The sequence below is a fragment of the Lysinibacillus sp. BSL11 genome (assembly GCF_052928325.1).
Map to the genome: position 1 here is coordinate 1 of NZ_JAVGCX010000021.1, position 57671 is coordinate 57671.

General features: G+C 39.3%; 58 protein-coding genes and 1 riboswitch (1 of these 59 running past the window's edge). Of the genes, 42 read left to right on the forward strand and 16 right to left on the reverse strand.

Annotation, left to right across the window (positions count from 1 at the left end; all coding sequences use genetic code 11):
* Positions 1–493: transposase (locus RCJ95_RS20720; protein WP_446722716.1), on the forward strand; the 493-nt coding region annotated here is incomplete at its 5' end.
* A 174-nt stretch (positions 494–667) separates the two neighbouring features.
* On the opposite strand, the gene RCJ95_RS20725 is transcribed toward RCJ95_RS20720, so the two are convergent.
* On the reverse strand, positions 668–1819 hold the full coding sequence (locus RCJ95_RS20725; protein WP_446722717.1) for an acyltransferase family protein: 1152 nt from the start codon (positions 1817–1819) through the stop codon (positions 668–670).
* Between the two features lie 453 nt (positions 1820–2272).
* On the opposite strand from RCJ95_RS20725, the gene RCJ95_RS20730 reads away from it, so the two are divergent.
* From RCJ95_RS20730 to RCJ95_RS20740, 3 genes are all read left to right on the forward strand, one after another.
* Positions 2273–2440: a hypothetical protein gene (locus RCJ95_RS20730; protein WP_446722718.1), complete on the forward strand. Its 168-nt coding sequence runs from the start codon at positions 2273–2275 to the stop codon at positions 2438–2440.
* A gap of 94 nt (positions 2441–2534) precedes the next feature.
* A complete protein-coding gene (locus tag RCJ95_RS20735; protein ID WP_446722719.1) occupies positions 2535–2795 on the forward strand; it encodes a phage holin in 261 nt (86 codons plus the stop codon).
* Positions 2792–3448 carry a M15 family metallopeptidase gene (locus RCJ95_RS20740; RefSeq protein WP_446722720.1) on the forward strand — a complete coding sequence of 219 codons (657 nt, stop codon included), beginning with the start codon at positions 2792–2794 and terminating at the stop codon, positions 3446–3448. Before RCJ95_RS20735 ends, RCJ95_RS20740 begins: the two co-directional genes overlap by 4 nt.
* Before the next feature lie 163 nt (positions 3449–3611).
* Here RCJ95_RS20740 and RCJ95_RS20745 read toward each other — a convergent pair whose 3' ends face one another.
* From RCJ95_RS20745 to RCJ95_RS20755, 3 genes are all read right to left on the reverse strand, one after another.
* Positions 3612–3995, reverse strand: coding sequence for a hypothetical protein (locus RCJ95_RS20745; protein WP_446722721.1), 384 nt, complete (start codon positions 3993–3995; stop codon positions 3612–3614).
* Between the two features lie 141 nt (positions 3996–4136).
* Positions 4137–4310: a hypothetical protein gene (locus tag RCJ95_RS20750; RefSeq protein ID WP_446722722.1), complete on the reverse strand. Its 174-nt coding sequence runs from the start codon at positions 4308–4310 to the stop codon at positions 4137–4139.
* 21 nt (positions 4311–4331) lie between these two features.
* Positions 4332–4529 carry a helix-turn-helix domain-containing protein gene (locus tag RCJ95_RS20755; protein WP_446722723.1) on the reverse strand — a complete coding sequence of 66 codons (198 nt, stop codon included), beginning with the start codon at positions 4527–4529 and terminating at the stop codon, positions 4332–4334.
* A 266-nt stretch (positions 4530–4795) separates the two neighbouring features.
* Here RCJ95_RS20755 and RCJ95_RS20760 point away from each other — a divergent pair, with 266 nt between their 5' ends.
* The 4 genes from RCJ95_RS20760 to RCJ95_RS20775 all read left to right on the forward strand — a co-directional run bounded on the left by RCJ95_RS20760 (position 4796) and on the right by RCJ95_RS20775 (position 10754).
* Entirely contained in the window at positions 4796–5782 is a 987-nt protein-coding gene (locus tag RCJ95_RS20760; RefSeq protein WP_446722724.1) for a tyrosine-type recombinase/integrase, read from the forward strand.
* Positions 5783–6065: 283 nt separating this feature from the next.
* Positions 6066–6782 carry a hypothetical protein gene (locus RCJ95_RS20765; protein WP_446722725.1) on the forward strand — a complete coding sequence of 239 codons (717 nt, stop codon included), beginning with the start codon at positions 6066–6068 and terminating at the stop codon, positions 6780–6782.
* Positions 6783–6937: 155 nt separating this feature from the next.
* Positions 6938–8617, forward strand: coding sequence for a methyl-accepting chemotaxis protein (locus RCJ95_RS20770; protein WP_257521839.1), 1680 nt, complete (start codon positions 6938–6940; stop codon positions 8615–8617).
* 175 nt (positions 8618–8792) lie between these two features.
* Positions 8793–10754 carry a methyl-accepting chemotaxis protein gene (locus RCJ95_RS20775; RefSeq protein ID WP_446722726.1) on the forward strand — a complete coding sequence of 654 codons (1962 nt, stop codon included), beginning with the start codon at positions 8793–8795 and terminating at the stop codon, positions 10752–10754.
* Positions 10755–10875: 121 nt separating this feature from the next.
* On the opposite strand, the gene RCJ95_RS20780 is transcribed toward RCJ95_RS20775, so the two are convergent.
* Complete coding sequence (locus RCJ95_RS20780; RefSeq protein WP_221680804.1) at positions 10876–12273, reverse strand: alanine/glycine:cation symporter family protein; 1398 nt, start codon at positions 12271–12273, stop codon at positions 10876–10878.
* Between the two features lie 227 nt (positions 12274–12500).
* On the opposite strand from RCJ95_RS20780, the gene RCJ95_RS20785 reads away from it, so the two are divergent.
* The 12 genes from RCJ95_RS20785 to RCJ95_RS20840 all read left to right on the forward strand — a co-directional run bounded on the left by RCJ95_RS20785 (position 12501) and on the right by RCJ95_RS20840 (position 24927).
* Positions 12501–13199: an aspartate/glutamate racemase family protein gene (locus tag RCJ95_RS20785; protein ID WP_257521841.1), complete on the forward strand. Its 699-nt coding sequence runs from the start codon at positions 12501–12503 to the stop codon at positions 13197–13199.
* Position 13200: 1 nt separating this feature from the next.
* Positions 13201–14259, forward strand: a complete 1059-nt coding sequence (locus RCJ95_RS20790; protein WP_446722727.1) for a DmpA family aminopeptidase — start codon at positions 13201–13203, stop codon at positions 14257–14259.
* A gap of 405 nt (positions 14260–14664) precedes the next feature.
* Positions 14665–15279 (forward strand): M15 family metallopeptidase, encoded by a 615-nt coding sequence (locus tag RCJ95_RS20795; protein ID WP_446722728.1) that lies wholly within the window; start codon positions 14665–14667, stop codon positions 15277–15279.
* Positions 15276–16070, forward strand: a complete 795-nt coding sequence (locus RCJ95_RS20800; protein WP_004229439.1) for a M55 family metallopeptidase — start codon at positions 15276–15278, stop codon at positions 16068–16070. The genes RCJ95_RS20795 and RCJ95_RS20800 overlap by 4 nt, the downstream gene beginning before the upstream one ends.
* 475 nt (positions 16071–16545) lie before the next feature.
* Positions 16546–18375, forward strand: a complete 1830-nt coding sequence (locus RCJ95_RS20805; RefSeq protein ID WP_446722729.1) for a peptide ABC transporter substrate-binding protein — start codon at positions 16546–16548, stop codon at positions 18373–18375.
* 82 nt (positions 18376–18457) lie between these two features.
* Entirely contained in the window at positions 18458–19402 is a 945-nt protein-coding gene (locus RCJ95_RS20810; protein ID WP_221680810.1) for an ABC transporter permease, read from the forward strand.
* Entirely contained in the window at positions 19402–20376 is a 975-nt protein-coding gene (locus RCJ95_RS20815) for an ABC transporter permease (RefSeq protein ID WP_257521844.1), read from the forward strand. Before RCJ95_RS20810 ends, RCJ95_RS20815 begins: the two co-directional genes overlap by 1 nt.
* Positions 20369–21442 (forward strand): ABC transporter ATP-binding protein, encoded by a 1074-nt coding sequence (locus tag RCJ95_RS20820; RefSeq protein ID WP_221680812.1) that lies wholly within the window; start codon positions 20369–20371, stop codon positions 21440–21442. The genes RCJ95_RS20815 and RCJ95_RS20820 overlap by 8 nt, the downstream gene beginning before the upstream one ends.
* The gene (locus RCJ95_RS20825; protein ID WP_221680813.1) at positions 21435–22382 is read left to right on the forward strand and encodes an ATP-binding cassette domain-containing protein; all 948 of its coding nucleotides are present in this window, start codon (positions 21435–21437) and stop codon (positions 22380–22382) included. The genes RCJ95_RS20820 and RCJ95_RS20825 overlap by 8 nt, the downstream gene beginning before the upstream one ends.
* The gene (locus tag RCJ95_RS20830) at positions 22379–23311 is read left to right on the forward strand and encodes a S66 peptidase family protein (RefSeq protein ID WP_337976010.1); all 933 of its coding nucleotides are present in this window, start codon (positions 22379–22381) and stop codon (positions 23309–23311) included. The genes RCJ95_RS20825 and RCJ95_RS20830 overlap by 4 nt, the downstream gene beginning before the upstream one ends.
* A gap of 7 nt (positions 23312–23318) precedes the next feature.
* Positions 23319–24131: a serine hydrolase gene (locus tag RCJ95_RS20835; RefSeq protein WP_446722730.1), complete on the forward strand. Its 813-nt coding sequence runs from the start codon at positions 23319–23321 to the stop codon at positions 24129–24131.
* On the forward strand, positions 24100–24927 hold the full coding sequence (locus tag RCJ95_RS20840; protein WP_446722731.1) for a C40 family peptidase: 828 nt from the start codon (positions 24100–24102) through the stop codon (positions 24925–24927). The genes RCJ95_RS20835 and RCJ95_RS20840 overlap by 32 nt, the downstream gene beginning before the upstream one ends.
* On the opposite strand, the gene RCJ95_RS20845 is transcribed toward RCJ95_RS20840, so the two are convergent.
* From RCJ95_RS20845 to RCJ95_RS20855, 3 genes are all read right to left on the reverse strand, one after another.
* Positions 24928–25344, reverse strand: coding sequence for a hypothetical protein (locus tag RCJ95_RS20845; protein ID WP_446722732.1), 417 nt, complete (start codon positions 25342–25344; stop codon positions 24928–24930). It lies immediately after the preceding gene.
* A 106-nt stretch (positions 25345–25450) separates the two neighbouring features.
* Positions 25451–26209 carry a glucosaminidase domain-containing protein gene (locus tag RCJ95_RS20850; RefSeq protein WP_048390248.1) on the reverse strand — a complete coding sequence of 253 codons (759 nt, stop codon included), beginning with the start codon at positions 26207–26209 and terminating at the stop codon, positions 25451–25453.
* A 130-nt stretch (positions 26210–26339) separates the two neighbouring features.
* Positions 26340–27728: a hypothetical protein gene (locus tag RCJ95_RS20855; protein ID WP_313150045.1), complete on the reverse strand. Its 1389-nt coding sequence runs from the start codon at positions 27726–27728 to the stop codon at positions 26340–26342.
* 146 nt (positions 27729–27874) lie between these two features.
* Between RCJ95_RS20855 and RCJ95_RS20860 the strand changes: the two genes are divergently transcribed.
* The 11 genes from RCJ95_RS20860 to RCJ95_RS20910 all read left to right on the forward strand — a co-directional run bounded on the left by RCJ95_RS20860 (position 27875) and on the right by RCJ95_RS20910 (position 38623).
* A complete protein-coding gene (locus RCJ95_RS20860; protein WP_221680819.1) occupies positions 27875–28933 on the forward strand; it encodes an AAA family ATPase in 1059 nt (352 codons plus the stop codon).
* A 3-nt stretch (positions 28934–28936) separates the two neighbouring features.
* Positions 28937–30733 (forward strand): vWA domain-containing protein, encoded by a 1797-nt coding sequence (locus tag RCJ95_RS20865; RefSeq protein WP_446722733.1) that lies wholly within the window; start codon positions 28937–28939, stop codon positions 30731–30733.
* A 92-nt stretch (positions 30734–30825) separates the two neighbouring features.
* A complete protein-coding gene (locus RCJ95_RS20870; protein WP_221680821.1) occupies positions 30826–31782 on the forward strand; it encodes an ABC transporter ATP-binding protein in 957 nt (318 codons plus the stop codon).
* Positions 31772–33292 (forward strand): osmoprotectant update ABC transporter permease/substrate-binding subunit OpuFB, encoded by a 1521-nt coding sequence (gene opuFB, locus RCJ95_RS20875; RefSeq protein ID WP_255601022.1) that lies wholly within the window; start codon positions 31772–31774, stop codon positions 33290–33292. Before RCJ95_RS20870 ends, opuFB begins: the two co-directional genes overlap by 11 nt.
* Before the next feature lie 119 nt (positions 33293–33411).
* Positions 33412–34050, forward strand: a complete 639-nt coding sequence (locus tag RCJ95_RS20880) for a DUF2975 domain-containing protein (protein ID WP_257521850.1) — start codon at positions 33412–33414, stop codon at positions 34048–34050.
* A gap of 11 nt (positions 34051–34061) precedes the next feature.
* Complete coding sequence (locus tag RCJ95_RS20885; protein ID WP_004229412.1) at positions 34062–34280, forward strand: helix-turn-helix domain-containing protein; 219 nt, start codon at positions 34062–34064, stop codon at positions 34278–34280.
* 25 nt (positions 34281–34305) lie between these two features.
* A complete protein-coding gene (locus RCJ95_RS20890; RefSeq protein WP_221680823.1) occupies positions 34306–34629 on the forward strand; it encodes a DMT family transporter in 324 nt (107 codons plus the stop codon).
* Positions 34630–34642: 13 nt separating this feature from the next.
* Entirely contained in the window at positions 34643–34993 is a 351-nt protein-coding gene (locus RCJ95_RS20895; RefSeq protein ID WP_446722734.1) for a DMT family transporter, read from the forward strand.
* Between the two features lie 117 nt (positions 34994–35110).
* Complete coding sequence (locus RCJ95_RS20900) at positions 35111–35770, forward strand: HAD family hydrolase (RefSeq protein ID WP_221680825.1); 660 nt, start codon at positions 35111–35113, stop codon at positions 35768–35770.
* A gap of 149 nt (positions 35771–35919) precedes the next feature.
* Positions 35920–36351 carry a hypothetical protein gene (locus tag RCJ95_RS20905; RefSeq protein ID WP_036081468.1) on the forward strand — a complete coding sequence of 144 codons (432 nt, stop codon included), beginning with the start codon at positions 35920–35922 and terminating at the stop codon, positions 36349–36351.
* A gap of 79 nt (positions 36352–36430) precedes the next feature.
* Entirely contained in the window at positions 36431–38623 is a 2193-nt protein-coding gene (locus RCJ95_RS20910) for a YheC/YheD family protein (RefSeq protein ID WP_255601023.1), read from the forward strand.
* 76 nt (positions 38624–38699) lie between these two features.
* Here RCJ95_RS20910 and RCJ95_RS20915 read toward each other — a convergent pair whose 3' ends face one another.
* Entirely contained in the window at positions 38700–39911 is a 1212-nt protein-coding gene (locus RCJ95_RS20915) for an ATP-grasp domain-containing protein (RefSeq protein ID WP_004229393.1), read from the reverse strand.
* Positions 39912–40051: 140 nt separating this feature from the next.
* On the opposite strand from RCJ95_RS20915, the gene RCJ95_RS20920 reads away from it, so the two are divergent.
* Positions 40052–41446 carry a Mur ligase family protein gene (locus RCJ95_RS20920; RefSeq protein ID WP_221680826.1) on the forward strand — a complete coding sequence of 465 codons (1395 nt, stop codon included), beginning with the start codon at positions 40052–40054 and terminating at the stop codon, positions 41444–41446.
* A gap of 142 nt (positions 41447–41588) precedes the next feature.
* The gene (locus RCJ95_RS20925; protein ID WP_257521857.1) at positions 41589–42974 is read left to right on the forward strand and encodes a UDP-N-acetylmuramoyl-tripeptide--D-alanyl-D-alanine ligase; all 1386 of its coding nucleotides are present in this window, start codon (positions 41589–41591) and stop codon (positions 42972–42974) included.
* Between the two features lie 42 nt (positions 42975–43016).
* Here the strand turns inward: RCJ95_RS20925 and RCJ95_RS20930 are convergent, their stop codons facing one another.
* Together RCJ95_RS20930 and RCJ95_RS20935 are read right to left on the reverse strand one after the other, a co-directional pair.
* Positions 43017–44372 carry a C40 family peptidase gene (locus RCJ95_RS20930; protein WP_257521858.1) on the reverse strand — a complete coding sequence of 452 codons (1356 nt, stop codon included), beginning with the start codon at positions 44370–44372 and terminating at the stop codon, positions 43017–43019.
* 241 nt (positions 44373–44613) lie between these two features.
* Complete coding sequence (locus tag RCJ95_RS20935; protein ID WP_221680829.1) at positions 44614–44979, reverse strand: VOC family protein; 366 nt, start codon at positions 44977–44979, stop codon at positions 44614–44616.
* 341 nt (positions 44980–45320) lie between these two features.
* Positions 45321–45512: riboswitch (cobalamin riboswitch) on the forward strand.
* A gap of 30 nt (positions 45513–45542) precedes the next feature.
* Here RCJ95_RS20935 and RCJ95_RS20940 point away from each other — a divergent pair.
* The 7 genes from RCJ95_RS20940 to RCJ95_RS20970 all read left to right on the forward strand — a co-directional run bounded on the left by RCJ95_RS20940 (position 45543) and on the right by RCJ95_RS20970 (position 51779).
* Positions 45543–45665 carry a hypothetical protein gene (locus RCJ95_RS20940; protein WP_004229388.1) on the forward strand — a complete coding sequence of 41 codons (123 nt, stop codon included), beginning with the start codon at positions 45543–45545 and terminating at the stop codon, positions 45663–45665.
* A gap of 62 nt (positions 45666–45727) precedes the next feature.
* On the forward strand, positions 45728–45895 hold the full coding sequence (locus RCJ95_RS20945) for a hypothetical protein (RefSeq protein WP_257521879.1): 168 nt from the start codon (positions 45728–45730) through the stop codon (positions 45893–45895).
* Between the two features lie 169 nt (positions 45896–46064).
* On the forward strand, positions 46065–47426 hold the full coding sequence (locus RCJ95_RS20950) for a PepSY-associated TM helix domain-containing protein (protein ID WP_446722735.1): 1362 nt from the start codon (positions 46065–46067) through the stop codon (positions 47424–47426).
* A 178-nt stretch (positions 47427–47604) separates the two neighbouring features.
* Positions 47605–49083 carry a sensor histidine kinase gene (locus RCJ95_RS20955; RefSeq protein ID WP_312129969.1) on the forward strand — a complete coding sequence of 493 codons (1479 nt, stop codon included), beginning with the start codon at positions 47605–47607 and terminating at the stop codon, positions 49081–49083.
* Positions 49061–49747: a response regulator transcription factor gene (locus tag RCJ95_RS20960; protein ID WP_112117822.1), complete on the forward strand. Its 687-nt coding sequence runs from the start codon at positions 49061–49063 to the stop codon at positions 49745–49747. The genes RCJ95_RS20955 and RCJ95_RS20960 overlap by 23 nt, the downstream gene beginning before the upstream one ends.
* A gap of 115 nt (positions 49748–49862) precedes the next feature.
* Positions 49863–50567 (forward strand): ankyrin repeat domain-containing protein, encoded by a 705-nt coding sequence (locus RCJ95_RS20965; protein ID WP_439778283.1) that lies wholly within the window; start codon positions 49863–49865, stop codon positions 50565–50567.
* Positions 50568–50723: 156 nt separating this feature from the next.
* Positions 50724–51779, forward strand: coding sequence for a hypothetical protein (locus RCJ95_RS20970; RefSeq protein WP_446722736.1), 1056 nt, complete (start codon positions 50724–50726; stop codon positions 51777–51779).
* Between the two features lie 105 nt (positions 51780–51884).
* Here RCJ95_RS20970 and RCJ95_RS20975 read toward each other — a convergent pair whose 3' ends face one another.
* The 4 genes from RCJ95_RS20975 to RCJ95_RS20990 all read right to left on the reverse strand — a co-directional run bounded on the left by RCJ95_RS20975 (position 51885) and on the right by RCJ95_RS20990 (position 55506).
* On the reverse strand, positions 51885–52490 hold the full coding sequence (locus RCJ95_RS20975) for a response regulator (protein ID WP_446722737.1): 606 nt from the start codon (positions 52488–52490) through the stop codon (positions 51885–51887).
* On the reverse strand, positions 52487–53599 hold the full coding sequence (locus tag RCJ95_RS20980) for a sensor histidine kinase (protein ID WP_446722738.1): 1113 nt from the start codon (positions 53597–53599) through the stop codon (positions 52487–52489). Before RCJ95_RS20980 ends, RCJ95_RS20975 begins: the two co-directional genes overlap by 4 nt.
* Before the next feature lie 13 nt (positions 53600–53612).
* Entirely contained in the window at positions 53613–54740 is a 1128-nt protein-coding gene (locus RCJ95_RS20985; protein ID WP_446722739.1) for a DUF418 domain-containing protein, read from the reverse strand.
* A gap of 154 nt (positions 54741–54894) precedes the next feature.
* Positions 54895–55506: a class I SAM-dependent methyltransferase gene (locus RCJ95_RS20990; RefSeq protein WP_446722740.1), complete on the reverse strand. Its 612-nt coding sequence runs from the start codon at positions 55504–55506 to the stop codon at positions 54895–54897.
* 230 nt (positions 55507–55736) lie between these two features.
* Between RCJ95_RS20990 and RCJ95_RS20995 the strand changes: the two genes are divergently transcribed.
* Positions 55737–55979 carry a hypothetical protein gene (locus tag RCJ95_RS20995; RefSeq protein ID WP_004229360.1) on the forward strand — a complete coding sequence of 81 codons (243 nt, stop codon included), beginning with the start codon at positions 55737–55739 and terminating at the stop codon, positions 55977–55979.
* Positions 55980–56028: 49 nt separating this feature from the next.
* Here the strand turns inward: RCJ95_RS20995 and RCJ95_RS21000 are convergent, their stop codons facing one another.
* Positions 56029–57078, reverse strand: coding sequence for an NAD(P)/FAD-dependent oxidoreductase (locus tag RCJ95_RS21000; RefSeq protein WP_221680839.1), 1050 nt, complete (start codon positions 57076–57078; stop codon positions 56029–56031).
* Between the two features lie 147 nt (positions 57079–57225).
* On the opposite strand from RCJ95_RS21000, the gene RCJ95_RS21005 reads away from it, so the two are divergent.
* Positions 57226–57671, forward strand: the 5' portion of a protein-coding gene (locus tag RCJ95_RS21005; protein ID WP_004229357.1) for an ABC transporter ATP-binding protein. 343 nt of this gene lie beyond the right edge of the window; the window shows 446 of its 789 coding nt (coding positions 1–446); its start codon is at positions 57226–57228; its stop codon lies off the right edge, out of view.

Genomic DNA, 57671 nt, shown 5'->3' on the forward strand with positions numbered 1-57671 from the left:
TTTATTAGAGAATCAAATGTTGCCTGTTCTTCCTTATACACGTCCTAAAACGAGAGATGGATTCTTCCGAAAGCATGAGTATATATATGATGAGCACTATAATTGTTATCTTTGTCCACAAGGACAGCTATTGAAGTATACGACAACGACTAAAGAAGGGTATCGTCAATATAAATCGAATCCTTTGATTTGTGCGAAGTGTCCAAGCCTATCCCAATGTACAGAAAGTAAGCATCATCAAAAACTCATTCAACGTCATATTTGGGAATCGTATGTGGAGGAAGCAGAACATTTACGCCATTCCTATGACATCAAACAAATCTATGCAAAGCGCAAAGAAACGATTGAGCGTGTCTTTGCCGATGCAAAGGAAAAGCATGGTATGCGATGGACAACCTTAAGAGGTCTAAAAAAATTGTCCATGCAGGCGATGCTTACTTTTGCTGCCATGAATTTAAAGAAACTGGCTACTTGGACGTGGCAAGTAGCTTAAGAGAGCAACTATGCTCGAAGAGTATGTTGGATTTGGTAATGTATTACTAAATATCAAGACGACATAGGAAGAAAAATGATAAAAGCCCTCGAGAGTGAACTTCTCGAGGGCTTTTGTCTACAGTCTGAAAGGGTGTTAATTAACACCCTTTTGCTTTTAATGATAGGACTCGATTTACTTCACATGATCTGTTTCTTTATCTTTATGTTTCTTATGTTTTGAAAAAAAGAGCTCTATCTTTTTTAAAATCACATCACGTACTTTATTACTTAATCCTTTTTCAAGGTAATGATGTGATAGTGAAGCTACTGCTAAAGAAAGAGCAACCATCAAAGGTAAAAAACTTGGGTCCTGTATTGCTACTCTGGCAGGTGTGTCCCATAAGAGGAGAGAAGCCGTATCTGTAACTAATGGATGAACTAAGTAAAGTGAGAAAGATATATCTCCAAGCCATATTAGCCATTTAGGAACAGTGAATTCGTAAGTTTTACTTGCAATAACAAAACAAAATACCATAATTACCATAGGGAATCCCCAATGTGTAACACCTACACCTGAATGTACGCCAGATACTATCCACCAGAAAGCAAATGCCGCTGAAATCCAAGCAATTCTACGTGCTACTAGAGGGTTATGTATTTGAAGAGGGCTAAAGTATAACCACCCAATTACGACACCAGCAACAAACTCCCAGATTAAAGGAGATGTAATTATATTAAGGTAGCTACTAAAATTATAACGTTGGAAACCTATAAGTGTAACATCATTATCAAAGATATATGGTAAAAATAGTAGTGAGAATGCAATCCAAGATGAGAAAACAACCCATCTAAATTTTTTAAATAGTAGGCTGATGCAAATAATTAAGTAGAAATATAATTCGTAATTAAGTGACCATCCAACATGAAGTACTGGAGAGCCGAAGAACGGAGCACTACCATTATTTAAATCAAGGGGAATGAACATAAGGGACTTAATTACATCATTCCAACCTAATTTATAATCAGCGTTAATATATCCATATGTAATTAACATGACTATATAAAAAATGATGGACACTACCAAATATACAGGTACAATTCTCGCGAATCGTTTAACAGCAAATTTGGTTGTATATAGGAATGTTCCATCTGTGTTTCTGGTTGTATACACCATAATAAAACCACTTATAACAAAAAATAGATCTACACCAGATCCATTGGCATTAAAAAGCCAATTTGATATTAAGCTAGATTCGTTCGTTGGATAGTTAATTCTACTATGTAGAATTACTACCATTAATGCTGCAATACCTCGAAAGGCTTGCAAGAAAGTAAGTTTTTTCATTTTAGTTTCCTTTCCGATTGGTGATTAAAGCCAATTTATATTCTATGGAATATATATAGTGTTGTCTATCTTATAATTTTTTTTGTTTAAATTGTTAATCCAAAATTCTTTTGAGTAAAAGAGGATTATTCTAATCAAAAAATATTAAGATAATCGTTTAACAACCTATTTTTTTACCAATCCTTTTACAATAAGGGGTTGGTAAAAATGGAAAGTAAATTCTTCGTAGGAGTTTTTAATGGTTTACTATTAAGTATTATTTTATGGGTTTCTATCTTTGGGTGGATACGCATAATAAAGAATCTTTTATAAAACGCAAGCATATGCTTAGCGTTATTTTTTATGCATTTTTTACGCTATGAGAACAATCGAGATGAACAACAGTACATGTTACTGATTCTCGAGGCTCCTCATAGCTTTTTATTTTAAGGGACAAAGGAGAGGGAATAGGGCATGAGTCAAGAAACAACCTTTCAACAAGCTGTTACTGTAGCTGACCATGAAAGACGGCTGAAGGATCTAGAAAAAGACGTATCAACAATTAAACCAATCGTGTACAACACAGCTTCAAGTGTTAAACAAATCGAAAAATCTGTTGAAAAAAATGGAACAGAACAGTGATAAAATCAAGGTTATTTTTTAGATGCTGCAATTAGTGGTGTGGTAGGAGTTTTATTTATAGCATTACAAAATTCACTTTTTGGAGGATAATTAAATGAAAATCAACTGGAAAGTACGTTTAAAACACAAACCATTCTTAGTGGGAGCATTTGCATTGTTGCTACTAATTATTCAACAAATCGGAGCTAATTTCGGCTTTGATACAACAATATATAACGAGCGAGTTACAGAGTTATTCAACACTGTACTCGCTTTTTTAGTGCTGATTGGTGTAATTGCTGATCCAACAACTGAAGGCGCAAGTGATAGTGAGCAAGCATTAAAATATAAAAAATCAAAGGATGATGTGAAATGACTAGTGTAACAACTACATGTCGTGATTTAAGCGAATTAACATCAGCAGCACAAACAGCCTGCCGACTACTCTTTCAAGAATGCTACAAGGCAGGTATAGATTTTATTTTCATCACAGAGACATACCGCAGCCAAGCACGCCAAAATTATCTATATGAGCAAGGTCGAACAAGACCAGGACAAGTAGTTACTTGGACACGTAATAGTAATCATACATCACGTAGAGCTTGGGATATTGCTGTAGTACCGCCAAGAAATTTATATGATATTTCTATTTTGTCTAAGGTGGGAGCAATAGCTAAAAAACTAGGTATTGAATGGGGCGGTTACTGGCAGGCAGGAAATTACGATGCGCCCCACTTCGAGATTCCTTCAAATTGGGCTATGCCAAAAGGGTACAATTTAGAGGGACAAGTAATCGTACCTTCTAACAGCAAGTTAAAAGTACAACTAATCGTTAAAGATAAACCAAAAGAAAAGGATGATGAAACAATGAGATTTACAAACCCAACAACTGAAAATGCTGTACGTGATTACATTAAACAGGCAGTAGATAAAGGCAAGATTGATAAGTCATGGCTTGATAAATTCGATTCGGGGACCATGACAACAGGTGATTTTAAAGGGTTAAAAATTATTATCTCTCAACGATAGAAGAATAAAGCCTAGGTACTCAATTAATTTTGAGCCTGGGATTTTTTAATTTATTATTTTTGGATTTTTATATCGTTAAAACGATAAGATTCGTAATCTGCATTTAATACAATGATGATTTTATCAGCAGATACTGGTTTGAAAAATATCACTGAACTCTCTGTTACACTAGGTTCAATATAGCTAGCTGATTTTGCAACATCTTTATCGTAATATCTTTCAAAATTAAAATCGAAGTCGTATTCATATGTTTTCCACCAGCAATAATTTTAGAAAGACTATCGCCAGTAGAAACTTCTTTTTTCGAATTATTTACATACGTTACGTAAATTTTTAGCGAATCTGAATTTTGAACAACTTCATCAATTTTGACTGTAACATTATTGATTGTTTTAGATAATGCAGATTGAGTAGTAGAAGCTCCAGTAGTACTTGATGTAACAGCATTTAATGGTACGTAGGCTTTATTATTAATAACTTGTACATCAATAGATTCTTTCTTCCCATCAAAAACGAAATTGTATTTAGTTGCAGCATAAGCACCCATACTAAAAGTTAAAAGTAGAATTAATACACTAAATAATACTGTTGTTTTTTTAAAATTAAATTCCTCCTTTTTTAACTATAATAGGAAATTTAATGAGGTTTGTACATAGTAAAAAACAGACAACCAATATTAGTTATCTGCTTAAAATAATTTTTTTATTATCCGTTTTAAAGATGGTTTCCGTTTTTTCTTAATCAATGACTTTGGTTTCTTAATCTTTATAGGTCTAACTCCAGTAGCCTCAAACAGAAACAGTGCCTTTTTAGATTGCTTCTTAAGTTGTGGCTTCTTTTTACTAATCAGTTTTTTTAACATGGTTAGTCCTCCACAGAAGAGTTATTCCCATTCAAGTATTTCATTAAAATCATTAATTTCTAGTGCCTTACAAATGGTTTCTAGATGCGATTTGTTAATTGTGTCTCTACGATTGTTAACAATTTCACTGATAGCAGCTTGGCGTATACCTGTCATTTCAGCCAATTTTAATTGTGTAAGTCCACGTTCTTTCATTACTTCTTTTAGTTTTATCCGCATATTAAACCACCCTTCGTTAGTTGATCTCTTATTCAAAATATATCAGATTATACGTTTATACGCAATATCAAATAAAAGTATGAAATTCATATTGACTGTACGAATATGCGTATAATACAATGTTATCAAGAATTACGAATAAACGTATATACGTAATGAGGGAGCAACATGCATATTTAAGTAATCCATCTAAACACAAAAAGCGGAAACAAAAATAAATGTAAAGCAAATAAATGAACTAATAATCATCAGTAGGAGGGTAAGTTATGTCCAAACTACATTTATTAAATGAAATAACTACTGTTGTTAAAATGGCATCTGGAAATTATGATGAGACAAAACTTGCTTTATATTTAGATGATTTATTCTCAACCTATACAATTGAAGTGAAGGACGAAATTGATGTAAGTGAGAGTATTGAAGATCTATTGAAGATGTATATTAATGCTATTAAATTAGAAAATTACTCAATAACTACAATTACTAATTATATTTATGAGTTAAAACGGTTTATTAAATTTATCCAGAAAAATTTACTTCGTGCAACAACAGCAGATATAAGGCAATACCTAGCTGCTAATGCCCAACTGAAAAGTGGTACTATAGCGACTAAGTTAACGATAATTAGCTCATTTTATAATTGGCTCGTGCAAGAAGAAATGCTACTAAAAAATCCAACAGCAAAAATAAAGACTCCTAAATCACCTAAGAGACTTAGAGAAGGTTTGACTATAGAAGAGTTAGAGATTGTAAGAGAATCTTGTGATACGCTTCGTCAGAGAGCTTTAATCGAAGTATTTTACAGTACAGCATGTCGTTTAAGTGAGCTTAAAGCATTGAATATTAATGATATCAATTGGCAGGATATGAGCGCGATTGTATTTGGAAAAGGGAGTAAGGAAAGAAAAGTCTTTCTTAGTTTTAAGGCTCTTTATCATTTGAAGAGATATTTAAAATCACGTACAGATGATTGTGAGGCGTTGTTTGTTACTGAACGTAGACCATTTAGGAGATTAACCAACAGAGGAATACAGTTTCAAATTGATAAAATCGAACAAACAGCACAAGTTAGCAAGCCTTTAACACCTCATGTTATGCGTCATACATTCGCAGCACTCGCTATGGATACGGGGATAGAGCTGGCTGATCTGCAACATTTGTTGGGACATGAAAATCCAGCTACTACACTTAGGTATGCACCAGTTTCAGAAGAACGAAAACATGACGCTTTTAAAAAATACCATTTTCAATAAACTAAACAAGTCACTTTGGTCTAGTGACTTGTATACTTACCTGCCTGTGTATTTATAATATCAAATGTTAAGTTTTTAGTTCCCCACAAAGTTCCTCAAAAGACTTCGTTCTTTTTCTGTTGTTTTCTTATATAAGTTTTTGTGTTTTAATGAAAACCCCATGAATACTGGTTTCTAGGTTGGTTTATAAAAAATATTTCGGCAGATTTCCTTAATGAATCATAATCTGAGTATAAGCACACTACTACTCTTCCTTTACAATGAAAGGCAGCGGGAGGAGCTAGTGCCGCTGCATACTCCTATTCAATCGATTAAAGAGGCTTGGTATTTGTCTGGAAGTAATGGCAAAGAGCACTATTTATATCCGTTAAAGCAAGTATTCTATGTCGACCGCTATGAGGTGAAAGATACAGATCGCCTTCAGCAAGTTTTACAAACTAAAAAGGACCTTAGCAGTCGACCAGCAGACCATGAAGCAGTAAGTGATTTATACATACGCTACCATAATGGCAAGGAAACGGCCTTGAAAGTAATAGTCGAGGATGAACGATTCTTCCTAATGGATCAAAAAACAGGACGGTATTATGTACTGCAAGTTCAAGAAGCTGAGGATTATTTTCATTTGTTAAATAATGAAAGCAAAATACCGTGGCTATTATTTATTGTTTATACAATTTTATTTTTTGGTCTTGTCTTTATGCTTGCAAAGAAACTAGTAGCCACTAAATCCACAGAGAAAGAAAGCATGCCCTCCATTACGAAGGATAAAAGATCACTAGCAGATTCTATTTATCCAGCCATCTTACCGCTTATTATCACATTCTCTATGCAGATTTATGGGGCTCAACATAGCTTACTATTACTGAGTGCGATGATGCTGACTTCAGGCATGCGAGAGTTTTTAGAAAAAAGAGGTCATTTCCTGAAAATGCTCCTGCTTCTTCCGCTCTTTTGGTGTTATCTCTATGGTTTCCAAATGATTACTTCCTATATCAACTAGTGAAATAGTGGATATTATTGTCAATAGCTTAGATGCGAAATTCTCATTATTGTTAAATTTTAGCGATAGTTTAGGAGGAGAAACATAGATTTTATAGGCTAATAGGTTTAGGTAGGCTATACTCAAGTGGATTATAGAAGAATAGAGGGAATCATATGAGACTAACTGTGGAACGGAAATTGCAATTTGCTTTTGGTATTGTCCTCATCTTTTTACTGCTTATTTCAGGGATTGCTATGTACTACTTGAATAATAATAATCAGACATTAGCAGAAATCGAAGACAATACGGAATTAATCCATTTATATCAAGATATCTCGTTCCAAACCGTACGAGCGAATGCGGCTATTCGTGGGTATATGTTATATGGCAAGGAAGAAATGCTCAACAATCATCATGAAATCCGAAATACCTTACATACGTCCATTAATCGACTTCAGGAAATAGGCGATAGTAATCAAGATTTTGATCAATTTTTATCGCAGCTTGACGACTGGGAAAAGGCTATAGATGGACAGATTGTGCCTCTTTATCAACGAGGGGATCACCAGCAAGCACAACAAATGGCTTTACCGATTTTAGGTGAGGGCTCTCAGAAATTGGTTGTCTTTGGAAAAACAATGGCAACAGCTCAGCAAGAAGATATGCAGGCTCATATTGAGGCTACCAAGCAAAAAGGAGAAAGAAGTGGCCTCGAAATTATGATTCTAGTGGCTATTTCTCTACTTATAAGCATTATCATCGCAACACTATTCGGTAGACGGATCGCAAAAAATATTCAACAAACAGTGGTTGAAATGGATAAGTTTTCGGAAGGGAATTTGCATACGCATTTACAATTTAAAACCAAGGATGAGTTTGCGCACTTAGCAGATTCCTTCAATAGTATGTCAGAAAAGCTTCGACTGATGATGAAACAAGTCGGAAATTCCTCTGAGCAAGTTGCCGCAACATCCGAACAGCTAACAGCAAGTAGCATGGAGGTTACACAGGCGACAGAGGTGGTAACAGAATCTATTCATGATATTGCACAAGGTATTGATCAGCAGGATACATTAACAGGTGATGTACGAAATTTATCTGCGCATATTTTGAAGAAAATGAATGATATTTCTACAAGCATACAAAGCGTGAATCAAGCAACAGTCAACACGAAAAATATGGCACAAACAGGTCGTTCTTCTGTGCATGATGTTACAGCGCAAATGAATGAAATCTCTACTAACACAAGTGAGCTAAATACACGTGTGCAAGATTTAGATGACAATACAGCGGCGATTGTATCAGCAGTAAATGTCATTAAAAGTATAGCGACACAGACCAATTTACTAGCTATCAATGCTTCCATTGAAGCCGCAAGGAGCGGGGAGCATGGGAAAGGCTTTGCGGTAGTGGCAGAGGAAGTCCGCAAGTTAGCAGATGAGTCAAATCTTGCTGCAGTTGATATTGAAAAAGTAGTGGCCCAAATTACAGATAGCACGAGGGTTATCGAGGAAGATATGGTTAATAGTAATGATTCTGTCCATGTAGGTCGTGAAAAGGTTAATATGGCAAGGGATAATTTTATACAAATTGATGATGCCATTAATGATGTACAAGCACAGACCGAGCTAGTAACGGCAGCGATTCAAACAATCCATCAAGATATTGAAAAGTTAGTGCAGGAAATCGACTATATTAGTGAAGTGTCAATGAAATCAAGCCATCATGTGCAAAGTGTTGCAGCCTCTTCAGAGGAACAAAATGCAGCGATGGAGGAGGTTGCAGCAGCCTCTACCCATCTAGCAAAGATGGCGATAGACCTGCAAGAATCCATTCAGTCGTTTAAATACTAAATCCAATTGACCCCTGTCTAGTTACAGGGGTTTTTATTTGTCGGTAAAGCCTGAATAATATGAAAATCGTAAAAAAGTTAGAAAAAAATTTTTTTGTCCGATAAAAGCTTTGGGAGAAATGTTAAGCAGATAAAGAGAGGGAGAGGTTTTGAAAAAATCAAAAGGAGATTGATATATGAAGAAACTATTTAGCAGTTTTAAGGGCAAGCTTTATACGCTATTTGCGCTAGTATTACTTATCCCTGTCATATCTGTTGGGAGTTTGTCTTATTTATCTGCAAAAGACTCGATTGAAGAAGAAATTTTATTTAGTGCCAATGAAAGTGTAGGCATTTTAAATAAGCTCATTGACAAAACGATTAGTGAGAAAATGAGTGATATTAATGTATTTAGTAGTGAAATAGATGCGCGCCAATATGAAGAAGCACAAGCTTCGATTGTGGCTAAATTTCAGCAATATACAAAGCTTAATGCAGATGTATTGAGTGTTTATATTGGCATGAATGACGGTCGATTTACACAGGAGCCAAAATTAAATGATGCAGACTATAATCCATTAGATCGAGATTGGTATAAAGAGGCGACAGCTTTAAAAGGAGAAACCTTAATTACCAACCCTTACAAGGATGCGGGGACGGGTGATATGGTGGTAACAGTTGCTAAGCAGACGAAGGATCAGGCTGGGGTTGTGGCAATTGATATTAAATTAACCGATCTTCAAAAAATTGCTGATTCAATTCGAATCGGAAAAAATGGGTATCCTTCTATTTTTGGAGAGGACAAGATGGTCATTTCACATCCTACACTGGAAGCGGGAGGGGAGCTGAAAGAAAGCTTCCTTGATGAAATGTACGAAAGTCCATCAGGTACGTATGAATATGTCTTTAATGGTGATGATCGTCTATTATTCTATACGACAAATGAGCTGACAAATTGGAAAATAACAGGAACGATTTTTGCTAAAGAAATTGATGAGTCTGCTTCCTCAATTTTATACCATACGATTCTAGTCCTTATAGCAGCAATTATCATCAGTTCCATCATTTTTTATTTTGTAATGAGGGCTGTCATTAAACCAATTAAAGCCTTAAAGGATAGTGCTGTTACAATCAGCAAAGGGGATCTCACGGAAATAGTAACGATTACGTCAAAAGATGAGATTGGTCAATTAGGACAAGCCTTTAATGATATGCAAGAAAGCTTACGGACACTAATTCAAAAAATTGAACAAAATGCAGAGGAGGTTGCTTCTTCAGCAGAAGAACTAACTGCCAATGCCAATCAGACAAGCATTGCAACGGAAAAAGTGGCGATTTCCATTCAGGATGTTGCAACAAGCGCTGATTCTCAAACGATGAGTGCCACTAAAAATGCAGCTTCTTTACATGAGCTTTCTACTGCCATTCTGCATATTGCTGAAATCTCTTCGGCAGTGACGGACCTTTCACAGCATGCGACATTACAGGCGGACGAAGGCGGACAAGCTGTCCAAAATACAAAGGATCAAATGCAATCCATTCATTTATCCGTAGCAGACTCCAATGCGAAAATCCAGACATTGCATGAACGCTCTCAGCAAATTACATCCATTTTAGATGTGATTACAAGCATTGCAGATCAAACAAATTTACTGGCTTTAAATGCCGCTATCGAAGCAGCAAGAGCAGGAGAGCATGGGAAAGGCTTTGCAGTCGTGGCAGACGAAGTGCGGAAGCTTGCAGAGCAATCACAGGAATCAGCTAAACAAATATTTGAGCTTATCCGAGGGATTCAGCAAGAAACGGAGCAATCTGTCAGTATTATGGCGAAGGTTACAGAGGATGTGCAAAGTGGATTGTATATTTCCGATGAAGCCATTGCAAAATTCCAAGTCATTATGACAAGTATGAATGAAATTACCCCTAAAATGGAGGAGGTTTCTTCAGCCTCTGAGCAGATGTCTGCAGGTGTTCAAGAGGTAGCAGCAGTAACCGAAGATTTGGCATTCTCCGCGAAAGGCAATGCAGCGGCGTCTGAGGATGTAGCGGCATCAACAGAGGAGCAATTAGCCTCAATGGAGGAAATCAATGCCTCTGCGCAAGCACTCGCACATATGGCGGATGAATTAAAGCTACTGATTAGTCAGTTTAAATATTAAAGCACAACGCCACTCCAAATTTGGGGTGGCGTTAAGTGTTGATAAATGCCGTACTAATAGAGCAAAGCAACCGTTTTTATCAAAAAACGCCACTCCAATCTTAGAAGTGGCGTTCAGTATTTTATCGATCTTCTTCTTCCCAACAGTCAGTATTTTTTAAGGTTGGGATTGATTTTGCATAGAAGACAGGATTTTTGCCTGCTCTACGTTGTTCAGTAAAGTCGTCTAGCACAAGGAAGGCAATTTTACCGAGCATCATAATAATGGCGATATTGATAAGCGCCATCAGCCCCATAAAGAGGTCAGCAAGATTCCATACAAGCTGTACTTGTGCGATGGAGCCGAACATAACCATAACTAACACTAAAATTCGATAGCAAAACATCCAAGCTTTATGGGCATCCATAAATTCAATATTGGATTCACCATAATAATAATTACCAATAATCGAACTAAAAGCAAAGAAAATGATGGAGATGGCAATAAAATAAGGAGCCCAATCACCAACATGAACAGCTAAAGAATTTTGCGTCAAAATAATACCATCACTCTCACCTTTATCATATAAGCCCGCTAAAATAATGATAAACGCAGTGGCAGTACAAATCATAATCGTATCAAAAAAGACACCTAAGCTTTGTACAAGTCCTTGCTTAGCAGGATGTGAAGTATTAGCAGTTGCCGCAGCATTCGGCACACTCCCCATCCCTGCTTCATTGGAAAATAAACCGCGACGTACACCCTGCATGATTGCAGCACCAATTGCACCACCAGCAGCTTCCTGTAGGCCAAATGCATGAGTGAAAATTAATGAAAAAACATGGGGAATTTCCGATAAATTGGTCACCACAACAAAAAGAGCAACAAGCAAATAAAAGATGGCCATAACCGGGACAAGAACTTGTGTCACCTTTACAATACGATGGACACCACCAAAAATAATTAAGGCAGTTAAAACGACAAGTATAGCCCCAATAATCTTAGGACTTACATCGAAGGCTTCGCCGACTGAAGTGGCAATTGTGTTAGATTGCACAGCATTAAAAATAAAGCCAAAGCTTAATGTTAATAAAATACTAAAAATAATGCCAAGCTTTCGTTGACCTAACGCTTTCTCCATATAGTAGGCGGGTCCACCACGGAATGTATCGCCATCCTTCACTTTATAGACCTGCGCTAAGGTGCTTTCAATGAAGGCAGTGGCCATCCCTAAAATTGCGATTATCCACATCCAAAATACTGCACCAGGTCCGCCTACACCAATGGCTAAGGCTACCCCTGTAATATTTCCTGTGCCAACACGTGAAGCAGCACTAATGGTAAAGGCCTGGAACGGAGAAACCCCCGAATCGCCCTCTCTTTTTTCTACAATTAAACGAAACATTTCAGGAAAAAGACGAATTTGTACAAACTTCGTACCGAATGAAAAATATAATCCTGCTACTAAAAGTAAGATAATGAGGATATATGTCCATAAAATATTATTTCCGCTATCAACTATCGTTGAGATCCATTCCATAAGTTGTCCTCCTTTCACAATACGCTTTAGTCTACACTGTTTTTTTATATAAAATCAACTTTTTTTAATATAATGAATTATACTAAAATTTTGATATTTCAAATTTATTAATTGTGAAAAATCCTTTTATATATTATTTTCCAAGCGTCATATATTGCTTTTGGAAAATTTTCTTATTTTTGTGTGAGAGAGGCGTATAATAATAGAAAAAAAGGAGTGGTGTAGACATGAAAACAATCGGCTTAATTGGTGGGATGAGCTGGGAGTCATCTGCTGAATATTACAGACTTATTAATGAACAGGTTAAACATAGACTAGGGGGCTTACACTCTGCGAAATGTATTTTGTTTAGTGTAGATTTCCAGCAAATTGAGCATTTTCAAGCTAACGGTGAGTGGGACAAAGCAGGTGAGGTACTAGCTCAAGCTGCACAAGCACTGGAGCGGGCAGGTGCAGACCTAGTCATCATTTGTACCAATACAATGCATAAGGTCATTGATGTTATCGAGCCTGCTATAACCATTCCTATTTTACATATTGCGGATGCGACAGCTAAGCAAATCAAAGAAGCAGGGCTACAGAAAATAGCGCTTCTTGGCACAAAGTACACGATGGAGCAAGCGTTTTATAAGGCAAGGGTAGAAAGCTTTGGCATAGAGGTGATCGTGCCTGACAGCAACGACCGAATGGAAGTAAACCGAATTATTTACGATGAATTGTGTCTTGGCACCATTGTACCAGCATCTAAAACGTACTATAGCCAAGTGATCGAGGAGCTTGTACATGCGGGGGCACAAGGGGTAATTTTGGGCTGCACGGAAATCGGCTTATTGATTCAGCAGGAGGATGTCAGCATTCCGGTGTTTGATACAACGGCGATCCATGCACAGGCTGCTGTATTAATGGCGATTCAGGAGGAGGCATAATATGCAGGGAAAAGTAAGACAATTGGGCATTGAAATTGGTATGTTACCAGTTGGGCAGAAAAACTGCATCACCGATGTAGAAGGAGTCCAAGTGGGACATGTGACATTGGATGAGCCATTAGATCAGAATGGGGCCTATGCGTGTACAGGCGTTACAGCCATTTTACCGCATGGAGGCAATGTATTTCAGCAAAAGGTAACAGCGGCAAGCTATGTACTAAATGGCTTTGGGAAAACAACGGGACTTGTGCAAGTGAATGAACTAGGTGTACTGGAATCGCCCATTATGTTAACCAATACTTTTGGCGTACCAGCTGTTACACAAGGTACATTAAGCTATATGCTTGATAGGAATGAAGACATTGGACTGACAACAGGAACCATTAATCTCGTTGTAGGCGAGTGTAATGATAGTTATCTTAATTCGATTCGAGCTTGTCCAGTGACACCTGATCATGCCATAGAAGCCATTCGTCAAGCCTCTACAAAGACGGCACAGGAAGGCGCTGTTGGTGCAGGAAAAGGGATGATGTGTTTCGGTTATAAAGGAGGAATTGGTTCTTCCTCTCGCATCGTCAAAGTAGAATCAAATGAAGTGAACTATACAGTAGGCTGTCTAGTTCTTAGTAATTTTGGACAAGGTGGGGAGTTTTTAGCTGAGCATTACAAAGTCTCAACTACGCAAAACCAATCTATCTTATCACCAACAGATGGCTCCATTATCATTGTCCTTGCGACAGATGCCCCACTAAGTAGTCGACAATTGACACGTGTCATTAAACGCTGTGGCATCGGTTTAGGACGGACAGGCAGTCATTTTTCACATGGTAGTGGTGACATTGTGATTGGCTTCACGACGGCACATAGTATTCCTCATACCGCTGATCAGCTTATTGAGACAAGAATTCAGCTTCGTGAGGATCATCCCATCATGAATCAACTGTTTACAGCCGCAGCGGAAGCGACTGAGGAAGCGATACTGAATTCGTTATCGCAGGCACAGACAACAACTGGCCGCAATGGTCATACTGTACAAGCTTACTCCTTTCATCAGGCATAAAAGAAAAAGCCATTGAAACAGCAAATGTGTTTCAATGGCTTTTTTTAGGTAACCAAACAGGATTCGTTAATTTTTTAGCATGAGCGAGCTATAAGATGAATAAAATCCTTAATTAGAGGATATAAGTGTTTTTTTGACCCGTCAATTGCTGGAATATGTATCATTATAAGAGTATATCCATTATTTTGTAATTATTCTTTTTTTATCTAGTCAATGATAGGGAGATGTGATAATATTCAACTTAAAAAACTGAATTATCTAACTATTTAAAGAGGGGGTTCCGTTATTATTAATCTTTTTCAACCAATAGCACCCTCTCTAAATGGAAGCCCCTCGCCATCACCAGTTGTATGTGAAAACAATGAGCCGCTTATCCAGCTTACAGGTGCTCATCCTAGGGTATTTATGAAGCCAATCTACTATCAGCAACAGATTCCTAATAGTTTACGCGTTATTTATGTAAGAGAAGGTGTCTATGAGCGTTTGCAACAGGTATTAACATTATTACCTCAAAAGTATGGCTTATTACTTTATGATGGCTATCGCCCATTTCAAGTACAGCAGTATTTGTTCAGCCATTTTTCTCAGCAATTAGCAAAAAGGATGCCGCAGTTAACACCACAAGAGATTATGCAGGCGACCAAAAAATATGTAGCATTTCCAAGTAAAGATGCAGCCCATTTAGCCCCCCATTTAACAGGGGGTGCCATCGATGTAACACTGGCTGATGTTCATGGTAAAGCCCTCGATCTTGGGACAGCGTTTGATGAAATGAATGAAAAATCAGCGACCCGTTATTTTGAACAGCATACGCAAGAAAATCCGCTTGCCTGTCAGCACCGACGTTTGCTGTATAACTGTATGACACTTGCTGGATTTACGAACTATGCGGAGGAATGGTGGCATTACGATTATGGCAATGTGGCATGGGCTAGACGTGTTTATGCACAGGTAGCTCATTACGGAGCAGTACACGCAACAATTCAAAATCACAATGTAAAGGAGTTTCGATTTCTATGAAAGTTTATATTAGTGCAGATATTGAAGGGATTACAGGTACAACCTCGTGGAGTGAGACCGAGTTAAACGCACCTGACTATCAGTTTTTTCAAAGACAAATGACGCGAGAAGTAGAAGCTGCCATTGAAGGAGCGATAGCAGGGGGAGCAACTGAAATTTTATTAAAGGACGCACATGATTCAGCCCGCAATCTAGACATTTCCAATTTACCAATCAACTGTAAAGTCATCCGTGGCTGGACATATGATCCTATGTGTATGGTAGCAGGTCTCGATCAAAGCTTTGACCGTGCTATTTTTATCGGTTATCACAGCAAGGGTGGCAGTGAGCGTAACCCACTAGCCCACACGCTTTGCACATACGCAGATGTCAAAATTAATGGCGAATATGCGAGCGAATTTCTGATCAATACGTATGCAGCAGCGTTACACGATGTGCCCGTGTCCTTCGTAAGTGGGGATGTGGGGTTGACAGAAGAGATTCAGGCGATAAATGAACACATTGTCACGTTTGCTACAAAGGAAGGCATCGGCAATGCGACGATTAGTGTCAGTCCACAACTAACCATAATGGAAACCAAGCGACTGGTAGAGTCTTCTATGAAGATCCCTCGTGCCGCATTACAGGTAACGTTGCCAGAACACTTTATGGTAGAGATTATTTATCGTGACCATACAAGAGCCTATCGCAATTCATTTTATCCAAATGCCAAATTCAAACCACATAATACCGTGGAGTTCTTGACCCATGATTTTTATGAGGTGCTGCGTGTCCTGCAATTTTTAACATGATGGAAAGGTCTAGTGGGAGCTTTTACATCAAGTGAGGATTCTATTTCTTGAAAGGTGAGAAGTGATCCATTTGGTGAGGGACCCGCTCATGAAAGTGTGAGAAGTGATCAAAAAAGTGGTGGACCCGCTCACAAAGACAGGAGAAGTGATCAAAAGGTTGAGAGACCCGCTCATAATCACGTGAAAAGTGATCAAAAAATCGAAGAACCCGCTCACATATAGCTGAAAAGCGCTTAATCTAGTTTAACCCCACATAAACGGATAATTAAAAGCAGTGGGACACGCTGTCTGAGTGGTTTGATAGTTGATAGAACCGACAATTTAATCTCATAACCGTGACAACGAGTATGTACCGTTGTTCATTTCATCGATAGATGGTCGATTTAGACAGACCTAGCTTATGTTTGAATGATCCTAGGGAAGGTGCAATCCATCCTACCAATAGGATTTTCATTATAAAAAGATGACTAGGGGGATGCTTGTGAGAAAATATTGGTTGCTGTTCGTATGTCTGGTCGTATTATTTTGTGTAGCCTGTAATGACAAGTCAGCGAGTGAAAAAGCATCAGAATATCGAGTGGTGTATTCAGGGGAAATTAAAACGTTAAATTATTTAAAGACGTCAGAAACAAATGAATTTGCGGTGGCTGCGAATATGGTGGATGGGCTCATTGAATATGACAACTATGGGGTGGTCCAGCCAGGATTAGCGAAAGAGTGGTCCTCGAATGAGGATGCTACGGTGTGGACATTCAAATTGCGTGATGACGCAAAATGGGTAACACATGAGGGCAAGGAATATGCAGCTGTTGTAGCACAAGACTTTGTGGATGGCTTACACTATGTGCTTGATGCTAAAAATGAATCATCGACAGCTTGGATTGCGACGGTGGTGAAAAATGGGGAAGCTTTCTATAATGGCGAGATGAACGATTTCAAGGAAGTAGGCATAAAGGCGCTAGATGAACATACAGTAGAATATACTTTAGAGGCGCCGACACCCTATTTTCTTTCTATGTTGAATTATGTTTGTTTCTTCCCTGTAAATGGCAAGTTCATTGCGGAAAAAGGAGATGATTTTGGCACAACACGTGAAAACTTTCTCTATAACGGTGCCTATATTTTAGATAAATTTGAGCCACAAAATGAACGCGTTCTTGTGAAAAATGAAACGTACTGGGATAAAGACAAGGTGCTGATTGATCGTATTCGCTATAAATACAATAAAGAAGCGGCAACTGTGGCGCCTGAGCTGTTTTTACGTGGCGAAATCGATTCGGCTAGTATCCCTACCTCTATCATTGATGAATGGTTTAAAGATGAAAAGAAAAAATCTCAGGTTCGTCAAACACAAAATAACTTCTATACCTACTTTTATGCACTCAACTTCAACCCACAGTTTGACGCCCAATACGAGCCTGATAACTGGAAAATCGCCGTCAATAATAAAGATTTCCGCAAATCCTTATTCCATGCGCTTGATCGTGTGTCCGCTATGCTAACGGTTGAGCCATATAATCCAGCAGATTTGTTGAGCAATACCATTACACCAAAAAACTTTGTTGATGTGGAAGGCGTGGATTATACACAACTAGCACCACTTACATCCATTTCCAATGAGGATTCCTTCAATAAAGAGCTGGCCCTGGAGTATAAAGAAAAAGCAAAAACGGCATTAGCGGGTAAAGCTACATTCCCTGTGAAAGTATTAATGCCTTATAACGCTGGTATGCCGGATTGGGCTAATCGCTCTCAAGTAGTCGAGCAGCAAATGGAAAAACTACTAGGGACAGATTATGTCGACATTATTGTAGAGGCTGGTCCATCCACAGGCTTCTTATCAGAGGTACGTCGTCCAGGTAAATTTGCACTCTTAGAGGCGAACTGGGGTCCTGACTTTGCAGATCCATCTACGTATACAGATCCTTTTACAGTAGATGGTACTTACAATAAACCAGAATTAGCAGAAGGCTATAAAGAGGCGAATGGAAAAACAACATATCAAAATCTTGTAGATCAAGCGAAAGAAACAATTGACACAGCCAAACGCTATGAGTTATTTGCGAAGGCAGAAGCATTTTTAATTGATGAAGCCTTTGTTATTCCCTATTCAGTTGGTGGTAGTGGCTATATGGCTTCTAAATTAAATCCATTCGAGGCACAATATTCGCCATTTGGTGTAACGGCAGAGAAATTTAAAGGCCAGCAAGTGTTAGAAAAGCCGATGAGTAATGAAGAATTTAAAAAAGCGCTTGCCGAATGGGAGCAAGAACGTGCGGAAGCACTAGCCAATGCTGAAAAGTAGTAGAATTTCGTAGATGAAAAGGAGATACCGAAAAGAATAGTCGGCATCTCCTTTCGTCTTTTTGACAAAGGAGGATGGCGCGATGTTGCAGTATATAGGAAAACGACTCTTACAATCCGTTTTAACCCTTTTTATTATCATCACCATTGTCTTTTCATTATTACGGCTAATGCCAGAGGAAGGCTATTTAGGAGCGGCAGCCGATAAAATGTCACCTGCTCAGCAGGAAATTTACTTAACAAATCTAGGCTTGCGAGACCCAATGCTCGTCCAACTGGGGAATTTTTACAAGAATTTAATGCAGGGGGATTTGGGCAAATCAGTGACTTATCGTACCGATGTCCCAGTAGTGACGATTATTGCAGATAAAATCACGTATTCTCTGCTCTTTGGTTTAGGAGCCGTCGCTTTATCACTCCTGATTGGTGTGCCGTTAGGAATAATGATGGCCTATCGTAAGGGACGTTGGTTGGATCGACTTGGGACAGGCTACATCGTATTTGTTGTTGCAGTCCCAGCAGCCGTTTATTACTTAGTTATTCAAATGTATATTACAGAACTCTTTCAATTACCGATGCTGTTTGATGAATACAGGCCGGTTACTTGGATTCTTCCACTAACGTCAATGGCATTGGCTCCAACTGCCTCCTACGCGATGTGGATGCGACGCTATATGGTGGATGAACTGAACAAGGACTATATTAAGCTAGCTAGGGCAAAGGGCGTAAAGGAGCGGACATTGATGTTCAAGCATGTATTACGTAATGCCTTTATTCCCATGGCACAATATTTACCTGCAACGATTCTGTTTACGATAACAGGCTCGATCTATATAGAGTCGTTGTATTCCATTCCGGGGATGGGGGGCTTACTTGTGGATGCTATTCAGCGACAGGATAATACGATTGTGCAAGGCCTAGTGTTAGTGTTCTCTTCCCTGGGTATCATTGGTCTTGTTTTGGGGGATATTGCCATGGCACTTGTCGACCCTCGTATTAAATTAGGCAAGGGAGGGGGTGTGCGTTAATGGGGATGTATACAGATGAAATCAATAATATTTCAAATAAATCGCGTGAAACCTTGTTTGAATTTGCTGAAGTAGATGCAAGGCAGGCGGAGGAAACGGGCTATTCAAATTATTCTTATTGGCGGTCTACATGGCAATCCTTTTTGAAAAATCGACTGGCCGTTTTTTTATTAGTTGGGGTGATCATCATTGTTGGCTTTACGATTCTACAACCCTATTTACCAGCGCAAAAATCACCAACTGAAATTTACTTGGATGAACAAACGGGGATGCAGGCACGTAATATGGTACCTAATGCAGAATTTTGGTTTGGTACGAATTCAATTGGTCAGGATTTATGGTCTCGTATTTGGGCAGGCACACGGACATCCCTCTTTATCGGCTGTGTTGTAGCTTTAGTGGAGGCAGTTGTGGGGATTACAATCGGTACGCTGTGGGGCTTTTCAAGGAAATTAGAAGCGCCTATAACACAGCTTTATAATGTTGTCGATAATATCCCCACGACCATTGTGCTCATTTTAATGTCCTATATCTTACGGCCAAGTATTTCAACAATTATTATTGCTATGTGTATTACGGGGTGGGTGGAAATGGCGAGGTTTATCCGCAATCAAATTGTTATTTTGCGTGACCGCGAATACAATCTAGCCTCAAAGTGCTTAGGCACACCTGATTATCGTATTATCCTAAAAAATCTATTACCTTATTTAATTTCTGTCATTATGCTACGCATGAGCTTAGCGATACCCTTTGCAATTGGGGCCGAAGTCTTTTTAACGTATATCGGCTTAGGGCTTCCGATCAGTGAGCCATCCTTAGGAAATTTAATTAATGAAGGACGTGTCCTTATGATGTCACCAGATCTACGTTATCAGCTTATTTTCCCAAGTATTGTACTAAGCGTTATTACGATCGCATTTTATATTATTGGTAATTCCTTTGCAGATGCAGCAGATCCGAAAAACCATGTATAAGGAGAGGAAGCGAGTGACATTGAAAAAATCACGCATATTAGGCATTCAAAATTTAGTGATTCAGTTTACGCTACGTGGTCGAGTTTTAACAGCGATTCGCGATATTTCACTCGACCTCTACAAGGGAGAAAGTTTAGCCATTGTGGGCGAATCAGGTTCGGGTAAATCCGTGCTGATGAAATCCATTATGGGCTTGCTTGATAAAAATGGTCGCATTAAGCAGGGACAAATTATTTACAATGCACAGGATTTAGGCAAGTTCACAACAGAGCAAGAATGGCTAGGGATTCGTGGCAAGGAAATAGCGATGGTGACACAGGATCCGATGACATCGTTAAACCCGCTCAAAACCATTGGAAAGCAAATTGAAGAATGTGTGGTTATGCATCAGGGCTTAAGAGGCAAGGAAGCCTATGCGGAAACACTAAAGCTGTTAACAGATGTCGGCATTACCGATGTGCAAAAGCGCTATAAGCAATACCCACATGAATTTTCAGGAGGGATGCGCCAACGCATCGTTATTGCGATTGCTATTGCCTGTAAGCCGAATATTTTAATATGTGATGAGCCAACGACAGCTTTGGATGTAACCATTCAGGCACAAATTTTACAGCTCTTAAAAAGTCTTCAGCAAAAATACGACTTAACAATCGTCTATATTACGCATGATTTAGGTGTAGTCGCAAAAGTGGCTGACCGTATTGCCGTAATGTACGCGGGCGATGTCATCGAGGTTGGGGAAACACATGAAATTTTCTTTCATAGCAGGCATCCTTATACGTGGGCGCTGATTTCCTCCTTACCACAGCTTGGCTCAAAGGGAGAACAATTGTATTCCATTAAGGGCACGCCTCCTAATCTATTTCAAGAAATCAAAGGTGATGGTTTTGCGCCACGCAATCCATATGCACTAAAAATTGACTTTATCGAGCGACCTCCTTTTTTTCAGGTCAGTGATACTCATTATGCGCGAACATGGTTGTTAGATCCACTGGCGCCAAAGGTAGAGCCTCCAGCAGCCTTACAAGCATTTTTTGCAGAGGGGAGGCAGTATGCGAATGACTGATAAAGAGGTGCTCGTAGAAGTAAAAAATTTATCTGTTGTTTTTGGCAAAGGAAAAAATAAGTTTACAGCCATTGATGATGTCAGCTTTCAAATTTTTAAAGGCGAAACATTTGGCATTGTAGGTGAATCAGGCTCAGGGAAGACAACGATTGGTCGAGCGATTATGCGCATCAATGAGGTCACAGAGGGACAAATTTTGTACCATGGCAAAAGTATTCAGGGGAAAATACCTAAAGATTGGGATAGAGAAATTACGCAAAAAATCCAAATGATATTCCAGGACCCTATGGCATCTTTAAATGAACGAGCAAAAGTAGATTATATTGTCTCAGAGGGCTTATACCCTTCGAAAAAATATAAAGATGAGGCAGATCGACAACAAAAGGTGCGCGATGCGTTATTGAACGTTGGGCTACTTCCAGAGTTCTCAAGCCGCTTTCCGCATGAGTTTTCAGGAGGTCAACGCCAACGTATTGGTATTGCTCGGGCTTTAGTGATGGAGCCTGAATTTATTATTGCAGATGAGCCAATATCTGCCTTGGACGTGTCCATTCGAGCGCAAGTATTAAATTTATTAGCAAGCCTTCAACAGCAAAATCATTTAACGTTTTTATTTATTGCCCATGATTTATCGATTGTCCGTTTTATTACGGATCGTACGGCGGTCATTTATAAGGGGAAAATTGTGGAGCTAGCGGAAACAGAAAAGCTTTTTGCTCATCCGCTGCATCCTTACACAAGGGCTTTGTTATCAGCAGTACCAGAGCCAAATCCCTATAAGGAGCGGGAGAAAGTTGTAGAAGTGTATGATCCGTCACAGCATCGTTATGATGAGAACCCCCCCTCATTTGTTGAAATAGAGGAAGGTCATTTTATTTTAGCTAATGAAGAGGAACTTGCAGAGTATCGTACTTCACTGAAAAGGGAGGAAAAGATATGATTTGTCCAAAGGCATTGAAAAAGGGTGACACAATTGGTCTTATTAGTGCTTCTGGAGCAACGCCACCTGAAAAGCTGCAACCTGCTATTGCTAGTATCGAAAAGCTAGGGCTCAAAGTAGTCGTTGGGGAGACCTGTCACGCAAGACATGGCTATTTAGCAGGCACAGATGATTTACGGGTAGCAGATGTTCATCGTATGTTTGGTGATCCAATGATTGATGGCATTTTTTGTATACGTGGGGGTTATGGTGCGACGAAAATTCTAGCCCAATTAGACTTTGATTTGATAAGTGCCAATCCAAAAGTATTTGCTGGCTATAGTGATGTGACCGCTCTACATATAGCTTTTAATCAGCTATGTGGCTTTGTAACCTATCATACGCCGATGCCATCCACAGAATTTATTAGACAGGAGATGGATGACTATACTTGGCAGTCGTTCATTCAGCTGATTATGGAGAATGAAAGAAAGGCGTACTACTTAAAAAATCCTTCTCACCAGCCTATGTCCACACTGGTTCCTGGGAGCGCTTCAGGTCAACTCATCGGTGGCAACTTAACATTAGTGACAGCTTCACTAGGCACACCCTATGAAATTGATACACGAGGTAAGATTCTGTTTTTAGAAGATATCGATGAAACGGAGCAACGGGTGGATCGTATGCTGACACAATTAAAACTGGCAGGAAAGCTAGATGATGTGGCAGGCATTTTATTGGGCGCTTGGACAAATTGCGAACCTGAAAATCCCGAGCAGCCAGCACACAGCTTATCATTACAAACTATTTTTCAAGAAATTCTAATGCCTTTAGGGAAGCCTATTATTGCTGATTTGGCATGTGGTCATTGTTTACCAACGATGTCGCTTCCTTTAGGAAGAACCATCAAGATGGATGCGGACAATCAGCGTATCCATGTAGTTGGATAGGTGGTCTATGGAGCAGAGAATTACGACACTTATTCAAGAATCGCCCTACAAGGTACATTTGTTTATTAAAAATTTAACAACGAATCAGTTACTCATTGGTCATCAGCTAGAGGCTTCATTTTCAAGTGCTAGTTTAATCAAAGTGCCGATTCTGTTAGCCTTGCTCTCACATATAGAGAAAAACAAATTATCACTTGATTCTAAGCTTATGATTTCACCAGCTGATTGGGTGGATTTTAGTGTGATTAGTGAACAAAGGCTTACACAAAGCACTTTCTATGATCTGCTAGTGTGGATGATTATTACAAGCGATAATACAGCCACGAACGTCTTAATCAATGTAGTTGGCATGGCATATTTGAATGCCTATTTTCAGCATATCGGTTTACAGGATACATTGCTACAGCGAAAAATGATGGATGTGGATCGGCTAGCAAAGGGCGTAGATAATCGCACATCAGCAAGGGATATGGCGCATCTTTATACACGTATCTATCAGCAAGAGCTTTTATCGCCTCCTTACAATAAGCTAGTCATTGATATTTTAAGCCGTCAGCGTGTACATGACTCCCTAAAGCGTTATCTAATAGATGATGTGAGGCTGGCACATAAAACAGGCGGACTGGATACCATCGATCATGATGTAGGGATATTTTACACGAATGCAGTCGATTATAGTATGGGTGTTTTTATAACAAATGTAACGGACAATGATCAGGCGCGCCAACTCATTGGTCGTCTATCGAAAGTTGTCTATGACCAGCTAGTGAAGCGGAAGGGGGAGAAGGATGAAGGCTATCGTTACAGCCATGATTGCTAGCCTGCATGCCATGCCAGATAAAGCTTCTGAATTAGTCGATGAAGTGCTTTATGGGATGACCGTCGAGATCATCAGGGATGTCAATGACGCATGGGTTTCTATTCGAACGGCCTATCGTTACGAGGGGTATTGTCAGAAGGCAGATTTACTACAAGAGGAGGCTCTTGCGTCTACATGGCAACAAGAGGCACAGTATGTAATCTGTCAAAGCTTTGCAGATGTTTTGCAGCAGCCACGTATTCAAAGTACAAAGCTGCTAACGCTTGTTAGAGGCTCTTCCATTCGTGTCATGTCAGACGATGCAGTACCTGAAGAATGGTCAGCCGTACAGCTAGTGGCAGGGCAAATAGGGTACGTTCGAACAAAATGGCTACAGCCTAAAATAATAGTACAGTCATTATCAGAGAAGCAGTTCCGAGAAAATGTGGTGGACACAGCGCTTAGCTATTTAACGGCTCCTTATCGATGGGGTGGCAAATCGCCAGTAGGTATTGATTGCTCTGGTCTATGTTCGATGGCCTATATGTTAAACGGTGTCTATATTTATCGTGATGCCCGAATAGTAGAGGGCTTCCCTATCGTTAACATAGACCAAGACCAAATGCAGATGGGTGATTTAATCTATTTTCCAGGCCATATTGCTTTATACATGGGCGATGATTTGTATGTCCATTCATCGTTAGGTGGGAATGAAGTAACGATTAATAGTTTAGATGCCAAACATCCCCTCTATCGACAGGATTTAGCCACGACCATACTAGCAGTAGGTACTTTATATAACTCACAGAAGGACTAGTTAAGCTTTTTTAAAGGTCAGTCCCATTTTGAGGATGATAAATGTACTGAGATGGACCAGTACTAACACGATGAACTGCCATAGCCCAATTAAAAATGTACTCATGCATAAATCAAAGACTGCTTCACCTGGAGGCATATCTGGATAGGGCTCTAGTTGCCCGTAATGCCACACAAAATAACAGGCTATAGAAGTGGCTTGTCCGGCATAGATAAAGGTCCAATGGATAGAAGCTGCTACTCTTTGCCAACTACAACATAGTAAGAGGTTCGATAAAATAGTAAGAGTGGGCAAAATAATAAGATAAAAGGAACCCTCTGCTATTTTTGTTACGAAATATAGGTTGTAGCTAAGCTGAATCAATGGCAATAGCACAAGGTTAACGGCGAGAAAACTGAGCAATTGTGTACGCTTCACTGTGTTCCTATCCTTTCCGTATTTTTACACTAAGACGTTTTGACAAACGAATTAGTTTCATGAGAAAAAACGTCCATACTCTTAGATGAGTCATGGACGTTTTGTGTTAATAATGATAAATATTGAGTTGCTGGCCTGCTTCAAGTCGTTCTGTTCGAAGTTGATTCCATTGCTTAAGTGATGTCACTTTCACATTATAGGCTTCGGCAATCTTCATAAGTGAATCGCCATCAGCCACCGTGATGGTTTTCTTATCTTTTACAGGACTATCATATTGTTGAAGGTCATATTTTGCGATCAATGTATTTAATTTTTCATTGTAAGCCGAATCAGTTGCATAGGAGCCTGTTAAAAACTTGGTCGCATCTGTATAGGTAGTTGTGTTGCTTTTGAAAACGCCTGCGTAAAAATCTTTATTCCATGAAACGCCATTACGCATTAATTTTACATAATCCTGCATGGATGCTTCATAGGAAGGGTATTTGCGGAAGTCAGCCATGATGGTAGAAAGGTTGCCTGACCCATCATCCTCTGTGGTTTCGAGTGTGACGGAATTATTTTGGTAGCTACCTTTCATTCCAAAAAGATTATAATTAGGGGCAGAGCCAAGTCCACTTTGCCCATGCTCACTTTCTAGAATCGCCTGGGCTATCATCACGGATGCATATAAGTCATTGTCAGCACCAAGATCTCGTGCGGTCTCTGCAATCTCACCGATAAACTCTTCCACACTTGGACGATCATCAATAACCACAGACTCTTCTCTTTCAGTCGTATTAAATAACTGTGTCACCATATAAAACGAAATACAAATAACGACAACGGCAATCATAAGTCCTTTAAAAAAGTTTAGCACGTATTTCATTGTAGCTGGATGTTGGTCGTGACCACATCTCCCTCCCTTCTATTAAAAGTTTAGCTATCTCTCATTATTACAGAGAGTGAAAGAGATGTATAGTTGAATAGACTTCATCATTCATAGAACGTTTCTTGCCTTAATTAGTTCCTAAATCTATCTTAAAATTCTGAGACATAAATTGTTTGAATCTCTCAAAATATCGCTCGGACGCTTCCCATTGAATCGTGTTTAAATAAGATAGCTCTTGTCGACCAAAAACGTTAGGAGGCTGATAGTGGCGAGCAACATAGGATTGATTTTCGAGCGTATAAAAATAATACGCTTCATCAGGCGTCATAATTTCAATGCGAGCATGTATCCTATCGCCTTCATCATCCAAATAGGTTTGACGGAAGCTATAGCATTTGGAACCATCCCACAATCCATCATGTTCATCGTCTAAATCCAGAATCGCAGGATGCTGAAGAATTTGTTGTACATCTCGCACCTCGATACTGTGCAAGTAAAGTTCTGCTACATTGATGCAGGTTAACAACATCAGCCAGTGCTGTTGTAAATCCACTAAATCCTCCTGGGAAGATGCTGTAATATCCCACCATTCAGCTTCTTCATCTAGTGCTTTTGTCAAGAGAGAGACGGATTGATCCTCATTAAGCCAAATAAAATAATGACACTGCGAGGTCAATATATAAATACTATCATTGCGTACATCTCCATCAGCATTGGTATGTGCGCGTTGGATCATAAAATAAACATCCTGTTCCGTCAAATCGAAAGAAGGTTTGTCAGGTGTCATCAGAATACACGAAGTCAGTTTCAGTATGTTTTCCGCATTGATCGAATGGTGCGTGAAATAAATAGGAGCTGCTATTGTCCTTTGAGGAACGCTTGTAAATTGAGTGAGTGCAGAACGCCCTTGTTTTAGAATTTCCACGAGTGAAGTGAAGGAAAAGCCGATGTCATCCTCATCCTCAGGTAAAAATATCTCGTCTACTAATACATCTTCAATACGGATAGGGAGCTCCTGAAAAACGCCATCTCCGTGCCATATATTTACGATACAAGGAATCGACTTCTGACCCTTTACGTTGATGCGATACTCATCATCCTGAACCAATATTGCTGCCTGAAGATTGCCATTAACGATCGTTTCGCCATGGTTGTAGGAGCCACATAATATATTCTCGACTGTCAGATGCCCGTGCACATAGATTTCCTGACCACCTACAGCTATATTTTTAGCGAGTACATTGCCCATCACTATCAGTCCAATTGCCCCATCTGTCTCTAAATTATAGAGGGTGTCTACGGTTAGATGACCATTGATGAAAATGAGAATGGTCTTGTCCTGTTGTGGGAATGGCATATCCCAGTCCAAATCAAGAGAGGGAAGTGTTAAATCCCCCTCATAGTACGCTACTAGATCATCTTCACTAAAATCCTTGTAAAACTTTGCCCACCAAGAGTCTGCTGGAAACCTTTTTGCTAGTTGTGAAATCGCCAAAAACTGAAAGCCATTATGCATAGGTCACGACCTCTCTACTACAATTTTTATTATTTTCTCACAGCTAGTAATTGGCAGTCAATTTCATAGAATGGTAGAGACAAGAATAATTTCATAGAAAATGGTATTATTAACCTTTAAAACAATAAGTTGAAAGGGCGTTTTGATTGAATACGATTTTTAATGTGACACAAAAACAACTATATGATTTTCTACTGAATGTAGCGACAATAAGACCAGTTTTTATTTGGGGAGCACCTGGCATTGGGAAGTCAGCGATTGTTGAAAACTTTGCTAGTGAATTAGGGCTACATTGTGTATCGTTATTGGGCAGTCAGCTAGCACCTGAGGATATTATTGGTGTTCCGCAGATTAAGGATGGCTACAGTGTTTTTTGTCCACCCAAAATGATTGCACGCGATGAACCTTATTGCCTTTTTTTAGATGAATTAAATGCTTGCTCACAGGAAGTACAAAAAGCGTTTTATAGTCTTATTCATGAACGCAGGATTGGAGAGTTTACATTGCCAGAGGGTACGATTGTTATTGGTGCAGGAAATCGGGCTCAGGATAACGCGATTGTTAAGCCGATGTCCTCCGCATTAATCAATCGGATGGTCCATGTTCAGCTTAGGGCATCGCACAAAGATTGGCTTGAATGGGCCTATACACATGAAATACATCCATATGTGATTGAGTATATTCAAATGCGTCCCGATCATTTATGGAGCGAACCTCCGAAAACAGAAGAACCCTTCTCCACGCCTCGTTCATGGCATATGTTAAGTGATTGTTTGTATGCATATGGCAATAGCTTACAAGAACAAACAATTGATCTATTAGCAAGTAGCTGCCTATCCGCGCATACTGCCAGTCAATTTAAAGCCTTTATCAAGCAAGTGCAGAGTAAATATGATCTTGCTAAAATTATTCATGGAGAATTACGTTGGCCCGATCAACCTGATGAAAGAGATTTGCTTTATTTCATGGCACAATCCTTCCGAGCTCAGTTACTGAAGGAGCTTCCGAACGAGCATACGACATTGAAGGGCAATCAACGGCAATTAGCCTTTCGAGCCAAAGACTTGATCAAGGACCTATCATCCATTAGCTTAGAAATTGCACAGATGGTTGTATCAGAGCAAAAGGGTGAAGCATTACCTGCCTGGTTTATGCTGGAGGTTATCCGAGATTTACCTCGTTTAGTAGCCAAAAAGGAAGGGTAGCTTATGGCCAAAAAGAAGAAAGCATCACAACAGGAGCATAAAAATGAGAAAGCTATCGCACGTGGGCATGACATTGTCTGTACACATCCCCTTTTCGAGGCGTTGTGTCATGCTGTTTACATGCAGTACGAAAGTATGCCTCAAAAGGATTGGGCTTACGTTACAAGCGCAGGTGTTATTTATGTGAATCAGGATAAAAAAGGTCAGCCAAATGAATGGGCATATGTGATAGCGCATTGCTTGTTACACCTTGGCTTACATCATCATCAACCAAAAGAGCAGCAGGAGCTGTGGAATATTGCCTGTGACTGCTATATAACAAAATTTTTAGCAGAGCTAAAATTTGGTCAAGCACCAAAGGAAATGAGTAATCCTCTTTTTGAGGCCATTAGCTCTGAGGAAAAATTATATGAAAGATTATTACGGGAAGGTGTACCAGATGATTTGAAAGGCTATAGTACAATGCCAGGCCAAGTGGACTTTGTGATTTCACAAAATCAAACAGGCTATCTTTATCGAGGGAACAGTGATTTCGCTGCATTATTTGCAGAAGGTTTATCGAAAGCCGTGCAAAGTGCCATTCGAGTAGCGGGTGGGGTAGAAAACACATTGGGAGGCACAACGAGGGTAACACAAGCACAACGCGCAAAGGCTTGGTTTATGAGCTCCTATCCCTTATTTGGTGCTTTGGCAGCAGATTTTACAATAATTGAAGACCCACTTATTTGTACAAGAATGGATATCTCGGTCGCAGCCATTGCAGTGGAAACAAAGGAGATTTATTTGAATACGGCTGTGGGAATGACCGATGAGGAAATGCGATTTCTAATGGCACACGAATTGCTGCATGCGGGTTTAAGCCATGCTACCCGCAGACAAGGGCGTGATCCCTACTTATGGAATGTTGCTTGTGATTATGTTATCAATGGCTGGCTCATCGATATGCAAATCGGCGAGATGCCAGCATTTGGCGGGCTATATGATCCAGCATTAAAAGGATTTTCAGCAGAATCTATTTATAATCGTATTGTTACAGATATTAGGATGTATCGCAAATTAAGAACCTTTCGAGGGCAGGGCATAGGCGATATGATCGAAACGAATCCACCAGATTTTTGGGAAGGCAAGGTAGGGGTGGATTTAGATGCTTTTTATAGAAGGGCATTGAGTCAAGGGTTAAGCTATCATTTGACCCAAGAGAGAGGATATCTGCCACAAGGGCTCATTGAGGAAATTCGTAGCCTAGCACAGCCTCCTATTGCCTGGGATGTGGCATTAGCCAAATGGTTTGATCGGATGTTTCAACCGATAGAGAAAGTTAGAACATATACCCGCCCCAGTAGAAGGCAAGCATCGACACCTGATATAGCTAGACCAAGATGGATTCATCAAAGCGGTGAGGAAGATGGACGAACTTTCGCAGTCCTTATTGATACATCAGGCTCCATGGACCGTCTCTTACTAGGAAAAGCACTCGGCACAATAGCGAGCTATAGCATCGCTAGAGATGTCCCCTTTGTTCGCGTTATATTTTGTGATGCTGTTGCCTATGATGCGGGCTATCTAGCACCTGAAGAACTATTAACGAAAGTGAAAGTAAGAGGTAGAGGAGGCACAGTGTTACAGCCTGGTATACAGCTACTTGAAGCAGCACAGGATTTTCCCAAGGATGGTCCTATTCTGATTATTACAGATGGACAATGTGATCGTTTAGCCATTAAAAGACAGCATGCCTTCGTACTACCACAGGGGGCCAAGCTACCGTTTGTGCCTAAAGGCGAAGTATTTAGAATGAAATAGTTTCATCTATCTACAAATGTTTGAAATAATTTTTGTTGGTGAAATATTAAAAGTGAACGCATTTCATGAGCACATTTTAAAGGAGATGACAGATGATTACATTTGACAATGTCTCAAAACAATATGATAACAACCAAATAGCTGTCAAAGCGCTAAATGTAGAAATTAAAAAGGGTGAATTCTTTGTTATTATTGGCCCTAGTGGATGTGGCAAAACTACTTTGTTGAAGATGATTAATCGATTAATCCCCCTAACAGCAGGCACCATCTGGATCAATGATAAAAGGATTAGCGATTATAATATCCATGAGCTACGTTGGAGTATTGGCTATGTACTACAGCAAATCGCCCTATTTCCGCATATGACAATAGAGGAAAATATTGCGGTTGTACCAGAACTGAAGAAATGGAGTAAAACGAAAATCCATCAACGTGTAGACGAACTATTAGCGTTGGTGGGGCTGGAGCCAGCGAAATATCGTCAGCGGAAGCCAAAGGAGCTGTCAGGAGGCGAACAGCAAAGGGTTGGCGTTGTTCGTGCCTTGGCAGCTGACCCAGAAATTATTTTAATGGATGAGCCATTTAGTGCGCTAGACCCTATTAGTCGCTCCAAACTACAGGATGATCTACTAGAGATGCAGCGTACCATCCAGAAAACCATTGTATTTGTATCACATGATATGCAGGAAGCACTGAAATTAGGAGATCGTCTCTGTATTATGAAAGATGGTGAAATTGTTCAGATAGGCACTCCACAACAATTGCTACAAAATCCGGTAAATGATTTTGTCCAACAGTTTATTGGAGGTAAGCAGACGGATCAATTGTTTACGATCCATGATGTGATACAGCCAATCACAGTGACAAACGACTTTGGGCATGCTATTCCTGTTGATGCCCCATTTCCGATGATTCTTGAAAAATTAGCCGAGCATGACTTGTTAGGTGTCGAAGAGAATGGCAAACTCATAGGTATGGTGACAAGAGCTTCCACGCTTCGTTATTTAGCAGCGGATTCTAAGAAAAGAGGGCATGGGCATGGTGGCTAATGTGATAGATGTATTTCAGGAACGGAAGGCACAGCTGCTGGCTGCATTACTAGAGCATATCCAAATCTCTTTTATTGCGCTATTTTTTGCTGTCCTCATCGCTATTCCCCTAGGTATCTATTTAACCAATAAAAAGAAAATAGCCGAGAGTATTATTGGAATTAGTGCTGTGCTGCAAACGATTCCTTCCTTAGCGTTGCTCGGCTTATTAATTCCTTTATTCGGTATTGGGAAAGTTCCCGCAATTATTGCGTTAGTTGTCTATGCGCTGTTGCCTATTCTACGAAACACCTATACGGGCATCAATGAGGTTGACCCATCACTGAAAGAAGCGGCATTAGCTATGGGAATGAATCGATCAAAGCGTTTAGTAAAGGTAGAGCTACCACTTGCTATGCCTGTTATGATGGCTGGTATTCGCACAGCAATGGTGCTGATTGTGGGGACAGCAACATTAGCCGCTTTAATTGGTGCAGGAGGCTTAGGAGATATTATATTACTTGGGATTGACCGAAATAATACGGCACTCATTCTTATAGGAGCCATTCCCGCCGCTATTTTAGCCCTGATTTTTGATGTGGCGCTTAAAAAATTAGAATCTCTGTCCTTTAAAAAAACCATAACGACATTAAGTCTCATTAGTTTAGTGGCACTGGTAATGATTTTTTTCCCGCTTCTAAGCAGTAAACAGCAAGATGAAATTGTCATTGCAGGAAAGCTTGGTGCGGAGCCTGAGATTCTCATTAATATGTATAAATTATTAATTGAGCAGGAGACCGATTTAACGGTGACATTAAAGCCAGGGCTTGGTAAAACTTCATTTGTATTCAATGCATTGAAATCGGGCAGCATTGATATTTATCCTGAATTTACAGGCACCGCCATTTCGGAGTTTTTAAAGGAAGAAGCCATTAATAATAACCAAGAGGATGTCTATCTTCAGGCAAAAGAGGGGATGCAGAAGCAATTCGATATGGTCATGCTGAGTCCTATGAGCTATAACAATACGTATGCACTCGCTGTATCAGAGGAGCTGGCTGAGAGCTATCAACTGCAAAAAATCTCTGACCTCAAACCAATAGAGCAGAAGGTGAAAGCAGGCTTTACATTAGAATTTAATGACCGTGAGGATGGCTATGTGGGCATACAAAAACGCTATGGGATAGCCTTTACGACACTTGCAACGATGGAGCCCAAGCTTCGCTATCAGGCAATACAATCAGGTGATATTAATTTGCTTGATGCTTATTCAACGGATAGTGAAATTCGTCAATACAAGCTACGTGTATTGGAGGATGATCAAGCATTATTCCCACCATACCAGGGAGCGCCTTTACTAAGGAAAGAAACGCTGACTGACTATCCAGAGATTGGAGAAGCGTTAAATCAACTAGCTGATCACATTACAGATGATGAAATGCGAGAAATGAATTATCAGGTGAATGTAGAAGGAAAGCTTGCAGCAGAAGTAGCAAAAGAATATTTAGTAAAAATAGGATTACTAAAATAAACCCTCTAAACTTTAGAGGGTTTATTTTTATCAATAATTTATTAATGATAAACATTAAGAAATTATTGATAGAGATAAAAGGGGATGTATAATAGAGAGAAGGGAGGGAGAGGTTGATAATGGGGCAAACAATTCAAAGTAAAGAATTTCGATGGATGACAAAGGGGCTTCGTACCGCTTTTACCATCATCATGGTGATGATGATTTTTGCCTTGACGATGCTCGCGATTTTTATGGTGGGAGCAATGGTGGTATCAGAGCAACAAGTGAATCATTTATTAACAAAGGGCAGTGTGACCGCTGCCGTTCAGTTAGAGGGATTGGAAATGAAGCTGGCAGACCATGTGACAAGGGACATTCACTATTCAAAAAAAGATGTCATGACCTTTCTATTTATTGCTACAATATACATAGCTATTTTATTAATGATTATTGTACAAGTAAGGAATATTTTAAGTAATTTATCAAAAGGTATTGTATTTTCACTCGCTAATAGTAAAAAAATGGAGAGAATTGCCTACTGTGTGATTGTATTGAGCTTGACAGTGAATGCATTTCGTACATATACCGTCTATCTGATTATGCAACAATTTCAATTGGAGTCCCGATTTGTAGAGACGGGTTTGATCAAGGGGATTAGCTATCATTTTACAGGCATTCACTGGACTCTTTTACTATGTGGTGTGGTGATTTGGATCTTTGCACGTATTTTCCGATACGGTGCATTCCTTCAGGATGAATATGATGCAACAGCTTAGGAAGTGAAAACATGACCATAATTATTCGATTAGATCGTATGCTAGCGGATCGTAAAATGCAGCTGAGTGAACTTGCAGAGAGGGTGGATGTATCGATTGTCAATCTCTCTAATTTAAAAACAGGCAAGGTAAGAGCCGTACGTTTTTCTACATTAAATGCCATTTGTAAAGCTTTGGGCTGCCAGCCAGGAGACATATTGGAATATGTAGAGGAAGAAGATGACATCTAGAAGCAAAGCAGAAAGGATTTTTTGAATGACGGCTTTTAGTTTTTTAATTCTCGCTATCATAGCAGAGGTTTTTGCCAGTTCCATGCTCAAACGTACTGAGGGCTTCACACGAATAGGACCATCAATCGGCGTAGTAGTAGGCTATGGAGCGGCGTTTTATTGTTTAGCCTTAACATTAAAAGTGATTCCTATTGGCACAGCCTATGCAATTTGGGCAGGTTTAGGGACAGCGTTAACTGCTATTGTGGGGGTTGTCCTTTATAAGGAACGATTTAATCGCAAGAAGATATTAGGGATTCTATGCATTATCTTGGGTGTCGTGGTACTCAATCTTGCTGGTGGTCATTAGGAGGCTGAACAAGATGAAAGGCTATTTATTTTTAACACTATCGATTATAAGCGAGGTCTTTGCAACAACCATGTTGAAGTTCTCAGACGGCTTTACTGTCCTCGTTCCATCCTTGGCGGTAGCAATTGGCTATGGTATGTCGTTTTATAGCCTATCCCTCTGCTTAAAAACCATGCCATTAAGCTTGGCCTACGCTATCTGGTCAGGTGTCGGCACAGCCTTAACCGTTCTGGTAGGCATTGTCATTTGGCACGATATTTTTACTGTTTATTCTGCGATCGGTATTGCCCTCATTATTGGAGGCGTTATATTGTTGAATCAGGGGAATAAAGGTGAAGAAGTGGTGGATAGGATAGGCGGATAGAAATGCGAAAGTAGCGGATAGCGGGTCTAAATTGATGCATAGGATTAGGAAATCGACGGATAGCAGGCCAAAACCTGGGCTTGGTTCAGCGCAAAACAATAGAATGGAGAGAATTTGATGATAAAAGCTCTAATTTTTGATTTTGACGGTACTATCATTGATACGGAAACAGCATGGTATAACGTTTTTAAGGATGCCTATGCACAATATGGTATTGAATTATCGTTAGCAACCTATGCTAAGTGCCTTGGGACCAATCTTCTAACTTTTAATCCCTATACATATCTTGTTACACATCATCACATACAACTGGATGTGGAGGCTTTTCAAACATCTATTCAGCACCGCCATGCACAATGGATGGAAACGGAAACGCTAAGACCTGGTATTTTAACATTGCTACAGCAGGCAAAGGAAGCGGGTTTGAAGATTGGACTTGCTAGTAGCTCCAGTCGTCAGTGGATTGATTTGTATGTGGATCGGCTGGGTATCCGACAATACTTTGATTGCTTCTGTAGTGCTGACACGGTGACAAATGTTAAGCCTGATCCAGAGCTTTACTTGCAGGCGCTTGAACAATTAGGAGTAGAGGCTGATGAGGCCGTGGCAATTGAGGATTCACCGAATGGCGCACAAGCCGCTGTAGCAGCGGGGCTTTATACAGTGGTCATTCCGAACGAGATTACCAAGCAATTACCATTCAATACAAAACACCATACCGTAACTGCATTAGAACAATATACAATACATGATCTCCTCGCATGTTTTGCAACGTAAACTTTTGCAAAAACCTCCCCCTCATTGGTGGAGGTTTTTTTAGTTTCTTTAGGAAGAAGTCGCCATATTTTTTGTCGCAACATATGATAACGAGAGGGCAACTTACACGGATCAAATCGCATAGTCAAACTAAGAGAGGGGGCTACGAATTGAATAGTGATAAGAAAAGAAATCACTTTTTATGTGAAGCTTTAAGTGATTTAAAGGATCTTCAGGATATTATGATGAATTTTCATTCTAAATATTTTGGTCAGCTACTTATTAAAATTGTCGGGAGTGATACGATTCCATTTTTTTTAATTACACATAGTGGTGCTCATTTAAGCTTATTGGATACAGTGAAACAATTTGAGACAGAGTTTTTCCGTATTGAGGCTGTTGATAGAGAGCGTTGCCGTGGCACAGTATCATTGTTGCGTGCTTTTGATTATGAAGGAAACGATACAAATTCGATTGCAGATGTGGTGAGGTTAGAAAAAACAAGTACAAAGAAATCTATTGAACTCAGTGGTATATCGGCCATTCAGCTCTTAAAGCCAGATATGTTGAAGGGGAAATTTATCATAGAGCCGAAATGGTAGTGCCATATTAAACTACTAAAGCTAGAGCATCTGTCTATATGCAAGGGATACAAAGTGAATGTAATAGAGAGAGAATCTAATGAAAGGAAGTTTAGCTATGACGATTATTGGTATGCTGCATCATCGACTTGATCCAACAACAGTGCTCAAGTCCTATGCCTTTGCAGCAGTTGCGAAAGCTGAAGGCGCAACATTTTTCTATTTCACACCTAAAAGTGTGGATTTTGCCAAACGTTCTATTCGAGCAAAGGTCTATGAGAATGGACAATGGCAAGAAAAAACAATGCCCTTTCCTGATGTTATCTATAATGCAGGAAGCCCTGAGAAATTATCTGTCTCCAAGGAGATTATTGACCGTTTAAAAGAGGAGATTCCATTTACAACCCATTCAATCGGGAACAAATGGAATGTGATGAAACGATTAAAGGAAGCGAAGGAATTTGAACAGTATTTGATTCCCTCTGAAATTGTAAAGGATGCCGATTTATTTCATAAGTTCGTTAATTATTATAAACGAGTTGTGTTTAAGCCAATTGATGGACGAAAAGGAAAGGGTATTTATTTTATAACGAAGGCTGGAGCCAAATATTTTGAGGTGCGAAAGGATAGCACCACGACAACCTATACAAAGCCACAATTGGATTCATTGATAAAGGAGCAACTTGCGTCTGGCACCTTTATTATGCAGCCGTATATTCAATCTGTTACAAAATCTGGTCAGGTCTATGATTTCCGCCTGCATGTTCAAAAAAATGGAGAAGGTAAATGGGTAGTGACAACGGTGTACCCACGCATTGCACCGAATGGCTCCATCATACCGAATATTAATAATGGTGGTTATACCAATTATTTAGATCCTTTTTTGGAGCAGGAGTTTAAGGATGAGGCCTATAATATTCGGCGAATGCTTGAGCATTTTTCACTAGCGCTGGCCCATCATCTGGATGAAATTCAAATGGCGAAATTTGGGGAGGTTATTGATGAAATTGGCATTGATGTGGGCTTAGATCAACATCAAAAAATTTGGATGTATGAGGTCAATTGGCGCCCAGGCTGTCCCCCTGCCTTTTACTTGGAATTAGATGTGGTCATCCATTCCATCCGTTATGCGATGTATCTTGCCAAAAATCAAAAACCGCTGAAAAAGAAAATTGTCCAACAAAAAAGTAAGCAGGTGGAGGCAAAGAAAACCCTGCCTATTATTGCGATTACAGGAAGTGCAGGGAAAACCACAACAAAGGCATTTGTTGGTTCCATCTTATCGAAAAAATGGAATGTATTTGAATCAAAGGATTATTGGAATACGACAGAGCATACGAAAAAGCATAAGGAAGAAATCAATGATTCACATCAGGCCGTTGTATTAGAGTATGGTATGGCTTACCCGGGCATTATTACCAATCACTGTAGCATCATCCAGCCGAATATTAGTATTGTAACGAATATAGGCTTAGCCCATGTTGGGAACTTTGATGGAGATGTAAGGGGTGTTGCCAAGGCAAAATCGGAATTGATTCATGGCATGGACCAACAGGGCTTACTCATTGTCAATCAGGATGATGACAATTCAAGATACTTAGAGACACAACAATTTAAAGGAAAAATCATCACGGTGGGCATTAAAAAAGAAGCGGATTACCGTGCATATGATTTGCAATATAAAGATGTCGGCATGTCCTTTAAAATGAAGCTGCATGGGCAAGAAATAGAATTATATATTCCTATTTTAGGAGAACATCATGTATACAATGCATTGAATGCAGTGGCAGTGGCTGATCTTTTAGGATTTAGTCCACTTGATATTCAGGCCGGACTCAACTTCAAAAAACCACCAAGACGCTTAACGATTTATAATTGCCGTGATGATATAACGGTTATTGATGATACGGTACACTCTCATCCGCAGGGGGTTCGTGCTGCGCTCGATGTACTGACGAATATCGCGACAAATCGAAAAGTAGCCATTATTGGGCAAATGCGAGAACTTGGTGTCTTGAGGGAAGAGGAGTATCGTAAGGTTGGGGAATACGTATATGACATAGGCATCGATGAATTTATTACCTATGGCTTTAGGACAGATGAAATGAGTAATGCTGCCATCGCGAAGGGTATGGACCCATCCAGAGTACATCATTTTATTAATAAAGATCAATTGCATGTCCTCCTTGAAAAGCTCGTTAAGCCTCATGATACCATTCTTGTAAAGGGTGCAAGTAAAACCAATATGTTCGAAACCGTGAAATTTTTAGATCAAACGTTTAAAGAAGAATAATGGATTACGACTTATGAAATTAAAAAAGCCCGAGTAACTGTCCACTGGCAAGCGGCAATTATTCGGGATATTTTTTTCAAACTCTCAAAATGAATTTTATTTCCTTCGCTGCATTGATTGCGTGATTTCTTGCTTCCTTCAAGGTTGCTCCCTCTGCAATGACATAGGCATAACGGTGACCCATTGATAAAGGTGGGGTGAGGAGAGTGCCTCTTCTCGGTTTGACATATACTTCAACGACGCCAGTTGATCTTGTCGCTCTTGCCTTGCCAATAACCTTTTCTAATATTCCTCTACTTTCCACAATGACATATTTTGTATAAACAAATTTTTTGTGTCTTGGTTGCAGATTAGGCTGTTCTCCTAGCAATATCTTCAATGTTTCTTCTACTAAACTAAAACCTAGAGCTGCTTGTAGCATATTATTCATAGCGCCACCTGAAATTCGAGGATTGATCTCGATAAGCTTCCAACCATTTTGGGTTAATCGAAGTTCTAAATGAAGCGCTCCATTCTCAATATCAAAGGCTTTCACGATGGAATGGAGTACCTCCTCGATGCCTGATTGGATGTCTTTAGGGGCTTTCACTAGAACACCATAACCCGTAATAATAAATCGTTTTCCTTGCGTAATTTCTTGCTCAATTATACCAATGACATGTGGTTGACGTTGATAAACAACCGCCTCTACTAAATATTGAGGGCCATCTAGATATTCTTCAATCATGATGGTTTCATAGGGATTTTTACTGCGTAGTGCTTTGAGGTGGTTATTGAGTTGATCGGCATCCGTTGCTAGTAAGACATCTTTTGAGCCTGTTGATTTAGGAGATTTTACGATTAATGGAAAGGTCAAATTTTTAGCTATGGGTTCGTTCGGTTTCATGAGCAAAAATTTTGGCGAGTATGGTTGATCTTGTAAAAACTTTCTTGTTTTTTCTTTATCCTCCATAGTTTCAATTGCACTGGAGGATGTATAGTTCTGACAAAATTCATCACACAGTGTTGAAGCAATATGGACAAATGGATCAACAAAACTAACGATACTTTTAATATTTAATCCAGTTTTTCCTAGTTTCTCAATTTCATCTTTCATGCTCTCGATATCAAAAGTATCAATGAGTATCATTTTATGGATGTCGGGGTAGGCTCTGCGCTGTTCAAGTTGTTTTTCATTATTTGTGAAAAGTACTGTGAAGTAGCCTAATTTTTCTGCTGCCCTTGTTGCTTCACGACTAGACCCAGATTTGTTTGTACCGATAAATACAATGGCTTTCAGGTATATCACTCCTTCTATTGGTACTTAGATACTTAATCACCTTTATATATATGCAATGAAATAGATTTCCTCTAGTTATGTATCTTGTCTACATCCAAGCAACTTTTAAAAGGTTACATATACTAGAAAAGAAAGGAGGGAGAAAAGATATGAAGCCTCTTTCGGTGAAAAATTTAGCAATGATTACGGCAGGCTATCTAGTGCACGGGTCAGAGGATACACTGATTCAGCATGGGGCTTATCGATTAAAGCAAGTGAAAAAATCCAATACGGCCCTTTTTACAAGTAAACGTATTGTTAATTGGAAAAGTCTTGAGCCACTTTCTCCTCTAGTGCTAGTGACCGATAGAGTTTATCGGCCTTCTGACATTCCCGATCATGTCATGCTGATACAGGTAGTGAATGCAGAAGAGGCCTATTGGAAATTTGTTCATTTTTATCGTAGCCAGTTTCATATTCCGATTGTCGCGATTACAGGTACATCAGGCAAAACAACGACAAAAGAGATGATTAAACATATTCTTTCGGCTGATCGGAAAGTGACTGCGACGACATTGAGCAGCAATTCTAGAACGGCTTCTTTGCAATATTTACTGGGCATTGAGGATGATACCGAGGCTGCCGTTTTTGAAACAGCAGTAGGCTCACCTGGAGACGTTACGAATGCAGGGAGATATTTCAAACCGACAATCGGTATTATTACGAATATCGGAGCCCATCATTTAAATTATTGCAAAACATTAGAAGGCTATATTCAAGCAAAGGGAGAAATGGTAGATATCATTCATCCAAAAGGTACATTAATTATCAATGCTGAAGATATGAATACGAAAAAAATAGATGTTTCGAGATTTCGTGGGCGTTTGATTAAGGTAGGAAAGCATGACTCCTGTGATTTTCGAGCAAGCCATATCCACTACTATCAAAAAGGGATGAAATTTATCCTGCATCATGATAGAAAAAGCTATGACATTCTTGTACCAGGGTTTGGCGAGCATCAGGTTTATAATGCTCTTGCTGCTATTGCCGCGGTCCATGATATGGGGATGCCTATTCCAGTCGCAGCAAAACAGCTTCAATCATTCCGTCAATTGAAAAAACAGCTGCAACTCTTTGAGGGCATTAATCATTCCATGTTATTGGATGATACATGGAGTATTACAACCACTTCCTTAGAGGCTGCCTTAAAGGTGTTGAATGAGTTAGGTGACGGCAAGAAAAAGATTGCGGTTATTGGTACGATTACCGATTTAGGTTCGTGGGGCTACATTATTCACGAACAAGCGGGTGAATTAATTCAACGTATTGGCGTGGATGTCCTGATTACCATTGGAGAACACGCAAGGATTATGGCTGATCACGCAGTAAAGCTAGGATTTAGCGCGCCTGTTTACACATTTAAAAATAGTACGCTAGTCTATCCGTTATTGCAGAAGATTGTGGATGAAAATACCATCATTCTCATAAAGGGAGATATGTATAGCAAACAGGTCTCTAAACTAGCAACGGAGCTAAAGCTAAAGCCTCCACCACCTGCTGATTAGCTTCTTTCAATATAGGATATTGACTGTGCCACATAGAGGAGCTTTCTAATAAGGTATAGTAATTGATCAAAAAGCAGCACGCTAGATCAAGAGAAGAAATAAGTCATCTACAAGATTGATAAAGAGAGGAGGCGTAGTACACTTGCAATCCATTAGTGTGCAGAAACTTAGGAATGTCCTACAGGGAAAGCTCATTCACGGATCAGAACAATGGTCTGTTAAGCAGGCGATCTATTATAATCGGCATGATTTAACAAAGAGCCATTCGCTCCTGTTTGTTAGTCGAAACGATCACATCAACTGGCAAGAGATTGATCGGAAAGGTCCGTCTCTTATCATATCCGATAAACCGTCTACAGAGTTAAAAAATGCACTGGAGAATACAACCGTTTTACAAGTGAAAAGTGTTGCACAGGCATACTGGACATTTATCGAGTATTATCGTGGGCTCTTTGAAATTCCCGTTGTGGCTTTAACAGGAACTTGTGGGAAAACAACAACAAAAGAGATGTTAAAACATATTGCTAGTAAGCATTGGCAAGTGCAAGCATCCGTCAGCAGTAAAAACGAGCCAAGGCAATCATTACCTTATTTAACGGGCATTGACGATAAAACACAAGCCGCTATCTTTGAACTAGGCTTAGGGAATACGGGGAATATTAAACATCAATGTATGATCTATCAACCAACTATTGGCATCATTACAAACATTGGTGTGCATCATCTAGATGGCTGTCTCAATTTGGAGGGCTATATTAAGGCCAAGGCAGAAATTGTGGAAGGCATTAAAGAGGATGGCACGTTAATCATCAATGCTGATGATGCCAATACTAAAAAAATCTCATTGAAAAGATTTAAAGGGAAGATTATCAAGTTTGGCTTACAGGATACGGCAGATTACAAGGCTTCGAAAGTGGAGTTTGCCAATACAGGCATGAAGTTTGTTTTAGAGGTAGCGGATGAAACATACAATGTGTTTGTCCCAGGCTATGGTGAGCATCAGGTCTATAATGCCTTAGCCGCGATTGCAGCTAGCCATGAAATGGGGCTGACCATTCGTCAGGCAATCGCAGGACTCAGAACATTTAAACAGATGGCAAGACATTTAGAATTTACGACAGGACTTGGTGACAGTACGATTATTGATGATACATGGACAAATAACCCAACATCTGTAGAGGCCGCCTTAAAAGTGCTAGATACGGTAGGAAAAGACAAAAAGGTCATTCTAGTTTTAGGGGATATAAAGCGATTAGGCAATTTTGAAGAAAAATATCATCGCGAAATCGGCTCCATGGTAGCACTAAGAAAGATCGATACATTGATTACCATCGGCAAAAGGGCAGAGAAGATTGCCGATCAAGCGCAAAAGGATGGAACCAGTGCAGAGGTTCATACGTTTAAAGAGGTAGCAGGCGTTTTAGAATTATTGAAGCCAAAGCTTGATGCAGACACGATAGTTTTAATTAAGGGACCGATGTCTAGTAGATCCATGATTGAATTTGCCAATAAACTGAAAAACGCATAGAAAAAGGGTGTCTCAACATGATTGAGACACCCCTATCCTCATTTATTTTAAGACGCGTCGAGCGGTTACAAAATTCTTTTGTGCCCACGTTGAAGACATGTTTTGTTTTACAATATTATTCGTTGTCATACTAATATATTGATTATTGCCTATATAAATACCCGTTTGTGTGATTTCTTGTCCACCATTATTCGTAGAGAAGAACAGTAGATCCCCTTTTTGTAGTTGTGATTTTTGAATACGTGTCCCTACTAAAGCCTGTTTACTTGCTAGTTTATCTTTTAAATCAATACCATGCTTTTTAAAGACATAATAAGTAAAACCCGCACTTGTAAAAGTCAGTGCACTCTCATTGTACGTATAGCCGAATTTTGCTTTGCTTGTTAAACCAGTAGCAGTGGCAATAATTTTATCGGCAGATGTACTTGCTGAAGGTGCACTTACGCTGGGCGTAGAGGTGCTATCAGAGAAAACGCGCTTCGCTGTAATATAATGTTCAGTATAGTAATCTACAAATAATACTCTTGTCATTACACCATCTGAATTAGGAATGATGATACGGTGATCTCCTGCGTAAATCCCAACAAGTGAAGGTGTTTTAGAGCCTTTGACACTATTAAAGAAAACTAGATCACCTTTCTTCAAGTTAGCACGTGCCACAGTGGATCCTTGGTTCATTAATTGATTTAATGACGTTGCGCCTAGTGTCACTCCACTTTTACGATAGATAAAATCAACGAAAGTTGGAGCTGTAAAGCGTAAGCTAGCCTCATTTGTTGTTGAACTAATCGTTACTTTGTTTTTATAGGATAGAGCATTCTCTACAATTTTATCGCCTTTTGTAGCAGGGTTGGCAGATAGCAGAGTAGGTAATACTCTACGTGCAGATACATAGTTTTCCGTATAATATGGCTTACTATTTAAATCAGAGATAACTATATTTTGTTTGCTATCAGCCATATGGATGATTTTATTGTCGCCAATATACATACCGACATGATCGGGATCAGTTCCTGTTTTTTTACTTTTAAAGAACACTAAATCGCCTTTTTGTAATTGGTTTCTTGCTACATAAGTCCCTTGCTGAATCATATAATTTTCATTATACGTACCAAGGTCTACCCCGTTTTTCTCGAAGATGTACATTAAAAATGAAGCACAAGAAAATTTGTATGGGTATGTAGGCTTGTAAACCGAATTGCTGTATGTTGCTTGCCCCATTAAGCTTTTACCAGTCTGAATTAATTGGTCTGCTTTTGCAGCTACCGCCTGTGCGTTGTTCTGAGCATTTGTTGTTGCAGCCTCTACTTGTATCGGCTGGATCGCTGTTTGCACCATTCCAAATGAACTAAATCCAATTGTTAATGCAAGTGTTGTAGATAAAAATCGTTTATTCATGTTGTGTAACCTCCTAAAGCATCTAGTAGGATTTCTCCTGTATACCTTTGCCATGGAAATAATCGTAGCATGAAAAAGTAGGGCTTCTGGGCGGTAAATGTTACCAGGGTGACTGAAGGGATGGCTTCAACACTTGCTATAAAAGGCTTTATCAAGGGAATTTACAGTTTTATTACAAATGTTTCAGTAAGATGTAATATGGAACAATTCCATGAAAAAAGCTGCCCCAAAACGAGGCAGCCTACACGATTTTCTGTATCATTTCTACACGATTACCAAAGGGATCACGGAATTCAAAACGCTCGTAATGAGGAATAGGCACAGAATCGAGTATCTTGATTTGATGTGCTGTGAGCTTCTTCCTCCAATACTGAATATCCGCTACTTGATACGCAATATGCGCCTTTGTGGTCAAACGATCGAAGCCATCCTCTGTCCCTACATGGACTTCCTGTTGACCAAGCTGTAACCAAAATCCCCCGCGTCCTTTAAGAGAGTCAGGCTTCTCTAATTCTGGAAGTCCTAAAACATGACAATAAAAATCCTTCCCTTGCTCCTCACAGCCTTTCGGAATTGTAATTTGCACATGATGTAAACCCATAATCATCTCAAACCGCCCCCTTTTTTCTTAATTATAGAGTAATTCCTAGATATTTGAAATGGAGGAGAGGATAGATTTGTAAAAGATCATATTGAAGGATAGAGTTTAAACTAGCGGATAGAACTTCAAAAGTGGAGGATAGGATTCTAAAACTGGTGGATAGAATCATCAAATTGCAGGATAGAATTTAAACGGGTGGATAGAACTTCAAAACTAGAGGATAGCGCTTCAAATTAAGTGGATAAAACCTCAAAAGAGAGGGATAGAGCTCCAAATTTAGTCTTTAGAACTTAAAAGCACAACATTTCTATTCTGTTAAGATTTAATACTATGGTATAATAATAAAAACGGAATAATAGGATAGAGGTACAAATTAGATTTTTTAATTTGTTTAAAAGGGAAGATCGGTGTGAAGCCGACGCTGTCCCGCAACTGTAAATGGGAGCACATTTCAAAAGGCCACTGTTACGAGTCGTAATGGGAAGGTGAAATGTGTGATGAACATAAGCCAGGAGACCTGCCTTTATCTAGTACAGCCAAAAAACCTACGCGGATAGGGGGTGTTGAGTGTGACTAGAGAATTTCTCCTGCATGCTCATAGTACGATGATTGCTAAAAAGGGTGCTTCTATGTTTAATAGAAAGCTTCTTTCCATCTGGCAATCACCGTATTATGTCGTGTATTTGTCATAGTAGACATCTTTCTGATGAGAGAAAGATGTTTTTTTATGTAAAAAATTAAAGGAGCGGTCCACATGAATCCACAAGTTGTTGAGTACTATGAAAGCTTATTCAAATTTGAAATTATGCTAGAGCCTAAACCTTTAAAGGAGCTTGTCGAACATTATGTTGGGCACGATGCTTCACATGAGCAATCTATTTTAGCAGCGTACGCCAATGTTTTGAAAGAATTAAGAGGATAGAATATGTTTGGCTACTTCGAAAAACGAAGTAGCCATTTTTGTGAGTAAATAACATAATACCAATTGGAATACATTTGTTTGTCATAAAACTGCCTTTAGGACTTCATTCATATTTCACTTTTTATTTATATAATTAATCTGCTATAAATAGAGAGATTGGAGATCAAATATGAAAAATTTGCTTTATTCTAGGTTTTGGCGGTTGCATTTTTTCGCAGCACTTTTTATTACGCCTTTATTGCTGTCTCTCACATTAAGTGGGATTGGTTATTTGTTTTTTACAGATGTAGAAAATCGATTATATGACGATTATTTCTTTGGTGAAAGCCATAAGGAAGAGGTCTTAACAATTGATGAGGCCGTGGAAAAAGCGGAGGCGGCATTTGCAGGATACTCTACTACAAAAGTGATTATGTTGGAGGAGCCTTATAATACGCGTTTAACTTTATCTAATGGCGCTAAACAAAAGTACGTATTTTTAGATGATCACAATCAAATGGTTGGTAGTCAGGATGCCGATTATACATTTTCAAATATTATGAGAAATACGCATAGCTCTCTCTTTATTGGTGGGGCCTTTGTCAACTATTTAGTAGAGCTAGCAGCTTGCTGGACGATCTTTTTATTACTGTCAGGTCTTTATATGACATTCAAAGGAAATCTCCTAAAGAAGGGCAAGTCGGAGAATAAGAGGCAAAAAAGTAAGAGATTGCATGCGCTTGTTGGGACAATCATTACGATTCCAATGGTGATGTTCATTTCGACTGGGCTATTATGGTCTGCTTTTCAGGGTTCCATGCTAGCAGATATAGCGTCAGAAAATCCGACTTTTGGGTATCCATTACTCCAACAAAAGCCACCAACATCTGATGTCTCTGAAATTCCATGGGCCACTCGTCAATTAGAGGCACCGACCTCAGAAGGGGAACATGCACAGCATCATGGTGGTGGTGCTGTCCGTTATACGAACGACAGCCAAATGACGATTGCTCAGCTTGAAAAAGAAATCAATTCGATGAACATTGCTAAGCCTTACTCTATCATTTATCCGTCAAACGGTGAGGGCGTCTATACAGTGGCGAAGGCTAGTAATTCTGGTGTAACAGGGCTAGATGTAAAACCTACAGCGGAAGCTACAATGTATTTTGATCAGTATAGTGGCAAGTTTATCGATCAAGTGAATTATGACGATTATGGCCTATTAGCTAAATTCTTTACGTGGGGGATACCATTACATGAGGGGCATTTATTCGGCTGGCCGAATAAGCTTTTAAACTTAGTGGTTTGTTTAGCCTTTTTAGCCGTAATCGTGTGGGGCATTCGCACTTGGATTTTACGTAGAAAAAAAGGGGAGCTGTCTGCACCACCGCAAATTTCTCATAAAATATCCATGCCATTCATCATTTTCCTTGTCATATTAGGGATTATGATGCCGCTATTTGGTGCGTCATTAATCGCTGTGGCATTAATTGAATATATCATTTTAGGTTGGCAAACAAAGAAGAAGCTAAGAGCAGAAGAAACTAAATAAAGCAAAGATGATACGGCACAGCGGGATTGTGCCGTATCTTTTTTGTTTATTTCATTTATAGGAACGCAATACTATACTGAAGCGATAAAAATGTTTATAGATTTTTCAGCATGATTTTATAAAGTTTTAAGATTTTTATGGTACATTGCTAGTAGTTTCAGCTTATGGGGGTATGTAGATGTCAATAAAAACAAGGTTTTTGCTATCATATGTGGGTGTCATAATCATTGCCATCACGCTATTACTAGCAGCGGTTTTTCTTTTTTCCTTTGCCATTACAGGTGATGTCAAAGCGATTGAGCATTTTTATAAAAAATCTTATGTCCAAAAGCCTTTGACGACAGTAGAGGAAAATGCGTTTCTAGATTTAAAATTACTAGCTAAAAAAAGTCCCCAGCAGCTTTTAGATCTCGAACAGCTTGAACAAATCAATGCGCCTTCGATAGAGATTGTGGTACGAAAAGATCATCAAATCGTGTATTCAACACAGAAAGAGCATAAACAATTATTGCTTCAAAGCTTACCTAGCTTTGAAGAGACCAATATTAATTCTCGTGACACCATCATGATAAATCGAGCTTTTTATACGTATGTCAAATTTGATTTTTATTTTCCAGATCAAACAGAGGGCAGTATTTTCGTATTGAGAGAGGTTAGTTCCCATGCAGAGGTAACGAGGGAACTGTTACCGATTCTTTTAGGTATTTTATTTGTCCTGTTTATGATGATTATTGGCTTTTTAAATTATTTAGTCTCAAGAAGTATTATTAAACCGATATCGGCATTAAAGGAAGGGGCAGAACGAATTAAATCGGGCGACTTGGATTTTGAGATTGCGACCCACTCGAAGGATGAAATTGGTCAGCTGAATCGGTCATTCGAGGAAATGAGAGTCAAATTAAAAGAATCCATCCAGCTTCAGCTTCAATACGAGGAAAATCGAAAGGAGCTCATCTCCAATATCTCCCATGATTTAAAAACGCCGATGACTTCCATTATCGGCTATGTAGAGGGTATTAAAGACGGTGTGGCAAATACAGAGGAAAAAATGGATAAATACTTAACTACTATCTATACAAAGGCAAAGGATTTGGATGTATTAATTGATGAGCTATTCTTATTTTCTAAATTGGACTTAAAAAAGATTCCCTTCCAATTAGAAAGCGTCAATCTACAGCAATATATGCATGATTATGTAGAGGATGCAAGCTTTGATTTTATTGCACGAGACATTCATTTACAATATCTATCAGCAGGCTCGCCGCTTTTGGCAATGGTGGATCGAGATAAATTAAGACGTGTCCTGACGAACCTTTTAAGTAATAGCGAAAAATATATGGATAAGCCGTATAGGCAAATCATTATTTCCTTGCATGAGCGAGCAGAGGATGCGATTATTCAGGTAACAGATAATGGTGCAGGCATTGATCCTGCCGCATTGCCCTATATTTTTGATCGATTTTACCGTGCGGAGCCTTCACGTAATTCGCAAACAGGAGGCAGTGGCTTAGGGTTAGCCATTGCAAAGCAAATCGTTGTTGAAATGGGTGGCGATATTTGGGCAAAGAGTGAATTAGCGAAAGGGACGAGCATATTCATTTCATTGAAAAAGGCTGAGGAGAAGGTGAATCATCATGAAAAAAATTCTGCTAATTGAAGACGAAGTAAGCATAGCAGAGCTTCAACGAGATTATTTAGAGATTAATGGCTTTACAGTAGATATCCAACATCATGGAGAGGATGGGCTACAGCAGGCACTTAAAGGCAATTATGATTTAATCATCTTGGATATTATGCTCCCAGGCATAAGTGGCTTTGACATTTGTAAACAGATTCGAGCTGTACACAATATTCCCATTTTATTTGTTTCAGCTAAAAAGGAGGATATTGATAAAATTCGTGGTCTTGGACTAGGAGCGGATGATTATATTACAAAACCATTTAGTCCGAGTGAATTAGTAGCGAGGGTCAAGGCCCATTTATCGAGATATGAGCGTCTGGCGAGCCATCAACAAACAAATCATATGATGTCCATTCATGGCATTACAATCGATACTTCGGCTAGAAAGGTGTTTGTTAATGGTGAGGAGATTGCCTTTACAACGAAGGAATTTGATTTACTTGTCTTTTTTGTTAGACACCCCAATCAAGTATTAAGTAAGGAACAGCTATATGAGCGAAACTGGGGCTATGAATCAGCTGCAGACGTTTCGACTGTCACTGTTCATATACGAAAGCTACGTGAAAAAATTGAACGAGAGCCAGCGCATCCCAAGTTTTTGGAAACAGTATGGGGTGCAGGCTATCGCTTCAATGTTTAAGTAAAACTACCTCGTCCTTGTGGCGGGGTAGTTTTTTTAGACTTTTTTAAGAATTCGTTAATGGGCAATTTAGCATTACCGCTTACACTGAGGAAAGAAAGGCGGTGTATAAATATTGAAAAAAAGGCAGACAGTTATCATTGCATTAACATTTTTGCTTCAAGGGTGTGCCACAATGGATACAAGACAACAGGATAGAGGAGGGAGTGAAGTGATACAAACAGATTGGGCGAGTGAGTTGCTAAAGGCAGCTGAAAAGGGAGATATCGATAGACTTCAACATGTTTTAAGTCAAAAAGGGGACATCAACGTACAAGATTCAAATAATCGAACAGCTTTGATGATAGCTACCTATAATCAGGATATCGAGGCAGCGAAATTAATAATAGATGCAGGTGCAGATGTTAATATTCAGGATAATCAGCAAAATACACCATTTCTCTATGCAGGTGCGGAGGGCTATCTGGCTATTTTAAAGATGACCATTCAAGCTGGTGCTGATCCGACTATTTTAAATCGATATGGGGGAACGGCACTTATACCAGCAGCAGAGCACGGTCATGTGGAGGTCATTGAGGAGCTATTGAGCAATACCGATATTGACGTCAATCATGTGAATCATTTAGGCTGGACAGCCCTGATGGAGGCGATTGTCTTAAATAACGGCAATCCAACACAGCAAAGCGTAATACAACGACTAATTGAACATGGTGCTGATGTAAATATTCCCGATCAAAATAACGTGACACCACTGCAACATGCAAAACAGCGAGGATTTAAAGAAATCGAACAAATTCTACTTGCAGCAGGCGCAAAATAACTCAAACTGTAGAGATGGCTCTCTACAGTTTTTTGTTCTTAAATTCTTTTTCCTATTTTTTAATTCTTTTTTAATAGTTTATTTATTGGCAGTTTAGATATGGAGCTTATGATAAATTTTGTAAACTAAATAACACCATAAAGGAGTGTTCAACAAATGAAATTAAGAAAACGCATTGTCCCAGCAGGTCTAGTAACCATAGGCGAGCCATTAAATGCAGATGCGGCAAGCAATAAAGCAGTAGTAGCGGAAAACGAGCAAGTAGCTAAAATTACAAACATCAAGCCATTAAATACAATGACACTACAAATTACATTTAATCAGCCATTAGCAGCAGCTGATGTAGACCTAAATCATTTAGATGCTATAAAAAAACATTTTACGTTTAATGGAGATTTAGAGATTGTCAATGTGCCACGCTTAATGACAGGCTCTAAGAGTACATATATTGTACCAACAACATTCCAAGAAGATGATTTTATCTATACATTGAGCTATAAAGAGCAACGCAATAAAGTTTTTGAGGGCACAGATGAAAAGGTATATGTACGCAATGTGGAGCAAGTCACAAATGATACATTTACATTGGAATCCTTTCAGGAGGATGGCGTAGTAGATTATGCTAATATTATTGAAGCCTATCGCGCAGGCCGTGGAGATTTAGCATTTAGCTTAGATGGTCATAATCGAGATGCTAGCGGCAAACGCTTTGATGTTATTTCTTCATTACGTGATCGCTATGTGACAGTGAAAACAAGTGAGGGAGAAGAATTTGTAGCTAATTATGTTCCATTTACACAGGCAGCTGATGGCAGACAAGCTCCTCAATTTAGACTCCCTGCTGGCAAAGTTTTAAAACCAGGTGTGACTTACCGTGTGTACGCACAATGGGCGGAAATAGATGTAAAGCGCTTTGTGGCGAGCGAAATCGCGCCATTCAGCCTGCAATCAGCGAAAGCCATGGATGAAAAATCTTTTGAATTACAAATAAGAAACGATCCGCAATCTGATTTACTTGCTGGCCGAAGTGTAGCGTTAAAAGGCAGTGATGGGAGTACATTGCAAGCACAATATCGTTATTCATCACGTAAAGGTGCTATAGGTATTTTTGATCTAACGAATGGTGGTACGTTGAAAACAAATGTCAGCTATACCGTAACCCCATTAAACAACTGGGCTACAGCAACCAATTTAGTTCTACAAGGAAAATAAACGTTCTTTTGCTTAATAATGAATCTGTCATTTGAAACCTAATAAATGGAACGTGTTTTATGCCACCATTGTAAAAATCTCGTCACAGCTGTGGCGAGATTTTTTTTATAGCCAGCCTTTTTCGCCTGCTACCTGAGCGGCTTGCTGTCTAGATTCAACTTGTAGCTTTTGAATAGATGTGGATAAATAATTGCGAATCGTGCCCTTGGTTAAAAATAATTGCTTACTGATTTCGTTTGTGGTCAAGCCTTTTTTGACTAGCTGTAGCACCGCAATTTCTCGTTCATTTAAAGGGTTTTGCTCCTTCATAAATAAGGAGGCGGCTAAATCCTTGCTGACCACCTTTTCTCCTTGCATGATTTTACGAATAGTAGCAATTAAATAATCAATGGGTTCATCTTTCAATAGATAGCCGTGTACCTCGCAATCCATTGCCTTCTGTAAATAGCCAGGGCGTGCAAAGGTTGTCACAATCATTACCTTGCAAGGGAGGTTGGCCTGTTTAATTTTTTCAGCAAGCTCAAGCCCTGATAGATGGGGCATTTCAATATCGACTAGGCAAATATCTGGTGGCTCCTGCTGGATCAATTCCCATGCTTGTTGTCCATCCGCCACCTCAGCTATGACCTCAATATCAGGCTCAAACGCTAGTAGCGAAGTTAGGGCACCACGTAACATTTGTTGGTCTTCAGCTAGTAATATACGTATCATGTTAGAGGCTCCTTTCCATCTTGAATGGGTAGAGTAAGTGTGACGCTGGTGCCTACTGGTGTGTCACTTTCAATCAGGGCATAGCCTTGCAGCATATGCATTCTTTCTTTTATGGAGTGGATGCCATTCCCACGTCCTTGCAACTGTAAACCGATGCCATCGTCTTTTATCACAAGTGTATAGTGGCCATTACAACATTGAATGGTGAAATGGCATTTTTTTGCCTGACTATGCTTGAGAATATTCGTAGTCGTCTCTCGTACACATAGAGCAAGCATCGTTTCCTCCACACTAGAAAGTACGATTTGAGGACATTGATTGTCAAGGGTTGTCGTAATATCCGCGCTTTGTAAAAGCTGTTGGCAATGGATAAGCTCCGTTTGCAACGCAATAAAATTCATATCAGACACTAGCTCACGTACTTGTTTTAAAGCGGTACGGGTAGTGGCTAATATGTCATGTAGCTCAGGCTTCACGCTTGAAGGATCTCGGTCAATCAGTTTGGTCGTTAATTCGGTTTTTACTTTAATCATTGTGAGCGTATGGCCAATTGTATCATGAAGGTCTCTAGCGATCCGTTGTCGTTCCTCTTGCTGAACAAGCTGAGTATTTACGTCTGCCAGCTCAGCCTGCAGATTTTTGGACTTTTCCACAAAATAAATGAGAATCGGGAGCACTAGTTGAAACATCATAATCGGTACTAGTACCTGTGATTCCTTCGGTAAAAGAGAATCGGTTGTCGTGTACATAACCGTCAAAAACATGACAGCGATGGCTACAATTCCACTGGCAATATGCCATTTTGATTTTGCCCGTCCTAGTAAATCGGCAAAGGTAAAGCCAAAAATAAGCATAAAAGGATCAACAATTATGCTAAGTAGGGTGATCAGGACAAAGGCTACTAGAGATGCGGCAAGTAGCCTCCAATCTCGATGCCATAAAGCAATGTAGAAGGCTATTAGGTATAAAAGGAGCACCGTTATTTTCATAGCTAAGGGAAGGGAATGAGACCCTAGTACCAATCCAATCAGGAAAATAACAGAGAATGCATCAATGATTAAATAATGCTTAATTTGTTCTCTAGGATATATTTTTATTACTAGCACCATCCTTTGTTGCTGATTACTTTGTCATCGCTTGAAGGGCTTTTTTACGAATCCATTCCATAGGGCCCGTTTGAAATTGCTGTAACCAAGCAAACGCTATAACAAGTTGTAAGATTGATAGAGATAGCCAAATACCAATGACAGTGAAGCTATTGACTTGCCCACCTAAGCCAAGCCCCCAGCCATAAAAAATAATCGACGCAAGCACGTTTTGGAGGACATAGCAGCTTAAAGACATTTTACCGACATGAGCAAAGCGCTGCCAAAGCCAGTCTAGCCTCTTATATTCTACCAGTTTACCTAAAATTCCAATATAGCCAATGGATAGAAGAGGGGCACAAAGATAGCGAACAGGTAAATCAAAAAGCCCACCAGGAATAAAAATAAGCAGATTGATAGGAAAGCCAACGAATACACCGATATTAAAGAGCTTTTGTCGAGTTTGACGTCCTTTGTCTGTTGGTGAAAATACCTCATTACGCATGAACCTCACGCCAAGTAAAAATAAAAAGACATTCATCGGGATAATAAATATAGCTTCTGAGCGATAAAATAAAAAGTTTGTGAGACGATGCTGCACCTGCGCAAACCATGTACCATGTTCATAGAGCTCAGTAACGGACGCCATGCCATTTAAGGAAACACCCGCTCCTTGTAAGGTACTGATAAAAATAAGCAGAATCAATAGGATGTGAAAGCCACCAAAAAAATAAAAGGCTCCCGTCATGACCTTATCACCCAAACGTACAATAAAGGCGACGATGAATGCTGTAACAGCATAGCTCATTAAAATATCATACTCCATCACAAGCGTGTAGTGCAGTAGCCCCTCTAACCCTAAAAAGACAATCGTCCACAGGTACACTCCTGGCCACGCTGTACCTCTACGTAAGGCTTGCTGATATTTTAATTGTAGACCTACACCAAACATTATTGTTAACAATCCAAGCAGCTTGCCATTAACAAAAAATAATACGACCATACGTAAAAAATCATTGAAGGACCACCAACCAGAATAATCACTTGTGGTGATATACGATAAATCACCAAGATAAGCAAATATCCAAATATTTGTACCAAGCGTTCCTAAGACGGCAAAGCCTCTTAGCATATCGATAAAGGGAAGTCTTTGTTGTGTTTGCATAAGTTCGATCACTCTTTCTTTGTTTTCTTACCTTAAGGATAAGAAAATCTCCAAAAAAAACCTATTCACACCAGTCAAAGAATCTTGATGACAGGTGTCATGAAGTATGCTGTGACAGCACAAAAAAACCAGCAACGCTTTTGCTGCCGGCTCATTATTTTGTACAAGTATAGATGCGATAGTCTAAAATGTCTTCGTATTTTTCATTCATGGCAATATGCTGATCCATGATTTTATAGAATTCGGATTCCATATCTGTGGAAACTTGAAATTCAGGCTTGGATGAGATGGATTTGTTTTTTTGTATATGGATATCATAAAAACCAGCGTGTTGCAGTAGTCTTACCCAATCCTTTTTCCTGAGGAGAGACTGAAAGCCATAAAATTGTTGGAGGTCGTCTGCAAGTTCGGTACGAAGTGTTTGAGGAATGGTAAATTCGATAGCAATAAAGCGGCCACCTTTTTTCAATAAACGATAAATTTCCTGCAAAGCCTGCTGCAAATTAACAAAAGCCAGAACCGACTCAGCTAGAATCAAGTCAAATGTTTCGTTCGCTAACGAGGTTTGTTCAATAGAGCCTTGCAGAAGTTTAACAGGTAGACGCGCTTTATGCATACGCTGACGAGCCTTTTCTATCATGATGGGCTGAATATCGAGACCTGTGACGTTTGCTTGATAGGAAGATGCTAAATAAGCAGCCGTTTGCCCTGTACCACATCCCACATCTAAAATATGTGCGTTTTGCTCGATATTCTCTGCTTGCAAGACAGCCTTTGATAGATTAATGCCCCCAGGATGTGCGCCTCCGACACCGTACTTAGCTAAAAAGGTAAGATAATGAGAGCCTTGAATAGTACCACCTTCTTTTTTCTTATAGTATGACAGAGAAACTAGTATGGTTCCCTTATTATTTTTAACCTCTTCTCCAAAAGTCTAATTCGCTATAAAAATTTTTACATATACTAGTGAGAAGCTTTCAGATAGGGGGTGTATAAATGCCATATTTTCAGCCGAATGCTAGAAGAGGTCCATATCCGCCAAACAATAGGCAATATTTTGGCCCACCTTTTCGAGGTAGGATGGTGCAACCATACTATTCTCCCAATCAGCAACAGCAAGGTCCTAGATTAGGAAATTTACCAGATCATTTAAATACAATTATGGGGCATGCTGGGACGATTACAAATGGAGTAAATATGTTGAGACAGATGGGAGCGTTATTAAGTTTATTTAGATAAAATCAGAAACCCTCTTAAGATCAGGATCTTAAGAGGGTTATATTTAGGTTTAGTGGGCTGGTGCAAATTGCTTTTCGATAATAGAGCGATTTTTCTCTTTAAATAGCTCATTATGTGAGGACACCATGCCATGACGATAGGCAGTTGGTTCTAAATACGTTTTTATAGAATTGACTGCATTGGCTGCATCTTGGAAAGTGCCAAGTAACAAATTAATTTTTCCATCAAATGATAAAATATCACCTGCTGCAAAAATACCTGGCTGTGCTGTTTCACCTGTTGCTTTTCCTTCAACATAATAATCATCCTTTTTTGGAATGGCAATGGCCTCATCAAATGCAAGAGACGCCTCACGATTATAGCCATGACTGACGATTACCTCATCAATTTGACGCGTATAACTTTGCTTCGTTATCATATTCTCACATGTGACTAATTGAATAGCCGTTTTATCAGTATTTGCGGAAAGCTTTGTAATCGTTGTATTACACTCAATGCGCACACCTGCATCCAGTGCTTCCTGTACAGTGGCTTCGTGAGCTGATAGATTCTCTTTGCGGTAAACAACCGTTACGCTTTTGGCAATCGGACTTAATTCAACAGCCCAATCAATGGCTGCATTACCACCGCCTGAGATGATGATATCCTTATCGACAAAACGTTTATATGATTGCACAGTGTAATGTAGATTGGCCATTTCATATTTTTCAGCGCCCTCAAGTGTTAGCTTTTGAGGGCTAATAATGCCGCCACCTACAGCTAACAGTACCGTTTTAGAATAATGCTTTTCACCAGCTGCTGTATGTATCACAAAAATATCATTGTGACGTTCAATTAAATCCACTTTTGTACCTGTCAAAATAGTAGGATCAAATGTTTTAGCTTGCTCGATTAATTGTTTAACAAATTGTTCGCCCAAGACGGGAGGATGCCCCCCAATATCCCATATCAGCTTTTCAGGATAAAGTAATACTTTACCGCCAAGCTGTGGTTGACTTTCTAATAATTTTGTTTTTAAACCCCGTAAACCACTATAAAAAGCACTATATAAGCCAGCTGGACCGCCGCCAATAATTGTCACATCATACACATGCTGCATTTTTATTGCCACATCCTTAACAAATAGTAAAAAAGTAATTGACAAAATCTTATCAGATAACTAGACTAATTCTAGTGATAATGATTATCATTTTTAACTTTGAATATCATAGCATGGAAAGAAGTAAAAAGAAAGTGAGGGTCCGATTTGCGTTTAGAAGTTGAATCGATTCGTGTTGGTTATGAGAATAAAACGATTGTGCATGACTTATCGCTGCAAATTCCTGATGGCAAAATCACGACAATCATTGGTTCAAATGGTTGTGGAAAATCAACCTTGTTAAAGGCTATCACACGGATTTTAAAGCATGAGAGTGGACAGGTCGTATTAGATGGTCAAAATATCTCCAAGATGAAAACAAAAGAGTTAGCAAAAGAGCTGGCAATCTTACCACAGAGTCCAGAAAGTGCACATGGTTTAACAGTGGAAGAGCTTGTATCCTACGGTCGATTTCCTTATCAAAAGGGCTTCGGGAATTTATCACAAAAAGATAAAGATGTTATTGGCTGGGCTTTACAGGTAACCAAAACAGAAGAATTCCGTTTACAATCTGTAGATGCTTTGTCTGGTGGACAACGTCAGCGCGTATGGAT

Excerpts from the sequence above, each read along its gene's own strand:
- RCJ95_RS20815 (WP_257521844.1), top strand. The coding sequence starts at position 19,402 with ATGGGGATGTATACAGATGAAATCAATAATATTTCAAATAAATCGCGT.
- RCJ95_RS20985 (WP_446722739.1), bottom strand. The coding sequence starts at position 54,740 with ATGCAAACACAACAAAGACTTCCCTTTATCGATATGCTAAGAGGCTTT.
- RCJ95_RS20775 (WP_446722726.1), top strand. The coding sequence starts at position 8,793 with ATGAAGAAACTATTTAGCAGTTTTAAGGGCAAGCTTTATACGCTATTT.
- RCJ95_RS20745 (WP_446722721.1), bottom strand. The coding sequence starts at position 3,995 with ATGGGTGCTTATGCTGCAACTAAATACAATTTCGTTTTTGATGGGAAG.
- RCJ95_RS20955 (WP_312129969.1), top strand. The coding sequence starts at position 47,605 with ATGTCAATAAAAACAAGGTTTTTGCTATCATATGTGGGTGTCATAATC.
- RCJ95_RS20855 (WP_313150045.1), bottom strand. The coding sequence starts at position 27,728 with ATGCATAATGGCTTTCAGTTTTTGGCGATTTCACAACTAGCAAAAAGG.
- RCJ95_RS20975 (WP_446722737.1), bottom strand. The coding sequence starts at position 52,490 with ATGATACGTATATTACTAGCTGAAGACCAACAAATGTTACGTGGTGCC.
- RCJ95_RS20900 (WP_221680825.1), top strand. The coding sequence starts at position 35,111 with ATGATAAAAGCTCTAATTTTTGATTTTGACGGTACTATCATTGATACG.
- RCJ95_RS20910 (WP_255601023.1), top strand. The coding sequence starts at position 36,431 with ATGAAAGGAAGTTTAGCTATGACGATTATTGGTATGCTGCATCATCGA.
- RCJ95_RS20795 (WP_446722728.1), top strand. The coding sequence starts at position 14,665 with ATGAAGCCAATCTACTATCAGCAACAGATTCCTAATAGTTTACGCGTT.
- RCJ95_RS20825 (WP_221680813.1), top strand. The coding sequence starts at position 21,435 with ATGACTGATAAAGAGGTGCTCGTAGAAGTAAAAAATTTATCTGTTGTT.
- RCJ95_RS20930 (WP_257521858.1), bottom strand. The coding sequence starts at position 44,372 with ATGAATAAACGATTTTTATCTACAACACTTGCATTAACAATTGGATTT.
- RCJ95_RS20770 (WP_257521839.1), top strand. The coding sequence starts at position 6,938 with ATGAGACTAACTGTGGAACGGAAATTGCAATTTGCTTTTGGTATTGTC.
- RCJ95_RS21000 (WP_221680839.1), bottom strand. The coding sequence starts at position 57,078 with ATGCAGCATGTGTATGATGTGACAATTATTGGCGGCGGTCCAGCTGGC.
- RCJ95_RS20945 (WP_257521879.1), top strand. The coding sequence starts at position 45,728 with ATGAATCCACAAGTTGTTGAGTACTATGAAAGCTTATTCAAATTTGAA.
- RCJ95_RS20760 (WP_446722724.1), top strand. The coding sequence starts at position 4,796 with ATGTCCAAACTACATTTATTAAATGAAATAACTACTGTTGTTAAAATG.
- RCJ95_RS20970 (WP_446722736.1), top strand. The coding sequence starts at position 50,724 with ATGAAATTAAGAAAACGCATTGTCCCAGCAGGTCTAGTAACCATAGGC.
- RCJ95_RS20920 (WP_221680826.1), top strand. The coding sequence starts at position 40,052 with ATGAAGCCTCTTTCGGTGAAAAATTTAGCAATGATTACGGCAGGCTAT.
- RCJ95_RS20755 (WP_446722723.1), bottom strand. The coding sequence starts at position 4,529 with ATGCGGATAAAACTAAAAGAAGTAATGAAAGAACGTGGACTTACACAA.
- RCJ95_RS20995 (WP_004229360.1), top strand. The coding sequence starts at position 55,737 with ATGCCATATTTTCAGCCGAATGCTAGAAGAGGTCCATATCCGCCAAAC.
- RCJ95_RS20880 (WP_257521850.1), top strand. The coding sequence starts at position 33,412 with ATGGGGCAAACAATTCAAAGTAAAGAATTTCGATGGATGACAAAGGGG.
- opuFB (WP_255601022.1), top strand. The coding sequence starts at position 31,772 with ATGGTGGCTAATGTGATAGATGTATTTCAGGAACGGAAGGCACAGCTG.
- RCJ95_RS20790 (WP_446722727.1), top strand. The coding sequence starts at position 13,201 with ATGCAGGGAAAAGTAAGACAATTGGGCATTGAAATTGGTATGTTACCA.
- RCJ95_RS20890 (WP_221680823.1), top strand. The coding sequence starts at position 34,306 with ATGACGGCTTTTAGTTTTTTAATTCTCGCTATCATAGCAGAGGTTTTT.
- RCJ95_RS20935 (WP_221680829.1), bottom strand. The coding sequence starts at position 44,979 with ATGATTATGGGTTTACATCATGTGCAAATTACAATTCCGAAAGGCTGT.
- RCJ95_RS20850 (WP_048390248.1), bottom strand. The coding sequence starts at position 26,209 with ATGAAATACGTGCTAAACTTTTTTAAAGGACTTATGATTGCCGTTGTC.
- RCJ95_RS20895 (WP_446722734.1), top strand. The coding sequence starts at position 34,643 with ATGAAAGGCTATTTATTTTTAACACTATCGATTATAAGCGAGGTCTTT.
- RCJ95_RS20800 (WP_004229439.1), top strand. The coding sequence starts at position 15,276 with ATGAAAGTTTATATTAGTGCAGATATTGAAGGGATTACAGGTACAACC.
- RCJ95_RS20865 (WP_446722733.1), top strand. The coding sequence starts at position 28,937 with ATGGCCAAAAAGAAGAAAGCATCACAACAGGAGCATAAAAATGAGAAA.
- RCJ95_RS20785 (WP_257521841.1), top strand. The coding sequence starts at position 12,501 with ATGAAAACAATCGGCTTAATTGGTGGGATGAGCTGGGAGTCATCTGCT.
- RCJ95_RS20830 (WP_337976010.1), top strand. The coding sequence starts at position 22,379 with ATGATTTGTCCAAAGGCATTGAAAAAGGGTGACACAATTGGTCTTATT.
- RCJ95_RS20885 (WP_004229412.1), top strand. The coding sequence starts at position 34,062 with ATGACCATAATTATTCGATTAGATCGTATGCTAGCGGATCGTAAAATG.
- RCJ95_RS20740 (WP_446722720.1), top strand. The coding sequence starts at position 2,792 with ATGACTAGTGTAACAACTACATGTCGTGATTTAAGCGAATTAACATCA.
- RCJ95_RS20805 (WP_446722729.1), top strand. The coding sequence starts at position 16,546 with ATGCTTGTGAGAAAATATTGGTTGCTGTTCGTATGTCTGGTCGTATTA.
- RCJ95_RS20780 (WP_221680804.1), bottom strand. The coding sequence starts at position 12,273 with ATGGAATGGATCTCAACGATAGTTGATAGCGGAAATAATATTTTATGG.
- RCJ95_RS20950 (WP_446722735.1), top strand. The coding sequence starts at position 46,065 with ATGAAAAATTTGCTTTATTCTAGGTTTTGGCGGTTGCATTTTTTCGCA.
- RCJ95_RS20820 (WP_221680812.1), top strand. The coding sequence starts at position 20,369 with ATGTATAAGGAGAGGAAGCGAGTGACATTGAAAAAATCACGCATATTA.
- RCJ95_RS20810 (WP_221680810.1), top strand. The coding sequence starts at position 18,458 with ATGTTGCAGTATATAGGAAAACGACTCTTACAATCCGTTTTAACCCTT.
- RCJ95_RS20960 (WP_112117822.1), top strand. The coding sequence starts at position 49,061 with ATGAAAAAAATTCTGCTAATTGAAGACGAAGTAAGCATAGCAGAGCTT.
- RCJ95_RS20835 (WP_446722730.1), top strand. The coding sequence starts at position 23,319 with ATGGAGCAGAGAATTACGACACTTATTCAAGAATCGCCCTACAAGGTA.
- RCJ95_RS20735 (WP_446722719.1), top strand. The coding sequence starts at position 2,535 with ATGAAAATCAACTGGAAAGTACGTTTAAAACACAAACCATTCTTAGTG.
- RCJ95_RS20725 (WP_446722717.1), bottom strand. The coding sequence starts at position 1,819 with ATGAAAAAACTTACTTTCTTGCAAGCCTTTCGAGGTATTGCAGCATTA.
- RCJ95_RS20980 (WP_446722738.1), bottom strand. The coding sequence starts at position 53,599 with ATGGTGCTAGTAATAAAAATATATCCTAGAGAACAAATTAAGCATTAT.
- RCJ95_RS20730 (WP_446722718.1), top strand. The coding sequence starts at position 2,273 with ATGAGTCAAGAAACAACCTTTCAACAAGCTGTTACTGTAGCTGACCAT.
- RCJ95_RS20870 (WP_221680821.1), top strand. The coding sequence starts at position 30,826 with ATGATTACATTTGACAATGTCTCAAAACAATATGATAACAACCAAATA.
- RCJ95_RS20750 (WP_446722722.1), bottom strand. The coding sequence starts at position 4,310 with ATGTTAAAAAAACTGATTAGTAAAAAGAAGCCACAACTTAAGAAGCAA.
- RCJ95_RS20840 (WP_446722731.1), top strand. The coding sequence starts at position 24,100 with ATGAAGGCTATCGTTACAGCCATGATTGCTAGCCTGCATGCCATGCCA.